This is a genomic window from Ewingella americana, from assembly GCF_006438725.1.
Taxonomy (GTDB): Bacteria; Pseudomonadota; Gammaproteobacteria; order Enterobacterales; family Enterobacteriaceae; genus Ewingella; species Ewingella americana_A.
Map to the genome: position 1 here is coordinate 57,672 of NZ_RCZD01000011.1, position 57,671 is coordinate 115,342.

At 54.1% G+C, this 57,671-nt stretch carries 47 protein-coding genes and 2 pseudogenes (2 of these 49 cut by a window edge); 30 read left to right on the top strand and 19 right to left on the bottom strand.

From position 1 onward, the window contains the following. On the bottom strand, positions 1-1,047 hold the 5' portion of the coding sequence (locus EAH77_RS18695) for a cation:proton antiporter (protein ID WP_140474450.1). It extends 309 nt beyond the left edge of the window; 1,047 of the gene's 1,356 nt are visible here — the first part of the coding sequence; the start codon lies at positions 1,045-1,047; the stop codon falls past the left edge of the window. A 146-nt stretch (positions 1,048-1,193) separates the two neighbouring features. Further along, positions 1,194-1,820 (bottom strand): TetR/AcrR family transcriptional regulator, encoded by a 627-nt coding sequence (locus tag EAH77_RS18700; RefSeq protein ID WP_140474335.1) that lies wholly within the window; start codon positions 1,818-1,820, stop codon positions 1,194-1,196. An 80-nt stretch (positions 1,821-1,900) separates the two neighbouring features. Here EAH77_RS18700 and EAH77_RS18705 point away from each other — a divergent pair, with 80 nt between their 5' ends. From EAH77_RS18705 to EAH77_RS18720, 4 genes are all read left to right on the top strand, one after another. After that, the gene (locus EAH77_RS18705) at positions 1,901-2,515 is read left to right on the top strand and encodes an NAD(P)H-dependent oxidoreductase (RefSeq protein ID WP_140474336.1); all 615 of its coding nucleotides are present in this window, start codon (positions 1,901-1,903) and stop codon (positions 2,513-2,515) included. 153 nt (positions 2,516-2,668) lie between these two features. Further along, positions 2,669-3,988 (top strand): SrfA family protein, encoded by a 1,320-nt coding sequence (locus EAH77_RS18710; protein ID WP_140474337.1) that lies wholly within the window; start codon positions 2,669-2,671, stop codon positions 3,986-3,988. A gap of 3 nt (positions 3,989-3,991) precedes the next feature. Then, entirely contained in the window at positions 3,992-6,976 is a 2,985-nt protein-coding gene (locus EAH77_RS18715) for a virulence factor SrfB (protein ID WP_140474338.1), read from the top strand. Beyond that, a complete protein-coding gene (locus EAH77_RS18720) occupies positions 6,973-9,354 on the top strand; it encodes a virulence factor SrfC family protein (protein WP_140474339.1) in 2,382 nt (793 codons plus the stop codon). The genes EAH77_RS18715 and EAH77_RS18720 overlap by 4 nt, the downstream gene beginning before the upstream one ends. 64 nt (positions 9,355-9,418) lie before the next feature. On the opposite strand, the gene EAH77_RS18725 is transcribed toward EAH77_RS18720, so the two are convergent. Beyond that, a complete protein-coding gene (locus EAH77_RS18725) occupies positions 9,419-9,778 on the bottom strand; it encodes a helix-turn-helix domain-containing protein (protein WP_140474340.1) in 360 nt (119 codons plus the stop codon). A gap of 394 nt (positions 9,779-10,172) precedes the next feature. Here EAH77_RS18725 and EAH77_RS18730 point away from each other — a divergent pair, with 394 nt between their 5' ends. Both EAH77_RS18730 and EAH77_RS18735 read left to right on the top strand, forming a co-directional pair. Next, positions 10,173-11,384 carry an efflux RND transporter periplasmic adaptor subunit gene (locus EAH77_RS18730; RefSeq protein ID WP_140474341.1) on the top strand — a complete coding sequence of 404 codons (1,212 nt, stop codon included), beginning with the start codon at positions 10,173-10,175 and terminating at the stop codon, positions 11,382-11,384. 21 nt (positions 11,385-11,405) lie between these two features. After that, positions 11,406-14,555 carry an efflux RND transporter permease subunit gene (locus EAH77_RS18735; protein ID WP_140474342.1) on the top strand — a complete coding sequence of 1,050 codons (3,150 nt, stop codon included), beginning with the start codon at positions 11,406-11,408 and terminating at the stop codon, positions 14,553-14,555. Positions 14,556-14,647: 92 nt separating this feature from the next. On the opposite strand, the gene EAH77_RS18740 is transcribed toward EAH77_RS18735, so the two are convergent. The 4 genes from EAH77_RS18740 to EAH77_RS18755 form a co-directional block, all read right to left on the bottom strand. Beyond that, the gene (locus EAH77_RS18740; RefSeq protein WP_140474343.1) at positions 14,648-15,118 is read right to left on the bottom strand and encodes an RrF2 family transcriptional regulator; all 471 of its coding nucleotides are present in this window, start codon (positions 15,116-15,118) and stop codon (positions 14,648-14,650) included. Positions 15,119-15,328: 210 nt separating this feature from the next. Beyond that, the gene (gene cybB, locus EAH77_RS18745; RefSeq protein ID WP_140474344.1) at positions 15,329-15,892 is read right to left on the bottom strand and encodes a cytochrome b561; all 564 of its coding nucleotides are present in this window, start codon (positions 15,890-15,892) and stop codon (positions 15,329-15,331) included. A 161-nt stretch (positions 15,893-16,053) separates the two neighbouring features. Continuing rightward, a complete protein-coding gene (locus EAH77_RS18750; protein WP_241673492.1) occupies positions 16,054-17,376 on the bottom strand; it encodes an ABC transporter substrate-binding protein in 1,323 nt (440 codons plus the stop codon). Further along, positions 17,369-18,991 carry a methyl-accepting chemotaxis protein gene (locus EAH77_RS18755; RefSeq protein WP_140474345.1) on the bottom strand — a complete coding sequence of 541 codons (1,623 nt, stop codon included), beginning with the start codon at positions 18,989-18,991 and terminating at the stop codon, positions 17,369-17,371. The genes EAH77_RS18750 and EAH77_RS18755 overlap by 8 nt, the downstream gene beginning before the upstream one ends. Before the next feature lie 1,250 nt (positions 18,992-20,241). Between EAH77_RS18755 and parA the strand changes: the two genes are divergently transcribed. From parA to EAH77_RS18770, 3 genes are all read left to right on the top strand, one after another. Further along, positions 20,242-20,868, top strand: a complete 627-nt coding sequence (gene parA / locus EAH77_RS18760; RefSeq protein ID WP_140474346.1) for a ParA family partition ATPase — start codon at positions 20,242-20,244, stop codon at positions 20,866-20,868. After that, positions 20,865-21,080, top strand: coding sequence for a plasmid partition protein ParG (locus tag EAH77_RS18765; RefSeq protein ID WP_140474347.1), 216 nt, complete (start codon positions 20,865-20,867; stop codon positions 21,078-21,080). The genes parA and EAH77_RS18765 overlap by 4 nt, the downstream gene beginning before the upstream one ends. Before the next feature lie 1,341 nt (positions 21,081-22,421). Further along, positions 22,422-23,411 (top strand): replication initiation protein, encoded by a 990-nt coding sequence (locus tag EAH77_RS18770; protein WP_140474348.1) that lies wholly within the window; start codon positions 22,422-22,424, stop codon positions 23,409-23,411. A gap of 151 nt (positions 23,412-23,562) precedes the next feature. On the opposite strand, the gene EAH77_RS18775 is transcribed toward EAH77_RS18770, so the two are convergent. Beyond that, the gene (locus EAH77_RS18775; RefSeq protein WP_140474349.1) at positions 23,563-23,781 is read right to left on the bottom strand and encodes a DUF7661 family protein; all 219 of its coding nucleotides are present in this window, start codon (positions 23,779-23,781) and stop codon (positions 23,563-23,565) included. 311 nt (positions 23,782-24,092) lie between these two features. On the opposite strand from EAH77_RS18775, the pseudogene EAH77_RS18780 reads away from it, so the two are divergent. The 5 genes and pseudogenes from EAH77_RS18780 to EAH77_RS18800 all read left to right on the top strand — a co-directional run bounded on the left by EAH77_RS18780 (position 24,093) and on the right by EAH77_RS18800 (position 29,641). Further along, positions 24,093-25,696 (top strand): annotated as a pseudogene (locus tag EAH77_RS18780) (ABC transporter substrate-binding protein). Positions 25,697-25,775: 79 nt separating this feature from the next. Further along, complete coding sequence (locus EAH77_RS18785; protein WP_140474350.1) at positions 25,776-26,735, top strand: ABC transporter permease; 960 nt, start codon at positions 25,776-25,778, stop codon at positions 26,733-26,735. Continuing rightward, complete coding sequence (gene opp4C / locus EAH77_RS18790; RefSeq protein ID WP_161985828.1) at positions 26,735-27,676, top strand: oligopeptide ABC transporter permease; 942 nt, start codon at positions 26,735-26,737, stop codon at positions 27,674-27,676. Before EAH77_RS18785 ends, opp4C begins: the two co-directional genes overlap by 1 nt. Before the next feature lie 4 nt (positions 27,677-27,680). Further along, positions 27,681-28,676 (top strand): ABC transporter ATP-binding protein, encoded by a 996-nt coding sequence (locus EAH77_RS18795; RefSeq protein WP_140474352.1) that lies wholly within the window; start codon positions 27,681-27,683, stop codon positions 28,674-28,676. Next, the gene (locus tag EAH77_RS18800) at positions 28,673-29,641 is read left to right on the top strand and encodes an ABC transporter ATP-binding protein (RefSeq protein ID WP_140474353.1); all 969 of its coding nucleotides are present in this window, start codon (positions 28,673-28,675) and stop codon (positions 29,639-29,641) included. Before EAH77_RS18795 ends, EAH77_RS18800 begins: the two co-directional genes overlap by 4 nt. Here the strand turns inward: EAH77_RS18800 and EAH77_RS18805 are convergent. Next, entirely contained in the window at positions 29,633-31,048 is a 1,416-nt protein-coding gene (locus tag EAH77_RS18805; RefSeq protein WP_140474354.1) for a PTS transporter subunit EIIC, read from the bottom strand. The genes EAH77_RS18800 and EAH77_RS18805 overlap by 9 nt on opposite strands. 328 nt (positions 31,049-31,376) lie before the next feature. On the opposite strand from EAH77_RS18805, the gene EAH77_RS18810 reads away from it, so the two are divergent. Further along, positions 31,377-32,576 (top strand): enolase C-terminal domain-like protein, encoded by a 1,200-nt coding sequence (locus tag EAH77_RS18810; protein WP_140474355.1) that lies wholly within the window; start codon positions 31,377-31,379, stop codon positions 32,574-32,576. 5 nt (positions 32,577-32,581) lie between these two features. Here the strand turns inward: EAH77_RS18810 and EAH77_RS18815 are convergent, their stop codons facing one another. Then, positions 32,582-33,304, bottom strand: coding sequence for a GntR family transcriptional regulator (locus EAH77_RS18815; RefSeq protein ID WP_140474356.1), 723 nt, complete (start codon positions 33,302-33,304; stop codon positions 32,582-32,584). A 226-nt stretch (positions 33,305-33,530) separates the two neighbouring features. Continuing rightward, positions 33,531-33,731, bottom strand: a pseudogene (locus tag EAH77_RS18820) (autotransporter outer membrane beta-barrel domain-containing protein); the annotation flags it as partial. A gap of 315 nt (positions 33,732-34,046) precedes the next feature. On the opposite strand from EAH77_RS18820, the gene EAH77_RS18825 reads away from it, so the two are divergent. Together EAH77_RS18825 and EAH77_RS18830 are read left to right on the top strand one after the other, a co-directional pair. Continuing rightward, positions 34,047-35,258: an MFS transporter gene (locus tag EAH77_RS18825; protein WP_140474358.1), complete on the top strand. Its 1,212-nt coding sequence runs from the start codon at positions 34,047-34,049 to the stop codon at positions 35,256-35,258. 48 nt (positions 35,259-35,306) lie between these two features. Beyond that, positions 35,307-35,927, top strand: a complete 621-nt coding sequence (locus tag EAH77_RS18830) for a TetR/AcrR family transcriptional regulator (RefSeq protein ID WP_140474359.1) — start codon at positions 35,307-35,309, stop codon at positions 35,925-35,927. A 56-nt stretch (positions 35,928-35,983) separates the two neighbouring features. Here EAH77_RS18830 and EAH77_RS18835 read toward each other — a convergent pair whose 3' ends face one another. Continuing rightward, positions 35,984-37,306, bottom strand: a complete 1,323-nt coding sequence (locus tag EAH77_RS18835) for a 6-phospho-alpha-glucosidase (RefSeq protein WP_140474452.1) — start codon at positions 37,304-37,306, stop codon at positions 35,984-35,986. After that, positions 37,306-38,940, bottom strand: a complete 1,635-nt coding sequence (locus tag EAH77_RS18840; RefSeq protein WP_140474360.1) for an alpha-glucoside-specific PTS transporter subunit IIBC — start codon at positions 38,938-38,940, stop codon at positions 37,306-37,308. The genes EAH77_RS18835 and EAH77_RS18840 overlap by 1 nt, the downstream gene beginning before the upstream one ends. A 310-nt stretch (positions 38,941-39,250) precedes the next feature. Between EAH77_RS18840 and EAH77_RS18845 the strand changes: the two genes are divergently transcribed. Together EAH77_RS18845 and EAH77_RS18850 are read left to right on the top strand one after the other, a co-directional pair. After that, complete coding sequence (locus EAH77_RS18845; protein WP_140474361.1) at positions 39,251-39,955, top strand: GntR family transcriptional regulator; 705 nt, start codon at positions 39,251-39,253, stop codon at positions 39,953-39,955. A gap of 92 nt (positions 39,956-40,047) precedes the next feature. Next, positions 40,048-40,764, top strand: coding sequence for an alanine--tRNA ligase-related protein (locus tag EAH77_RS18850; RefSeq protein WP_161985829.1), 717 nt, complete (start codon positions 40,048-40,050; stop codon positions 40,762-40,764). Between the two features lie 11 nt (positions 40,765-40,775). Here EAH77_RS18850 and EAH77_RS18855 read toward each other — a convergent pair whose 3' ends face one another. Next, positions 40,776-42,215: an MFS transporter gene (locus EAH77_RS18855; protein WP_140474363.1), complete on the bottom strand. Its 1,440-nt coding sequence runs from the start codon at positions 42,213-42,215 to the stop codon at positions 40,776-40,778. A 123-nt stretch (positions 42,216-42,338) separates the two neighbouring features. Here EAH77_RS18855 and EAH77_RS18860 point away from each other — a divergent pair, with 123 nt between their 5' ends. Continuing rightward, positions 42,339-43,274, top strand: a complete 936-nt coding sequence (locus tag EAH77_RS18860; protein ID WP_140474364.1) for a LysR family transcriptional regulator — start codon at positions 42,339-42,341, stop codon at positions 43,272-43,274. Between the two features lie 224 nt (positions 43,275-43,498). Next, the gene (gene metQ, locus EAH77_RS18865) at positions 43,499-44,323 is read left to right on the top strand and encodes a methionine ABC transporter substrate-binding lipoprotein MetQ (protein WP_140474365.1); all 825 of its coding nucleotides are present in this window, start codon (positions 43,499-43,501) and stop codon (positions 44,321-44,323) included. A gap of 56 nt (positions 44,324-44,379) precedes the next feature. Here the strand turns inward: metQ and EAH77_RS18870 are convergent, their stop codons facing one another. From EAH77_RS18870 to EAH77_RS18880, 3 genes are read right to left on the bottom strand one after another with little or no spacing between them, the layout of a single operon-like run. Beyond that, positions 44,380-45,207, bottom strand: coding sequence for a helix-turn-helix transcriptional regulator (locus EAH77_RS18870; protein ID WP_206664895.1), 828 nt, complete (start codon positions 45,205-45,207; stop codon positions 44,380-44,382). Positions 45,208-45,212: 5 nt separating this feature from the next. Beyond that, the gene (gene tehB, locus EAH77_RS18875; RefSeq protein WP_140474366.1) at positions 45,213-45,827 is read right to left on the bottom strand and encodes a tellurite resistance methyltransferase TehB; all 615 of its coding nucleotides are present in this window, start codon (positions 45,825-45,827) and stop codon (positions 45,213-45,215) included. 24 nt (positions 45,828-45,851) lie between these two features. Beyond that, positions 45,852-46,136: a hypothetical protein gene (locus EAH77_RS18880; RefSeq protein ID WP_140474367.1), complete on the bottom strand. Its 285-nt coding sequence runs from the start codon at positions 46,134-46,136 to the stop codon at positions 45,852-45,854. A gap of 229 nt (positions 46,137-46,365) precedes the next feature. Here EAH77_RS18880 and EAH77_RS25575 point away from each other — a divergent pair, with 229 nt between their 5' ends. Beyond that, entirely contained in the window at positions 46,366-46,530 is a 165-nt protein-coding gene (locus EAH77_RS25575; protein WP_241673493.1) for a hypothetical protein, read from the top strand. A 433-nt stretch (positions 46,531-46,963) separates the two neighbouring features. Here the strand turns inward: EAH77_RS25575 and EAH77_RS18890 are convergent, their stop codons facing one another. Next, positions 46,964-48,334 (bottom strand): MFS transporter, encoded by a 1,371-nt coding sequence (locus EAH77_RS18890; RefSeq protein ID WP_140474368.1) that lies wholly within the window; start codon positions 48,332-48,334, stop codon positions 46,964-46,966. A gap of 122 nt (positions 48,335-48,456) precedes the next feature. On the opposite strand from EAH77_RS18890, the gene EAH77_RS18895 reads away from it, so the two are divergent. Together EAH77_RS18895 and EAH77_RS18900 are read left to right on the top strand one after the other, a co-directional pair. Continuing rightward, positions 48,457-49,251 carry an ArsR/SmtB family transcription factor gene (locus tag EAH77_RS18895; protein ID WP_140474369.1) on the top strand — a complete coding sequence of 265 codons (795 nt, stop codon included), beginning with the start codon at positions 48,457-48,459 and terminating at the stop codon, positions 49,249-49,251. 62 nt (positions 49,252-49,313) lie between these two features. After that, on the top strand, positions 49,314-49,658 hold the full coding sequence (locus EAH77_RS18900; RefSeq protein WP_140474370.1) for a YebG family protein: 345 nt from the start codon (positions 49,314-49,316) through the stop codon (positions 49,656-49,658). A 160-nt stretch (positions 49,659-49,818) separates the two neighbouring features. Here the strand turns inward: EAH77_RS18900 and EAH77_RS18905 are convergent, their stop codons facing one another. Continuing rightward, positions 49,819-50,712 (bottom strand): LysR family transcriptional regulator, encoded by an 894-nt coding sequence (locus EAH77_RS18905; RefSeq protein ID WP_140474371.1) that lies wholly within the window; start codon positions 50,710-50,712, stop codon positions 49,819-49,821. Between the two features lie 124 nt (positions 50,713-50,836). On the opposite strand from EAH77_RS18905, the gene EAH77_RS18910 reads away from it, so the two are divergent. The 6 genes from EAH77_RS18910 to EAH77_RS18935 all read left to right on the top strand — a co-directional run. Further along, positions 50,837-52,219, top strand: a complete 1,383-nt coding sequence (locus EAH77_RS18910) for an MFS transporter (protein WP_140474372.1) — start codon at positions 50,837-50,839, stop codon at positions 52,217-52,219. Further along, on the top strand, positions 52,216-52,605 hold the full coding sequence (locus EAH77_RS18915; protein WP_140474373.1) for a DUF4440 domain-containing protein: 390 nt from the start codon (positions 52,216-52,218) through the stop codon (positions 52,603-52,605). The genes EAH77_RS18910 and EAH77_RS18915 overlap by 4 nt, the downstream gene beginning before the upstream one ends. 689 nt (positions 52,606-53,294) lie before the next feature. Beyond that, positions 53,295-53,927 (top strand): RraA family protein, encoded by a 633-nt coding sequence (locus EAH77_RS18920; RefSeq protein ID WP_140474374.1) that lies wholly within the window; start codon positions 53,295-53,297, stop codon positions 53,925-53,927. A gap of 68 nt (positions 53,928-53,995) precedes the next feature. Continuing rightward, complete coding sequence (locus EAH77_RS18925; RefSeq protein ID WP_140474375.1) at positions 53,996-55,366, top strand: MFS transporter; 1,371 nt, start codon at positions 53,996-53,998, stop codon at positions 55,364-55,366. A 66-nt stretch (positions 55,367-55,432) separates the two neighbouring features. Further along, entirely contained in the window at positions 55,433-57,520 is a 2,088-nt protein-coding gene (locus EAH77_RS18930) for a hydantoinase/oxoprolinase family protein (protein ID WP_140474376.1), read from the top strand. Further along, positions 57,520-57,671 carry the 5' end (the start) of a hydantoinase B/oxoprolinase family protein gene (locus EAH77_RS18935; protein ID WP_140474377.1) on the top strand. 1,510 nt of this gene lie beyond the right edge of the window, so the window shows 152 of its 1,662 coding nt (coding positions 1-152); it begins with the start codon at positions 57,520-57,522; its stop codon lies off the right edge, out of view. Before EAH77_RS18930 ends, EAH77_RS18935 begins: the two co-directional genes overlap by 1 nt.

Below are 57,671 nucleotides of genomic sequence, written 5' to 3' on the forward strand. Positions count from 1 at the left end.
TAACCCCATGGGATCCCAGTGCTGTGACAGAGTGATGCCCAGCACCACAATAATGGCCGCGGCAAACAGGCGCTCAATGGTATCGCCGAATGACAAGGCGTCCCCCACCACCAGGCCCATGGATTTTGCCGGCCCGCGATCGGCAAATGAGTGGCGGATGTGTGGATTCACCAACTCTTCAGCAGGCCGGTAGCGCAAGTCATCGGCCATGTTCTCCGGCGGATGCAGATTCACAATGCGTAACTCTGCGCTACGAAGCCCAACCCCCGCGGCAAAGGCGGCTAAAAATCCTGACGCGTCGAGGCTCTGCGCCGCCGCGTAGCTCAGGGCAATCAGCGCCAGTGCGATAAAATCACTCGGGGCGATATCCCCCTGTGCGTGGCGAAAGTGGGTGGCAAGCAGCCCAATGAGCCGCCCCAAACCGTAACCGATCCCCAGTCCGCCCAGTAATGCCCACAGCACATCCACCAGCGCCCAATGGCCGATTTGCAAGTACGTTAGTGGCTCAGTCGTGTTCATCAGTAACAGCGCCAGCATCAGAATCGGCAAAGCCGAGCCGTCATTCATGCCCGCCTCGCTCGACAGCGACACCCGCAGATTGTCGCTATCACTGGCATCGTTGACGGAGATAAGGCTCGCAAGTACCGGATCAGTGGGGGCGACAATCGCCCCAAAGGCCAGCGCCATGGGCCAGGAGAGGCTGGTGAGATAGTGCGCCACTACCGTGATACCCGCCACGGTGAGTAACATGCCGGGGAACGCCAGCCGCGCACCGATACGCCAGCCGTGGTCGCGAAAAGGAATACGCAGTTTCAGGCCGGTAATAAACAGCGATGCCGCCATGGCGATTTCGGTCAGCCGGCCGGTCAGAGCCGAATGCGCCACGATATCGATATGCAGCAGGTCCAGCGCCCACGGGCCGCAGGCGACACCCGCCGCCAAATACAAGCCAAACGATGTCACCGGGCTGCGATGTATCCAACCGGACGCCAGTGACATCAGCAGTAACAGTCCACCCACAGCCGCCGTCCATCCCAAAAAACTCATCATTAACTCCTGCTATTTGCGGATTGAGGGCAATCTTGTTAATAAAAATACAATAGAGAAAGGTTAGACCAAATCGGAGGGCCGAGGCATGCGACTCAAAAATCAGGGATAACTTTCAAGACTCAGCAATGCAGCCTGTATAGGTTTTAGGTGCGGCGTTTATCCCGTTTCACCATCGAGACAATGGTGTCGAACAGTTCATTTTTTGCCTCTTCAGCGCTAATTTCTCCTCGTCCTGCCGCAGACGATAATGCCTCGGCGGCCCCCAGCATGGCCCAAAGACCCGCCGACGGGATGGACTCCCCTGTCGAGAAAGGCGTCAGAATGCCGCGGCACTTCTCAACGAAAGTCGCCTCATAGTCACGTTTGATTTTTTCCAGCTCAGGCGCACCGGTCAGGGCGGCGATCACGCCTGGGATCTCACGTCCCTGAGACAACACGCAATCGATATAGGATGAAGCGATCACCGTGGCTTTCCCCGCCAGCGTCTCTTCACTTTGCTCCAGGGCCGCGTCCATCAGCGCCGTTTGTCGCTGATCATAATCCTGATAGAGCACCGCAAGCAGGCCGGCACGCGTACCAAAGTGATCATAAACCACCGGTTTTGTCACGCCGGAGCGCTCAGCAAGATAGCCCAGCGTCAGCGCTTCAGTGCCCTCTTCACGGATCACCGCCCACGCCATGCGCAAAAGTTGCTGGTAACGATCTTCTCTGGATAACCGCACGCGGGGTCTTGAAGAGGCAACCGGTTTTCTGTTTTCACTACTTGACATTGCTATATACCAAAAGTAACTTACCAATAGTATATTATTTTACAGCCCACCCCGCCCTGCTACAAGAAGGAATTTGCACTATGCACGCCCTTATCGTTGTTTCGCACCCAGTGAGTGACTCGCTGACCCACACCATTGCCCGCAAAATTGCCGGGGGTATTGCTCAGTCGGCATCAGGCCATTCCGCTGAAATAGCCGACCTCGCCGCCGAGGGTTTTGACCCGCGCTTTACTGCGGCGGATATGTCGGCATTTAATAAACAAGCACCGCTGCCGCAGGACGTTATCACCGAACAAACACGCCTCGACCGCGCTGACGCATTAGTGTTGGTTTACCCGATTTACTGGTGGTCCATGCCGGGCCAGCTAAAAGGGTGGATTGATCGCGTATTCGCCAATGGCTGGGCCTATGATGACAAGGGGGAAGGGAAGGTCGTGAAGAAGTTGCAACATCTTAAGGTTCATTTGGTGGCGATAGGCGGTGCAGACATGCGAACCTTTGCCCGACATGGCTATTTTGGGGCCATGAAAACCCAGATAGATCACGGTATTTTCAACTATTGCGGCGCGACGGTGGCCACATCCGAGCTGTTTTTTTCCGCGCAACCCATGGATATCCCTATTCACCTGGCTAAAGCACAGGCGTTGGGCGGCAACATTTTTGCCTCCGCTAACAGAGAACAGGCCTGCGCATAATGGCTTGATTGCCCTAAACAAGCCCCGCTTTACCCCCTTATTCCTGCGTTTGATTGCCAGCGGGTGACGTTAAAATCACCACAATCGCCGATAGTGCATTATTTTCTGCCGCTGGCATCTTCTCTAGCCTCTCCAACTCAGGGTCATTTTTGCGTGGCAAAATCATTTTTACGCAGTGGAAGTTTGGACGAAATTCTGGCCCTGGGCGAAAACGGCCAACCGGTGTATGCCTCAGCGCTTCAGTTACGCGAAACCTTGCGCCTGCGCCGGCAACAGTCCGTCGCCAACATTCTGGCAATCCCTCAACCCAATGAAGCGGGCGACCGCATTGACTGGTATGCACCAATCCCCGGCAAAGTTACGTCGTGGCTGGCCGCCACTGACGCCGAACGTGCATCAGCGGTAACGCAGCTGGAGCAGTGCCGTGCTATCGTGCATACACTCTGTCAGAAAGCGCTGAAATCTGACAAACCAGGGCAGCAGCTGTTTGGCGCTCTGCTCGCCAAAGCCATTCAATTTCCCGATCAGAACCATGTTTATCTGGTGGACGGTAAACCCGTACTGACCTTCTGGGGCTTCGTGCATCTGGACAAAAAATCCCGGACCGATGCGCTGGACTGCCTGCGCCCACCGGCCGCTCCTCCGGAATATTCACTGGTCGATTTACCGATGGCAGAGGCCAGCAAAGCTGCGCCGGTCGCCACACCGACAACGCCGCCGAAACCTCAAACGGACACTGCGCCGGAAGCCATTGCCGCTGCCGTGACAAAACCTGCTACCGGTAAAAGCTGGCTGCGTTTCTGGTGGTTAATTCCGGGTGCCGCCCTGCTGGCAACGCTGGTGATGCAGTTCAGCGGCGTGTTTGCGCCAGCGCCACCGACCACGCCAGCGAAATCTGTCGCGCCGGTGGTGGCGGAAAAACGCGCCCTGCCTGCAACACCGGTCGTTGAAGAGAAACCTGCGCCCGTTGCCGCACCGCAACCCGTTGTACCGCCAGTGGTGGTTGCTCCGGTGGTTGCCCCGGCTACGGTAGCCGCCCCAGTACCGCCGGTCGCTGAGGCGCAAAATGTGCCTGCTGTTCCGGTAGATAAGAATGTGCTGACCATGCCGCCGGACGCGGTAAAAGTCGGCTCGACCCAATTCCTTAACGGTAACTGGCGGGTAATGCTGGATATTAAAACGCCAATCACCGGCAAACCGCCGAGCCTGAAATACCAGATTAAAAACGGTAAAGGCACTGCGCGGATCTTGTATGGCGACGGCATGAGCTGTAAGGCTGATATCAATGCAGGGCTAATGAGCTCTGGAAATCTGGTGATCAATAGCCGGTTTAAAGCCAAATGCAGCGACGGCTCCCGCTATCAGATGCCGGAGATCGTCTGTACTCAGTCCCTGACCGGACCCGCAGATTGTAAGGGCCGCTATGACGGCAACACGGTCTTCCCAATGACCATGAAGCGTGAGAGTAAATAACCGATGCTGGCGACGATCACCGATTACAAACAACGTATTACGCTGATTCAAAACAGCGGTATTCAGTTCCTCGACTTTGCGCTAACGCCGCACATCGATGCCGATCTGCCCTATAAATTTGTGCGTAAAAGCGCCAATGGCCCGCTGCTGCGGCTGGACCATGATCCGCTGACCGGCAAGTATTCCCTGCCGGTACCGGGTATGCAGGTAGAAGTCGTACGCCCTGAGTCCAGCTTCTCGCTGGAACAATCACTCAAGCTACTGGAAAAAGTGTGGCTGCCGGTGCCGTTCCTGCGCTTTACGCCGCCACGTAATTTCTCCGGCGGCCCGGATAACTGGGCGCGGATGCAGATTTTGGCGCTCGACGCACCGGACCAGGAAGGCCATACGCACCGCATCAGTCTGGCGTTCGATACCAAAGTCTATGGCGAAGGTCAGAACAACGAACTGCTGGCTCCTAATGAAAATGACATCAAAACCGGCGTCAGTTTTGCGCTGGCTTTTTATAACGATGAGCTGAGCGATTTCCTCGATCTGACCTGGGTGGACGGCTGGCTGCGCGAAGTGTTTAACCAACAGGCCAGCCTGCGTGAAAAACGCAATCCACGGGACATCAAAACCGCCCTGCGCGAGTTTGAGTATCAGGCGCATTACCTCAACCTGCTGGACATGCTGGGCACGCAATTAGCCGTGCCGGAAATCAAAATCAGCGCCAGCACGTTACAGGAACCCGCCATCAAGGTGGATTTAATCCTCGACGTCGGTAACTCCCATACCTGCGGTATTCTGGTGGAAGAGAGCCCGGATGAGAGCAACGGCCTAAAGCAGACCTACGAGCTGCAAATCCGTGACCTGAGCGAGCCGCATAAACTGTACAACGAGCTGTTTGAAAGCCGCATCGAGTTTGCTGAAGCCGCCTTTGGTAAGCAGAATTTTTCGGTGGAGAGCGGCCGCGACGATGCCTTTATCTGGCCGTCGATCACCCGCGTTGGGCGAGAAGCCAGCCGTATGGCGCTGGTGCGTCAGGGCACAGAAGGCTCGACCGGCCTTTCCAGCCCGCGCCGTTATTTGTGGGATGAAGAGAGCTACGCGCCGGGCTGGCGCTTCAGCCAATGTCAGGGCAGTTCAACGCAGGAACCCCCCGCTACCGCCCTGCCGCAAACCTTCCTGTTCAACGATGAAGGCCAGCCACTGTTTACGCTGCCTGCCGATGAGCGTCTGCCGGTATTTTCGCCACACTACAGCCGCAGTTCGGTCATGACGTTTATGCTGTCTGAGCTGCTGGCGCAGGCGCTGATGCAAATCAACAGCGCGGCACAACGGATGAAGATGATCCACTCCACCGCCCCGCGCCAACTGCGTAATATTATTCTCACCCTGCCTTCGGCGATGCCAAAACCAGAACGCGAGATTTTCCGCCGCAGAATGATTGAGGCCATTGGTGTGGTGTGGAAAGCCATGGGCTGGCACCCGGCGGATGAAGCCTTCAGCACGCCAGAACAGCAGGCCAACAGCCTGGTGCCGGTACCTGAAGTACAAATGGAGTGGGACGAAGCGACCTGCGGCCAGATGGTCTACTTGTATAACGAATCGCAGGTGAATTTTGCCGGCCGTACCGAGGCTTTCTTCGCCAGCATGGCAAGGCCGGACAAAGAGTTGGCCGACGGTGAAAGCGCCGGTAAAACGTTGCGCATCGCCTCGATTGATATCGGCGGCGGCACGACAGATTTAGCCATCACCCAGTACTGGTTGGATGACGGCGTGGGTCATAACGTTAAGATTTTGCCACGTTTGCTGTTCCGCGAAGGGTTTAAAGTCGCGGGTGATGACATTCTGCTCGACGTGATCCAACTGTACGTCCTGCCTGCGTTACAGGGTGCGTTGAAAAAAGCCGGGATCGCCAACCCGGAACCCCTGATGGACAAGCTGTTCGGCCACGAAGGCCGCATGGATGGTTTGTCGATTCTGCGCCAGCAAGTCACACTGCAAATCTTTATGCCGGTCGGACGGGCAATCCTTGAAACTTACGAAACGTTTGACCCGCTGGATGCAGGAGCTGAAATTGAAACCCGCTTCAGCGCGCTGATCGGCCAGTCACCGACGCAAAAAGTGCTGGATCACATCAACAGTGAAGTCCAGCGCGAGTTGCGCAGCGACGCCGCACCGTTTGACATTCTACAGGTGCCGTTGATCCTCAACCTGAGCAAGCTGCACGCCGAGTTTTTATCGCCACGCATGAACATCACCCAGCAATTGCGTTCGCTGTGCGAAGTGGTGGCGCTTTACTCCTGTGACGTGCTACTGCTGACCGGCCGCCCGTCTCGCTTCCCCGGTATTCAGGCGCTATTTCGTCTGTTGCAACCGCTGCCCGCGAATCGCATTTTGTCACTGGATGGCTACCACACCAGCGACTGGTATCCGTTTAATAAACTTGGCCGCATTGAGAACCCGAAATCCACCGCCGCCGTGGGTGCCATGCTGTGCCTGCTGTCCCTTGACCTGCGTCTGAACAGTTTCTACTTTAAGGCGGGTGATTTTCAGCCTTACTCGACCATCCGCTACCTCGGCATGCTCGATAGCAATAACGCCCTGACTGCCGAGAATGTCTATTACAGCGACATTGACCTCGATCAGCCTGATTTCCAGCTGAGCCAGCAGGTCAGTTTCCAGATGCGTGGCCCGTTATGTTTAGGCTTCCGCCAGCTGGATAACGATCGCTGGCCCGCATCACCGCTGTATACCCTGTCAATCAGCGACCACAAACTGGCGCGCCGAATTGCCGGAGACAACGTGCTGACGCTGAAACTGAAAGTCAGCAAAGAGGGGAATTCCGACAGCCCGGAAAAAGTGGAAATTGCCGACGCCGAGTTGCAGGACGGTACCCCGATCCCGCCGGCACATTTGCGGTTAAAGCTCAACACCTTAGCGGCCAGCGGTTCAGGTGCCACCCATTACTGGATCGACAGTGGGAGCGTATTTAAAAAATGAATTCGAAAAAACCTGAACATCTAGCCGGTCAGTTCCACGCGATTGTTCACGGCGTTGATCAGGCCATGGCCTGGATGGAAGAAAACCGCGTGACGTCACCGCGTTTACATATGGAAGCGGACCGGCTGAAGTTGAAACTTCGCCGTCAGCGCTATAAATCCCATCATCTTGGAATTACAGCATCCCAGAATCCTGCTATCGGTTTGTATGGTCAGGCGCAGTCGGGCAAAGCCCATCTGCTGAACGCAATGGTGGCGGCAGAAAATGGGCGTCTGGAGACACTGCTCGGTAATCATGTGCTTGATTATCTGAGCCATATCAACCCTGGCGATCAAGCCTGCGGTGTGATCACCCGCTTCAGCCGCCAGTCGGATGTCCTGGACCCGTTGTGGCCCGTGCAGTTGGCGTTGCTCAGCGAAGCCGATTTGATAAAAATCGCCGCGCTGAATGCAGAGAATACGCCGGTACAGTGGGACCCGCCGCAGATCCTCGCCCATCTTCAGAGCCTGGCTATGCATCGCCAGCCGGAACCGGTTGACGGGCTGACGGGTGACGACGTGGTGGCACTCTGGGACGCCATGACGCGGGCTGATGCAAAAAAAGACAAACCGTTCGCCCTGCATTTCTGGCCTGCGGCAGTCGATCTTGCACCTTATTTGAGTGTTGATGATCGGGCGCGTTTATTCTCGGTGCTATGGAATGAGGCTGTGCATCCGACCGCCTTCTATCGCCATTTTGCGCATACGTTGCAACAACTTAGCAGCGCTGCACAGGTTCTCGCGCCGCTCGGCGTGCTGGTTGACGATCACCTGCTGCCCGCTGACGGCATCATGAGTCCGTTGACCTTAAGTGGTGAATTTGAAGCTGAAAGCCATGGGAAAACGGTGACAGTACGTCCGCTGCAACACGGCGTGGCAAATACGCCGGTTGAGATCACGCTGGTGGATCTGACGTTGCTCAGCGTAGAACTGCTGGTGCCGCTGATGTCCGCACCACAGGAGGCGCTGTTTGAACAGGTCGACCTGCTGACCTTCCCGGCCGATGTCGATACGCTTGCCCCCGGCCGGCCGCACAGCCTGCTGTCACCCGGCTTGTTACATGCCAAAAATGCCAGTCTGCTCGAGCGTTATACCGACAGCCAGCAGGTGAATTTGCTGATGGTCTGCACAGCAGCGGGTAGCCGCGACGCAGTAAAACGCATCGGCAAGGCACTGGATTACTGGGTAAAACAGACTCAGGGTGAAAACGCACAGGTGCGCAGCCGTCGTAAACCGGGGCTTATCTGGGCGCTGACGCCGTTTGATCAGCGCATCACCCATAGCGAACATTTTGATGAAGCCGTGCAGCGCTATGTCGGTACGCCGGGCGATGCCTGGGGCACCATGCTGGCAATGGACAAACGCGGCATCGAGCGGATGGCTGCGTGGTTATCAACCGAAGTGACGCCGCAAAGCAAACAAAAGCGGGTCATGGAACAGTTAGAAGAAGTCCGCCGCGAACTGGCAGATAACCTGCTGGGAAGTTGGCATCAGCCAGCCGGTGCAGAAGAGCTGCAACAAAAACAGCGCATCGCGGAAAGTCTGTTGAAAGCACTGCAAACCCGCGCGGGTGTTCACGGTGAGCTGCTCGAACGCCTGCTGCCCGCCCGCGAAGAGTTGCGCCGCCTCTATCTGCAACAATTCAATACTCCGCAAGTGGCCGTGCAGAAAACCGGCCTAAACGCGCCGCAGGTGACAGAAACCTTCGGTATCGGCATCAGTATTGATTTATTCAGCGAAGAGCCGGTGCAAGCAGTGGTGACCGAAGAGCCCAACGCGCCTGCCGTCGCCGAAACTGATTTTGCCCGCAAGGCTCAGCATCACTGGATTAACCACCTGCGCAGTTTACCGGACAACGCCCCGCTGGTCGATCTGCTGGGTATCGGCAAACCGGGCGTCGAGATGCTGGTTGAAGAGGTGATCACCGCCGGGATTCGCATGGACGTGGTGGGAAAACTGGTCAATATTCTGGAAGAGACGCCGCTTAGCGGTTCCAGCGCCGAAAGCCAGGCCGACCGTCAGGTATCGCGCGCGTTAACCGTGATGGGCGATTTCGTCGCCTGGCTGGGTTTTCTCAACATTGAAGAGTCACAGCGCCCTGACAGCCGCATTAATCGCGGGCATAAAATCTTCGCCAAACCGCCAAAAACCTGGAGCACCTCTCAACGCCTGACCAAACTGACGCTGGCACCGGTCAACAATACCGCGTTTTATATCTATGACTGGCTGGTGGCCCTGAATGAGATCATCATCCAAAACACCGGTTATTCCGCGGGACGCGAGATCAGTGCGCAGCAGAAGGAGAAGTTAAGAGAGATTTTGCAGGGGATAAAAGGCTAAAGACACGCCCGGTCGGAGATGGCCGGGCGTTGCTACACGAGGGTCTGTGATATCAGTTACAGCATCAGCTACACATACAACCCGCACGTTCCGGCTGGCTGTGCAGGGTTTTGCGCCAGTCACCCGGAGTCTGTCCAAACTGACGTTTGAAGCTGCGGTTAAAGGACTGCTGGGAATCGAACCCTAAGGAGATCGCCACATTGACGATAGGTTCGCCACTGTTGGCCAGTCTTTCTGCCGAAATATTTAATTTTTTTGCACGGATATATTCACCCAGCGCAGAGCCGGTGTGCTCTTTAAACATCCGTTGCAGATACCATTTCGAGTACCCGGCGCGCTCGGCGACGGTGTTGATATCCAGCCGCTCTTCGAGGTTTTTGTCGATCCAGTCAGTTAAATCGTGAATAAAATCAGCCGTTTTCATGTTCTCTCTCCCGCCTTGCAGCAACGTGAATGATGTGGGTCTAAGTCTTGTTCTGTTTTTAGCCTGAAGGGATTTGCCGATAAATGCAAGTTTTATTGTTGCATTAAACACGTCTCAGTGTAGAGTCATTTTCCTCACCTCGCCACCCCCCTGAAAAAGAGCACATAAAGTGCAACAGTAATTCTTGCACTTTGATAAGCACCTCCCTACAATCCCTCCGAATTAATGTATCTTTCATTGATACTTTAAATTTAGCACGGCTCTCTATTCTTGCTGCAAACTTGCGTCAGTGAACGACGCAAATCGGACAAAAGCGATTCAGGCAAAGGACGTTACCCGGATGACAGGACCGGGTGTATTGCTTCGGATAGCTTACTCACTGGAAATAAAAATAATGCTAAACCTGCAAAATTCCCTGGTTCAACGGAACCGTCGCGGTTCCCTTATTGCGCTGCAACTTTCAGCCGTGTCGCTGTTGGCGGTACTGCTCAGCGGTTGTGACCGCAGCGTGGCACAGAATGCGCCACCTCCGGCACCGGCGGTCAGCGTCGCGGACGTGGTCGTTAAACCCATCAGCCAGTGGGACGATTTTAATGGCCGGATCGAAGCGGTACAGAGCGTGCAGCTGCGCCCGCGGGTTTCCGGTTATATCGATAGAGTCAATTACACCGAAGGTCAGGAAGTGAAAAAGGGTCAGGTGCTGTTCACCATCGATGACCGTACATACCGCGCCGCCCGCGAGCAGGCACAAGCCGAACTGGTCCGCGCCCGCAATCAGGCCAGTCTGACCCGCAGCGAATCAGGACGTACTGAGAAGCTCATTGGGACTCAGGCGATATCAACCGAAATCTGGGAACAACGCAAATCTGCGGCGTCACAGGCACAGTCCGATGTGCTGGCGGCGCAGGCTCAACTGGACATGGCTCAGTTGAATCTGGACTTCACTCAGGTCACCGCGCCGATTGATGGCCGCGCCAGCCGCGCGATGATCACTGCCGGAAATCTGGTGACCGCCGGGGACAGCGCCAGTGTGCTGACCACCCTGGTATCGCTCGATAAGGTCTATGTCTATTTTGATGTGGATGAAGAAACCTTCCTGCGCTACCAGACGCTGGCACGCAACGGCCAGCATATTGCCGACCCTGGCACTAAATTGCCGGTGAAAGTCGCACTGGCCGGTGAAGAAGGGTATCCGCATAGCGGTTATGTCGATTTTACCGATAACCAGCTTAACGCCGGGACCGGCACCATCCGTATGCGTGCGGTGCTCGACAACGGTGATCGCCGCTTCACGCCGGGGCTGTTTGCCCGCGTCCAGATGCCGGGCAGCCCGCAGTTCAACGCCACGCTGATTAATGACCGCGCCATACTCACCGATCAGGACCGTAAATACGTCTACGTGGTGGATACACAGGGCAAGGCACAGCGTCGTGATGTCGAAGTTGGCCGCCAGTACGCCGGGTTGCGCATTGTGCAAAAAGGTTTAGCCAGTGGCGACAAAGTGATCGTCGATGGCGTGCAGAAAGTGTTTATGCCGGGAATGTCGGTTGACGCCAAACCTGTCGCGATGATCGCCGCCAACGCTGCTCCAGCGGTTTCCCACTAAGCTTCCACAGGATCCTGACACATGGACTTTTCCCGCTTTTTCATCGACAGGCCAATTTTTGCGGCGGTGCTGTCGATACTGATTTTCGTTGGTGGCGTGATCTCTATTCCGCTGCTGCCGGTTAGTGAATATCCGAACGTGGTTCCGCCGAGCGTGCAGGTGCGCGCCGTTTATCCGGGTGCCAACCCGAAAGTGATCGCTGAAACCGTGGCAACGCCGCTGGAAGAGTCGATCAACGGCGTCGAAAACATGATGTACATGAAATCCGTCGCCGGTTCCGACGGCGTGCTGGTCACCACCGTGACCTTCCGCCCAGGTACTGACCCGGATCAGGCGCAGGTTCAGGTGCAAAACCGCGTGTCACAGGCGCAGGCAAGACTGCCGGAGGATGTGATCAGGCAAGGGATCACCACCCAGAAGCAGTCCCCTACCCTGACGCTGGTGGTGCATCTGGTTTCCCCTTCCGGCAAGTACGACTCCCTCTATCTGAGTAACTACGCCACGCTGAAAGTCAAAGATGAACTGGCGCGTCTGCCGGGCGTCGGCCAGGTGCAGATTTTCGGTGCCGGTGAGTACGCCATGCGCGTCTGGCTGGATCCGAATAAAGTCGCTTCCCGCGGCCTGACCGCCTCGGATGTGGTCGCAGCCATGCGTGAGCAGAACGTGCAGGTCTCTGCCGGTCAGCTCGGCGCGGAACCGATGCCGACCAAAAGTGACTATCTGTTGTCGATCAACGCCCAGGGCCGCCTGCAAAATGAGGAGGAGTTCGGCAATATCATCCTGAAAACCAGCGATGACGGCACCATTGTGCGGCTGCGTGACGTGGCGCGCATCGAAATGGGTTCTGGCAGTTACGCCCTGCGTTCACAGCTCAATAATAAAGACGCGGTGGGGATTGGTATCTTCCAGGCGCCCGGTTCCAACGCCATCGATCTGTCTGATGCCGTCCGCGCCAAGATGGGCGAACTGGCCACCCGCTTCCCGGACGGTATGACCTGGAAAGCGCCTTACGACCCAACGGTGTTTGTGCGCGACTCTATCAGCGCAGTGGTTCACACCCTGCTGGAAGCGGTACTGCTGGTGGTGCTGGTGGTTATTCTGTTCCTGCAAACCTGGCGTGCCTCGATTATTCCCCTGCTGGCCGTACCGATTTCTATCGTCGGGACATTCAGCGTTCTTTATCTGCTCGGTTTCTCGCTCAATACGCTGAGCCTGTTTGGACTGGTGCTGGCGATAGGGATCGTGGTGGATGATGCCATCGTGGTGGTGGAGAACGTTGAGCGAAATATTGAGGAAGGGCTCAGTCCGCTGGCGGCGGCGCATCAGGCGATGCGGGAAGTGTCAGGGCCAATTATTGCCATTGCGCTGGTTCTCTGTGCCGTGTTCGTGCCGATGGCGTTTCTCTCTGGCGTGACCGGGCAGTTCTATAAGCAGTTTGCGGTGACAATTGCCATTTCTACCGTGATCTCGGCCATCAACTCACTGACGCTCTCCCCTGCCCTGGCGGCGCTGTTGTTAAAACCACACGGCGCAAAGAAAGATATCCCGACCCGGATTATCGATCGTCTGTTTGGCTGGCTGTTCCGCCCGTTCAACCGCTTCTTCAATAAAAGTTCTGAGCGTTATCAGCATGCGGTTTCACGTGCACTGAGCCGCCGTGGCGCTGTGTTTATGGTCTACGTGGTGCTGCTGTGCGCTGCTGCCTTTATGTTTAAAGCGGTGCCGGGCGGTTTCATTCCGACGCAGGATAAACTCTATCTGATCGGTGGCGTGAAAATGCCGGAAGGCGCATCGCTGGAGCGAACGGATGCCATGATCCGCAAAATGAGCGCCATCGGGCTTGGCGTTGACGGTGTCAGCGATGCCATCGCCTTCCCCGGCCTGAATGCCTTGCAGTTCACCAATACGCCGAATACCGGCACAGTGTTCTTCGCGCTGAAACCTCTGAATGAACGTACCCGCACTGCGGCGTCGATCAATGCGGAAATCAACGCCAAGATTTCGCAGCTACAGGAAGGGTTTGCGTTCTCAATTATGCCGCCGCCGATCCTCGGTTTAGGTCAGGGTTCTGGGTATTCGCTCTATATTCAGGACCGCGCAGGGCTCGGTTACGGCGCATTGCAAACGGCAATCAACACCATGTCGGGCGCAATCATGCAAACACCGGGAATGGGTTTCCCTATTTCCTCTTATCAGGCCAACGTGCCGCAGCTGGATGCGAAAATTGACCGCGATAAAGCCAAAGCGCAGGGCGTGTCGCTGGACGAACTGTTCAGTACGCTGCAGACCTATCTCGGTTCATCATACATCAATGACTTCAACCGCTATGGCCGCACCTGGAAAGTGATGGCGCAGGCTGACGGGCCTTACCGGCAGAGTGTCGAGGACATCGCCAACCTGCGTACCCGTAATGACAAAGGTGAAATGGTACCGATCGGCAGTATGGTCAATATCACCACCACTTACGGTCCAGACCCGGTGATCCGCTACAACGGTTATCCGGCGGCGGACATCATCGGCGATGCCGATCCACGCGTGCTCTCGTCAACCGAAGCGATGACTGAAGTGGCCGGGCTGGCGCAGAACCTGCTGCCTAACGGCATGAATATTCAGTGGACTGACCTGAGTTATCAGCAATCCACCCAGGGACATGCGGCGCTGATTGTCTTCCCGGTGGCGATACTGCTGGCCTTTCTGGTGCTGGCCGCACTGTATGAAAGCTGGACACTGCCGCTGGCGGTGATCCTGATTGTGCCCATGACCATGCTCTCCGCCCTGTTCGGCGTATGGCTGACCAGCGGGGATAACAACGTCTTCGTGCAAGTCGGGTTAGTGGTGCTGATGGGGCTGGCCTGTAAGAACGCCATCCTGATTGTCGAGTTCGCCCGCGAACTGGAGATGCAGGGTAAAGGCATTGTTGAGGCCGCACTGGAAGCCTGTCGCCTGCGTCTGCGGCCCATCGTCATGACGTCGATTGCCTTTATCGCCGGGACGATCCCGCTGATCTTAGGGCATGGTGCGGGTGCCGAAGTGCGCGGTGTTACCGGTATTACGGTGTTCTCCGGCATGTTAGGGGTGACGTTGTTTGGTCTGTTCCTGACGCCCGTGTTTTACGTAGCGCTGCGCCGTCTGGTGACGCGCAAAGCACGTGCAGAAGCAGTGACTGTCTGACATTCCGCCAGATAGCAAAAAGGTCGGGTAGTGATACCCGACCTTTTTTTATGCCTGAATGGCGTGGCTATGCAAGAAAATGAGACGCAGCGTTATTTATCGACCGTCGCATCCTGCGGTTCACTGGTACAAACGCGCTTATCGTTACACTCGAACTGCGCCAGCGCATCCGCCACGGTATGACGGGCCAGAACTTCCAACGATGCCTCTTCCGCTTCATTCACTACCGATTTGAAATACCAGCAGGCATTGGCACTGACCAAACAACGCGCCGGAACTTCGGGGCGAGCGGCCCAAATACGTTTGTCGTCAATAACGGCGGTATAGATGTCACGCAAAGTAATTTCGTTGGCCGGACGACCGAGATGGATGGAACCAGTACGGCCCAGTGTCGAAACGATAATGCCACTGCGGGTCAGCGGGACCATCAGTTTGCGGATAAAACTCGGGTTAGCTTCCAGACTGGCGGCCAGAACCGCACTGGTGGAGCGTATGCCTACCTTCTCGGCTACGGCGACGCTGAGTACCATTTGCATTGCTGTCGGAAAGCGAAAATCTAACATGTCATTGTCCTGAGAGACGAAGTTCTTAGGGTTAGCTGGCGGTGGAAAATGCCAGAACGATGAACGTCAATAGGCAATAATATAACAAACACTGTTGCATTTTTGAAGTTTAGCTCTGCCGTTGCGCACAGATTGACCATAGTTCCCATGATTTTTGTGAGGTTGGGCAATAGAAGGCACTTTATTGCCCGCGTACTCTCCGCAATACCTTTATCGATTGGGAAAACGCTCAGAATCCTTTTTCGCTTTCCCTGGCATCATGCGCAGTAGCGCATTATCCCGCAGGATATAGTGGTGAAACAGTGCCGCCGCCGCGTGCAGGCCAATCAGATAGTAGCCGGTATTGGCGATCAGCTCATGCAGCCCTTTAAGCTGTTTTTGCATCGCAATATCGGGCACGACACTTTCCGGCATCTTCATGCCAAACAGCAGCCACTCTTCACCGCTGTAGTACATCGATAAAATTCCGAGTACGGGCAAACTGATGAACATCAGATAAATCAGACCGTGTGCGCCGTTCGCGGCCAGGCGCTGCCAGTTCGGTTCTGGTGGCATAATAGCCGGCGTTACATACATGGCTTTTACCAGCAGGCGAACCACCATCAGTACCAGAACACTAAAACCCAGGCTGTAATGAACTATGTTGAAGTATTCGCGCCCCGGCGTGCCTTTAGGCACAAAACCTTTCAGCTCCATCGAAGCATAGGTGCAAACCACAAGGATGAAAACCAGCCAGTGAAGAACAATCTGAGGGAGGGCATATTTCGTGCGCATGGTAAACTCGATCGGTGTAGAAGTTAATGGCACCTTAACCGTAAAGACTTAAGGCGACATTAAGAGTGCAGCTTTGCCGGTCTTTTTATCACAGCACAAGATTCTTGGATTTTGAGATTACAGGATTCTATAATCCTGTAATCTTTTGATTGCGATGAGTATTACTTCGCGGTGGCTTGGTATATTGCCGTTACTGCCTGTTGGTTAGCCGTCAACGTCTCATCGACCGTCATTTTACCCTCCAGCAACGCCGAAACGTTTTTCCCCACGGCATCCCCCATCTGGTCAAAGCCTGGAATACTGACGTATTGCACCCCCTGATAGGGCACCGGGAAGAGCGTCGGTTCTTCCGGTGTCGCACTCTCCACCGCCTCTTTCACCCGTGCAGAATAGGGGGCCAACTTTTGATAATGCGGTTCGGCATAGGACGAATAACGGCTTCCGGGTGGAATCGCGCCCCAACCTACCGTATGCGCCACTTCCTTTATATACGCCTGCGACGTCGCCCAACTGATAAACACTTCCGCATCAGCTTTATGCCCGGCACTTTGCGGCACAGCCAATGCCCACGCCCAAAGCCAGTGAGAACCGTTTGACGTGATCCCCGTTGGCGCTGGAGCGTAGGCGACATTATCCGCCACCATTGAGATCTGCGGGTTAATAACCATACCTGCGGCCACAGTGCTGTCGATCCACATGGCACACTTGCCTTGCGAAAACAGCTTCAGGTTCTGACCAAAGCTGTTGGATTTCGCATCAGGAGGGCCGAAGTTTTGCATCATAAACACGTAATCTTTCAGCACACTACGCCACTCATCGCTGTCCAGATGCGGTTTCCAGTCAGCGTCAAACCATTCAGCGCCATAGGCATTTGCCATCGTGGTCAGGAAGGCCACGTTATCGCCCCACCCTGCCAGCCCGCGTAGGCATAATCCGTAGACCCCGTTGGGTTTGTCCGTTAACGCCGCCGCCAGCGTTTTTACTTCATCCCAGCTGGGTTGCGCAGGCATAGTCAGTTGTTTGGCGGCAAACAGGTCTTTGCGATAATAAGTCATGCTGCTTTCACCATAAAACGGCAAAGCGTAAAGTTTATCCTGCCAGGAAAGTGCACTGCGAATGGGTTTGAGCAGGTCGTCAACGTTGTAATCCGCCGGTAAATTATCCAGCGGCATCAGCCAGCCTTTCTTGCCCCACAGCGGAGCTTCATACGTACCAACCGTGATCACATCGAAATTAGCCTTCCCACTGTTCATATCACTGAGCACCTGTTTACGCAGCTCACCATCATCCATCACGTGCCATTCGAGTTTTATATCGGGATGGGCTTTCTCAAAACTGGCGGAAAGCTGCTGCATAATGGTCATATCACCGTTGGCAATGGTGGCGATTTTCAGTGTCGTGGTGGCCTGAGTGGTAAAGCTCAGCCCCAATAACATGACAGGCAAGGCGCGCAGCCACGGCCTGATTAGCGAAAATTCAGACATTAACAGACTCCAGAATGACCGCATGTGGCTGGCGATTGTGTGATGCCTGGCGTTGCTTTGAAGGCTGGGGCGGTGTGGGACGCAAGTGGAAAAAGGCCATTTTCTCAACCAATCGCGCAGCGTGGTCGTTCACCGTCTGGCTGGCGGCGGTAGCTTCCTCAACCAGCGCGGCATTTTGTTGCGTTGCGCCGTCCATCTGTACTACCGCCAAATTCACCTGCTCAATACCGCTGGACTGCTGTCTGCTGGCAACGGCGATATCCGCGACGTATTCCACCATTTTCGCCATGCCACCGTTGATTTCATTGAGTGTTTCACCAGAACGAAGCACCAGCTTGCTACCGGCATCCACTTTACTGACGCTGGCCTGAATTAAGATCTTAATTTCCTGTGCCGCTTTAGCCGAACGCTGTGCTAATTGCCGCACTTCTGATGCAACTACCGCAAACCCCCTCCCCTGTTCCCCGGCGCGTGCCGCTTCAACCGCCGCATTCAGTGCCAGTAAGTTGGTCTGGAAGGCAATTTCATCAATCACCCGGTTGATATCACCAATTTTTTTGCTCGACTCTTCGATGTCGCGCATTGCCGTTACCGCATTGGTGAGTTCGGCACTGCCGCGCTGAGCCTGTTCACGCACATTTTGCGCAAGCTCACTGGCCTGTAAGGCATTTTCAGCATTAAATTTCACCGTCGCCGTCATCTGTTCCATGCTGGCCGCCGTTTGCTCGAGCGAACTGGCCTGAGAATGTGTACGCGCAGAGAGATCATGATTGCCATCAGCCATCTGACCTGCGGCTGAACTCAGCGCCACGGCACTTTCCCCCACGTCACGCACGATGGATGAGAGCCGGGCATCCATTTTTGCCAGCGCCTGCATGAGTTCGCCCATTTCGTCGTGCGGGATGGCACCCATATGATGGTTCAGGCCACCGGCGGAAATAGACTCTGCCAGACGGCGTGCTCGTTGAATGGATGCCGTCAGTGAACGGATTAACAGCCCGCCGGTAATAAATGCCATCAATAGCCCGCCAGCCAGAATAGCGGCCATGCTGTTACGCATGGTGGCATAGGCTGCCGAACTGTCAGCATAGTTACGCTCAGCATGCTGACGCATCAAGTTATCCAACCCATCAATATTCTGTTGAAGTGCCAGGCTTCCGGTGCGCAGACGGGTTTCAATGATCACAAGCGCCCCGGAAGGATTACCCGAGGTCAGTAACGCACCGGCATCAGTCAGCGCCGTCTGGTATTGCGTCAGATTATTAATAAAATCATTGCGCAGTTTTTCACTGCCTGGGATAGCGAACGTAGCCTGATAAGATTTTTGTTCGGCCACAATCTGTTTGCGGTAATGGTCAATTTGCTGCATTCGCAGGCTGACTTCATCGCTGTCAGTCCAGTAGCGCAACGTTTCAAACAGCGTTGCTGATTGTAATTGCGCTAAACGGTAGAGTTTTGAGGAATGCTGCAACGGAAGCAGTTCTGTACGGTAAGTGGATATTGCACGTTGATCCGCTGCACGCAATCCAACAATTCCCCATACCGTTGCCACCGCTAACAAAATGCACAACAGGCCAACAATTCCCGTTAGTCGCGCGCGAATGGTTAATCGCATAACACCCCCAGAAAAACGATAGGACTACAGGCAGGCGGTAGCGTGGGAAAGCAACATGCGATCGCCCTGAAGATAGTTCTATCGGCAAGTGGTGGATAAACTTTATGCAACGAAAATAATTAAAATAAGGATGGTAATCATGGAATTACAGAATCCTGAAATCACATGATATCAAGATACAAGGACGCTCATATCCTCGCATCTCAAAATCTCAAGATTCACAGATTCACAGATTCACAGATTCACAGATTCACAGATTCACAGATTCACAGATTCACAGATTAGTACAATTCAAGAATCCCAGAATCACTGAATCACTGAATCACTGAATAGTTAAATATTTCTCTGGTACGCTTATTCAGAGCTAAGCCCGGGGTAAAGGAAATAACCATCCCGGGATTCTATAATCCTGGAATATAAAGTCTTCCACCTTCCACCACACCGATAACTCGCGAGGTATGATTTTTTGATTTTGAAAAACAATCTCAGGATTACATGATTATGGGATGTAATCCTGAGGTCCTGAGGTCCTGAGGTCCTGAGGTCCTGAGGTCCTGAGGTCCTGAGGTCCTGAGGTCGTAGGATTGTAGGATTGTAGGATTGTAGGATTGTAGGATTGTAGGAGTAATGCTATCAGGATTCGCTGACCCTTGTAATCCTAAGAAGGTAAGAATCCTGCCACCATAAAATCTCAGGATTACAGAATCCCTGTATTCTGAGATTCGCTACGGTAAGCATCAAGGAATCCCAGAATCTTAGTACGCCAGTATCCGGGTATCTTGCCAGGCACAAGTGAATATAATCATTCAATCCTGATACTTTATAATCCCTGGATTTCTGAATCCTTGAATCCCTGAATCATTTTGTATTGTGATTCAGACTTCGTACGAGCATCCCGCCTGGTCAGACTCAATCCTGACGGCTGACAGAATCGTGGAGCCATGTGATCTTTATACGACTCAATCTAACCTTAATAAAATTCATACTCAAAAATCCGGCAAGGGCTACTTATGGAAGAGCACGTTGTGAAATCTCAGGATTATGGAATCCCATGATTTTGAAATCCTTAAATCCAATGATGTTGAAATCCTGAGAGGCAGGCACTATAGTAGCTAGAATCACGAGATTCATGGATATAAGAATCACAGAATCCTAAGATGACAAGATTGTAAGCGTTATTTATCTTGTCATCTTAGGATTTAAAGATTACAGGATTATACAATCCAATAATTCATCACCAAGAGGTTGTTATGGCAGCGAAAATAATTTCCTTCCTGAACGGGAAGGGCGGGGTAGGGAAAACCACAACGTCCATTAACATTGCAACCTGTCTCGCCAGACAAGGACATAAAGTGGTGATGGTAGATACAGACCCTCAGGGAAGCATCAGTAACTGGTACGACGAAAGTAAATGTCAGTTCGACCTGGCCGAAGCCGCATCGGAAAAAGAAGTGTATACCGTAAGAAAGCAGCTGAAAGAGTATGACTATGTGGTCATAGACGGGGCTGCCGCTATTTCAGCCATTTCATCTGCTGCTGTCATGGTCAGCGACCTGGTGCTTATCCCTGTGACACCTTCACCCCTGGATTTTGCCGCATGTGGCGCAATTCTGGCCGTTGTTGAAGCTCGCGAAAATCTTCAGCCTATCATTGCCCGTTTTCTGATCACCAAGAAGGTGGCTTCCGCGAAGATGCTGGAAGTACTAAAAGCTTCCATCGCAGATACCGGTGTTCCTGCATTGCGCACAGGTACGACTCAGCGTCAGGTTTATGTGCGGACCATGATGGATGGCGGGACAGTCTTTGATACCTCAGATGGCAATGCGAAAGGCGAGATTGAAATCATGACCAAAGAGATCACGGAGTTGCTGAAATGAAAATGAAACTGGGCCAACACCGACAGCTAAATAGCGCACTTGAAGCAGTATCAAAGCCTCCGGCAGCCGTGAAAAAGCTGCAAACCAATATCGATGAAGATCTGCACAAGCGATTTAAGACCAGTTGCTTCCTGCAAGATAGAGAAATGAAAGATGTGCTGACTGAGCTTATAGAAGGCTGGTTAGTGCACAATGAACGTGGTCAAGCATAAGTTCAGAATCACATTGCCGGTTACAGTAGTGACCGGCATGCCAGTCCAACTGAAATCCATAGCGCTTTGCTAATTTCCCCGATCTCCCGTTTTTTCCCTTCGGATCTTAAGATCTAATAACGTATTTGTTTCTTTTTAAGTTTAAACTTTTCTCTTTAGCACTGCTTTTAACCCTTATATTTCATACTGTTGCGCGTCCTATCGTGGAGTCATTTCCTGTCCTGTGTGGAGATCATTCCTGTTGAATGTGGATCCTTTTCCTGATCAATGTAGAGTTTTTTCCTGTGGATAAAATCCTGGCCGATCATAAACTTATCTATGTGGAAGAATTTTCTGTTGATAACTTTAGCGGCAATTGCCAGTGCCTTCCAGAATCTAGCAGATAGTCTGTTACTTAACACGGTAATGCGAATATGTGACGCAGGAAGGGCCTTCTGGCAATCAAAGGTGGAAAGATTTCCTGTGGTGCTTTTCTTATGTCGACCTAATGTGGAGACATTTCCTGTGACAGCGTCACACGACTCAGATTACTAAAAAGATTAGTTTGCGGTACTTAAGTGGAAAGATTTCCTGTCCGCGTAAATGAAAATACCATGTGGAGGTTTTTCATGTTCTGGAAGAGATCTCTGCCGAGTACAGGATTGGCTTACGTTTACCTCTAAATCATCCACTTACTGGTGTTGTGACGCTGTCACATTTTTATATGTGGAAAGATTATCTGATCCCATTACCGGTATTCAATGTGGAGTTATTTCCTGTTCGAACTCAACCTGTTCACCGGCATCCCTCTGTTTTAGCGGCTCCGGCTGCGCATATGTGGAAAGATTTCCTGTATTTTACTCTTATGTGGACAGATTACCTGTATGCCGTGCGTAGCGTCTTATGTGGAAACTTTTCCTGCATCCTGGACGGTTATGTGGAGAGATTTCCTGCTAATGGCCCCTTTAAGTGAAGGCTTACCCTAAGGAGATAGCGTAAAAACGGTTTGAGAGGTCGATCACAAAACAGGATCCTTCGGTTTAAAGGCTATATGTGGAAAGATTTCCTGAAAAAAGCAAAAAAGGAGAGGGAATAGGTTAGTTGATCTCCTGCAGCCAAAGCGGGAACATATAAATACATTATGTGGAGTTTTTTCCTGTTGAATGACGGGCTTGATGAGAAGAGGATCCTGGCCAGATAACGTGGATGAAAAATCTTATGTGGAGTTTTTTCCTGATCGTGTTCTTGAGTAACCATCATAACTATATGATTTAAAGGCAGTAAATAGTGATTATTTTTACTTTACGCCACTAATTTATATGTGGAATAATTTATCTACATTCCACCTATGGATCCTGCGACATGGAACTCAACAAACTGACCGTTGTTCAGGGAAACGACCTCCTTGAAGGCGCGTATAGCGTCACGCTGGATGAGATGCGGTTACTCAATTTGGCATTAGCGCAAATTGACAGCCGGAAACCCCAGCCTGACACCCTCTATCGACTTTTCCCTCAGGATTATCAGCGGATCTACGGTGTGAACCCCACCAGCAGCCACAGGCAGCTGCGAGAGGCCGCTGAAAGCCTGATGAAAAAGCCGGTAACCATCTACAAGCCTGACACCAAAACCGGCAAGATTCGCACAGTACAGCTCTCTTGGTTTTCCCGCCTTGAGTACGTAAGCAGCGACGACCACAGCGCTGTGGTATTACGGTTTGGTCAGGATGTGGCTCCTTATCTCTATGAATTAAAAGAATCTTTCACCAAATTGAATTTCGCGAACATCGCCAAGCTTGATACGCCATTCTCCGTGCGTCTGTATGGCTGGCTGATTAAAGCCAAGAATCTCTATGGCCGGCGCAGCGGGAAGGCCATTGAAGTGACGCTGGATCTCAACTGGATGCGCGAAAAGGCCGGGCTGGCGGGGAAGTATGAAGATTACCGAGACTTCCGTCAGAAGCTGTTGGAGCCCACCATAAACCGCATTAACGCCAATACGGACATCTCCGTCGTGTGGGAGCCGGTAAAGCAGGGCAGAACCGTGGTATCCGTCAAATTTGCCTACGTTGATGAGTCAGCGCCTGAGGCCAGCAAGCCTTTGCGTCCACGTTTACCGCGTCGCCCGCGTGCAGTGGCTGGTTCTCAACTTGAAGGGGACTGGGCACGCCGCTGTATCGTTATCTTTGAAGATTACCGAATCAAATTAGCCGCTTATGACGTGGATGATAAGGCCGCGCTGCTTGACCTGCGTAAGTTGGCGGGCTGGTATAAGGTGATCGGGGATAAGAACAAACAGAAAGAGGTTTTGGCGGAAGTCAGCGCCCGCAGTAAAAAAGGCAGCGCCAAGTAGTCTGCTATGGCGGGGCACTTATCGGCCACTCCTCGTCATTCCATTTCGTAACCCCCTAAAAACAAGCATGTTCTCCCTGGCAGGGGAGACTAGATCACTGTTTTTACGGGCCACAAAAGTTAGTGAGCACTTACTGGGTGAGAGCAGGAAATCATTCCACCTTTAGTACATCAGGGTGTTTCTCCGTGGCGGCCTCATGAAATATATCGCCCAGATAGGTCGCGATCTCATGTTCTTCGATAAAGTCTGGGATCACCACCTGATGGTTTAGTGAAAACTTTCTTTCCGGTAGCGTAACGTTGAGTACCTGCCACTGCCCGCCAACTTTCTTCACGCCAAGCAGGCGTCCGAATACGTTGTAGATCATCATGACCCGCTCCTTGATGACGAGAAAATGGATGCTGCAACTTCCTTCACACTAAAGCATAACCTGCCACGGTCGTCATCTTATCCAGCGAGTTGCCAGTACAAATTAGCTATAAGCCATAATTTTTCGTTGTTAGACAAGCCGAAAACGCAACCTTACTCTTTGTCACGTTTTGTAAAATATCCTGCAAATCCCTTGATGAGGAACGTCTTTTGGCAAAGTCACTGCAAAATCCTAATACCTGCGGGTTATCACCCTTTACGCCGCTGAAGATCGCGCTTTTGTGCGGATCGATTTTATTCTCTTCCGGCAGCATGGCTGACGAGCTGCTCAAAGAGGGAGTCACCCCCGCGACGGATGCCAGCCAGATCCCGGCATCGGCTCTCTTGCGTAAAGACACTGTGGTCGCTGGTATCTCCGAACCGCAGGGAATTTTCAACCCGTATTTCTTCGTCAATGGTTGGGATGAAAACGTCACCAATGTGATCTTTGCCCGACTGATAGACTGGGACAGTCACGGCGAATCCGTTCCCGGCCTGGCCGAAAGTTGGACCATCAGCCCGGATGGAAAAACCTACACCATCAAACTGCGGGCGGGCCTGAAATTCAGTGACGGATCTCCACTCACTGCCGAGGACGTTGCTTTCACGCTGACTGTGCTTTATGACCCGAAATATGACGGTGATACCGATATTTCGCTGGCGCACATTGTGGGCGGTGACGACTATAAGGCCGGAAAAGCCGACAGTGTCAGTGGCCTGAAAGTGTTGGATCCGCAAACCCTGCAGGTGACCACCCGCGAAGAGGGCGCCACCACATTGCAAAAAATCGGCGGGCCGGTGTTGTCGAAAGCTTACTACGGCAAAGGCTACAGCCGCGGCAACCTCGACACCTTACGCACGCTGCATGGAAAACCGCTGGGTAACGGGCCCTATATCTATGACAAATACATTCCCGGCCAGGAGATCCGCTTCCACGCCAACCCGAACTACTACAAAGGTGTGCCACCAACGCCGCGCTTTATCTATCGCGTGACCAACCCGTCCACCAACTTCCAGCTATTCCAGACCGGCGAAACAGATTACGACGCCTTTACCTCGCGCCCGGATGATATTGAACAGCTGAAACTGCTCGGCTTCGCCAACATCAATCTGTACGGATCGAGCGATTACAGCGAAATTGAATTCAACTTCAGACGTCCGGCCCTGCAGGATGTGAAAGTCCGTCAGGCGCTGATCTACGGTCTGGATCGCCAGAAGCTGATTGACGTGGTCTATCAGGGCTACGGCTCCGTAGCCAATGAACCTATCGCGCCAATTTCCTGGGCTTACAATGCTGAGGGCGTTAACCCATATAAATACGATGCGGCACAGGCGAAGAAACTGCTCGACGAAGCGGGCTGGAAAGTGGGTGCTGACGGCATTCGTGAGAAAGACGGTAAACGTCTGGAACTGACACTGCTGGTCAGCAAAAAAGTGCTGAACGACGCGTTAATCCCCATTGCCAAAGAGAACTACCGCCAGATTGGCGTGCTGCTGAAACCGCAGGTGTGGACTTCAACGCGCTGATGTCACAACGTAAATCTGGTAATTATGACCTGGCTTCCTTCAGCACCAGTACCCTTAACGACCCGCACGATGGCGTATGGGATTTCTACAGCACCGAAGCGGCAACCCGTGGCGGCTACAGCAATCTGCAGGTTGATAAGCTGATCAATCAGGGCAACGCCGAGCTGGATATCGAAAAACGTAAGCCGATCTACCACCAGCTGTATCAGGTGCTGGCCAATGATCCGCCAGTGATCCTGCTGGCTAACCGTAAAATTCTCTCTGCCAGCAGCGCTCGTGTGACCGGTTTCAAACCGGATATCTATAACGGCCTGACCGGCAGCCTGCCGGATGTCAAAATCGTTAAATAACAGTGTCCCGAAGTCTTATTAAGTCATCAGTAACCAAGCCGCTGCCGGGAAGTTTTCCGCCAGCGGTGATGAGAAAGTCATGAGAAATTTTATCCTGCGGCGACTGCTGCAAACAATCCCGATGCTATTTCTGGCCTCGCTGTTGATCTTCATGCTGTTTGCCCTGACACCCGGCGATTTTATTGACGGCAACGTTACCCTGACGGCTCAACGCGCCGCTGAGCTTAAAGCGCTGTATGGTCTGGATCAGCCGCTGCTTAGCCGCTATCTGCATTGGCTTGGCCAGTTATTACGCGGCGATCTGGGGTTTTCGCTGCAATACCAAATCCCGGTCAGCCAGTTGCTCAATCAGTACATCTGGAACTCATTCCTGCTGGCGGTGATTGCCATGATCCTTTACTGGGGCATCGCGCTGGCGGTCGGTATTGTTTCGGCCATGAAACCCTATTCACTGTTTGACCACGGCGTCAGCGTGGTGATCTTTGCCGCCATGTCCTTCCCAACCTTCTTCCTGTGTCTGCTACTGATCAAGTGGTTTGCGGTGGATCTGCACTGGTTGCCGGTAGGCGGCATGACCAATACCGGCAGTGACGCCACGGGCTGGGCCTGGGTGATGCAGGTTGGCGCGCATCTGATCCTGCCGGTGCTGGCGCTGGTGATGTTACAGGCAGGCAGCCTGACGCGTTACTTCCGCGCCAGTATGCTGGACGTCGTGCGTATGGACTTCATCCGCACCGCGCGCGCCAAGGGCCTGCGTGAACGCACGGTTATCCTCAAACATGCGCTGCGTAATGCGCTGTTGCCGATCATCACCCTGTTAGGGTTCGAGCTGCCAGGGCTGTTTTCCGGGGCGCTGATCACTGAAAAAGTCTTTAACTGGCCGGGTGCCGGTCATATCCATATCGATTCACTGGCCGCGCGCGACTACCCGGTGCTGATGGGTTTTACGCTGTTTCTGGCGGTGCTGACCATTCTGGGCAATTTGATTGCCGACGTGCTCTATGCCTGGGCGGATCCACGGATCCGGGTGAGGTCCTGATGCTGAGTTCTCTGTTTTCCACCCAACGCCGCCTGCGCAAAGCGCAAATACCGGTGCTGGCACAGGTGACACCATCGCCGTTACATCAGGCCTGGAAGTCGCTGCGCCGCAACCGTCTGGCGATGTTCTGCCTGATCCTGTTAGGGGCCATGGCGCTATGGTGCATTTTCGGCCCGATGTTTTCGCCATGGCGCGATGAAGCGACTGACGCACTGATGATCAACAAAGCCCCCAGCGCGCAGCACTGGCTGGGCACTGACTTTATTGGCCGCGATATCTACACCCGCTTACTGCTGGCGGGGCGCATCTCGCTCATCATCGGCCTGCTGACCATGCTGTTGTCCGTGACGCTCGGCTATCTGCTTGGCGCACTCTCAGGCTATGCCGGCGGATTAACCGACCGGCTAATCATGCGTTTTGCTGATCTGATGATGACTATTCCCAGTTTGCCGCTGCTGATCGTGATGGGCGCGATGCTGGCCGAGCTGGATTTCTCGCCGGACTCGCGGGTTTACATGGTGATTGTGATGCTGAGCCTGCTGGAGTGGCCGAAGCTGGCGCGTCTGGTGCGCGGGCAGATTCTCTCCCTGCGCGAACGCGACTTTATGCTGGCGACGCAGGTGCTGGGGTTATCCGCCCGCCGCAGGATTTTCGGTCATCTGCTGCCCAATACGGTGCCGATTTTGGTGGTCATGGCCACTATGGCCGTGGCCAATGCCATTCTCAGCGAATCCGCCCTCAGCTATCTGGGTCTGGGCGTGGTGCCGCCAATGGCATCCTGGGGCAACATGATGGACGCCGCCAACAGCCTGATCGACTTTCAGCGCCGCCCGTGGTTGTGGATGCCACCGGGTATCGCCATCTTCCTCACCGTGGTGGCGATTAACGTGCTGGGCGACGGTCTGCGCGATGCCCTCGACCCAAAAATGAAGCGAGGCTGACGCTATGACTCAACCTTTAGTGAGATTTAACCGCCTGTCGCTGTCGTTTGCCAGCGATCAGGGCCGGGTGCGCGCGGTGCAGGACGTCACTTTTGACGTGATGCCCGGCCAGACGGTGGGCATTGTCGGTGAATCCGGCTGCGGAAAAAGCGTTACCGCTATGTCCTTGATGGGCTTGCTCCCGCCACAGTCAGCGCATATCGACGGCGGGGAGATCCTGTTCGACGGACAGAACCTGCTGACCCTGCGCCCGTCGCAAATGGCGGATTTACGCGGCAACCAGCTGGCGATGATCTTTCAGGAACCGATGAGTGCGCTCAACCCGGTGCTGACCATTGGCGAACAACTGGTTGAGCCGCTGATCCGCCACCTTGGCGATGCACCGAAAACGGCGTGGCAGAAGGGCATGGCATTACTGACGGAAGTCGGGCTGGCGCGCGCTGACAGCCTGATGAACAGCTACCCGCATCAGCTTTCCGGCGGCATGTTGCAGCGGGTGATGATCGCCATGGCGCTGAGTTGTAAACCAAAATTACTGATTGCCGATGAGCCGACCACTGCACTGGACGTCACGGTGCAGGCGCAGATCCTCACGCTGTTACGTGAACAGGCAGAGCGCCAGCAGATGGCGCTGATGCTCATCACCCACGATTTGGGCGTGATAGCCCAGATGGCGGATCACGTGGTGGTGATGTACGCCGGGAAAGTGGTGGAGCAGGGGCCGGTGGCCGATGTGCTGCGTCACCCGCTGCACCCTTACACGCAGGGGCTGATTGCGTCGCGCCCGGTGCCGGGAGAGCGTCGTCGGCGTCTCTACTCCATTCCGGGGCAGGTGCCGGATCTCGCCGCCTTGCCGCCGTATTGTGCATTTACTGACCGCTGCGTCAAAGCCACTGACCGTTGCCGTCAGGGCATTCCGCCGCTTACCGGCCAGCGTCGACAGGCCGCCTGTTTTTACAGCGGGCTGACGGCGGTTCCTGAGGCAGGGTTACAACGATGAATACAGAATACTTAGTCGAGGTCGAAGGCCTCAAAAAGCATTTTCCGTTCCGCGATGGCCTGTTCGGGCAGGAAACCGGTCAGCTGCGCGCGGTGGACGGCGTCAGTTTCAATATCCGCAAAGGATCGATTTTCGGTCTGGTGGGGGAGTCGGGCAGTGGGAAAACCACGGTGGGCAGAACCCTGCTGGGTCTGTATGAAAAAACCGCAGGCAGCGTGAAATTCCGCGGTGTGGATTTACAGTCGCTCAGACCTAAACAGATGACCGCGCTGCGCCCGAAAATGCAGCTGGTGTTTCAGGACCCTTACAGTTCGCTCAACCCGCGTATGCGCATTGGGGGCTCTATCGGCGAAGCGATGCTGGCTCACAAGCTCTGTTCTGCGACAGAACTGCGCGGCAAAGTTGAAGAGGTGATGAAAATCTGCGGGTTGTCGCCGCAGCACTACAACCGCTTCCCGCACGAGTTTTCCGGGGGGCAGCGCCAGCGGATTGGTATCGCGCGGGCGCTGATTCTACAGCCGGATTTTATCATTGCAGATGAACCTATTTCAGCGCTTGATGTGTCGATTCAGGCGCAAATCATCAACCTGTTCTCTGACCTGCGTGATGACCACGGCGTGACGTTTCTGTTTATCTCCCACGACCTTGGCGTGGTAGAACACCTTTGCGATGACGTGGTGGTGATGTACCTCGGGCAGATTGTGGAAACCGCTGACCGCGATACCCTGTTCCGCCAGCCGTTGCATCCTTACACCCAGGCTCTGCTGGCGGCAGTGCCAACGCTCGACCCGGACAGCGGACCTGTCGCGATGGCGCGGGGTGAAATCCCTGACCCGTCAAAACCGCCAACCGGTTGCCGTTTTCACACCCGCTGCCCGCAGGCAACGGAGCGCTGCCGGGGCGAAATTCCCCTGCTACGCGATGTCGGCGAAACTGGTCATCGCGTGGCCTGCCACTTAGTGTGAATCCTGAGATGCAATAATCTTAGGATTTGGTGATTCTGTGATTCTATCACCCCGAACTACCAGCATCCAGGTGAGCGTAAAGGAGAGGACCAGCGCAAGGGTGACGCCCATCAGGATGTAGATAAAGTAGGGGCCGATATAAGCGGGCAGACTGAAGATGCTCGACAAAATATAGCCGTACAGCCGCACGCCGAAGAAGGCGATAAAAGCCGACGCAATGGAGCTGCTGATGGTGGTGGCGATGAAGGCTTTCTTGTAGCGGGTCAGCACGCCGAACAGCGCCGGTTCGGTGATACCGAGCAGGCCGGAGACCGCCGCCGACAGCACCAGCGTTTTCTCTTCACGGGTTTTGACGTGGAAGTAGATAGCAAAGGTGGAACCGGCAATCGCCATGTTAGCCATGAACATCATGGGCATCAGCATGTCCCAGCCTTGATCGGTAAAGTTCTGCAAGGCGATCGGCGTCATGGCGTGGTGCATGCCGGTGAGAATCGCTACAGGGCGGATGGCCCCGACCACAAAACCTGCGAACACCGACGAAATATCAAACATCCCCTGAATAAAGAACGCCAGCAGCTTGCCGAGGTAAATCCCGGCGGGGCCAATCACCGACAGCGACACCAGTGCGGCGATGAAAAGCGTCAGCGTCGGCGTAAATACGGTTTTCAGCACGTCCGGCATGATCTTATCCACCCAGCGGTGAATATAACTGAGCGCCAGCACCGAGAAAATCACCGGGATCACGCTGGCCGAATAGTTAAAGACCGAAACGGGGATCACATCCATAAAGTAGATGGCGCTGGCAGCACCCGGCGTATGGGTAGCCAGGGCTTTGGCCGCGTCAATCAGCGTCGGGTACATCAGACAGGCGGCCACGGCGGCAGCCAGATATTCGTTAGTTTTGAAGATCTTCGCGGCTGAGACCGCCAGGAAAAACGGCAGGAAATAGAACACGCCGCTGGCAATCAGATCAATCACCATCACCGTGTCACTTTTCGCGGAGATAATCTTTAGCGCGATAAGCCCGGCCAGCAGGCCTTTGATCATCCCGGCGCCAGCGATGGCGGGGACGATGGGGCCAAAAACGCCGGAAACAGTGTCCATAAACAGCGAAATTAGCCCTTTGCGGGGGCGGGACGTGTCCGTGGCAGTAACGGTGACCGGTGACAGATTATCGATAATTACCTGATACCATTCATTCACTTTCGGCCCGATGATGATTTGTACCTGGCCGCTTTGACTCTGCGCACCCAATACACCTGGCAGGTTTTTTATTTCCTGCCACGCGACTTTATTTTCATCAATTAAATCGAAACGCAAACGCGTCATACAGTGCCAGACTTTATTAATATTTTCGGGTCCGCCGACAAGCTGAATAATCGCCTGCATGGATTCTGTTTTTGCCATAAAAACCTCTGAGCCAAACGCATATTATTATCAGATGAATAGCGTTGAATACTAAAGGTCAAAACCTTAAAAAACAAACCAATAAAACATGATACTCATCACATAACCGCAGCTATAAAGCCCTGTTTATGCCATCTCAACTCAATTGGTCTGGTTTTTGTTGCCTTTATGTTTGTGAAAGTGAACCACTGAAAATCATTAAATTTTAAGGTTTACAACGCGCATGGAAATAGGGTGAAATCGATGCCATCGAATTATTTTTCATTATTTTATACCTGCGAATATTCAATATTTATTGCGGTTAATGCAGGCGCTTAAGGAAAATTTTATGCAACCGACGATCATTAAAAATATCGACTGCCAGATAACCCGTCCCGATCGCCATAATCTGGTGGTGGTCACCATTGAAACTGACAAAGGCGTTACCGGCTACGGTTGTGCGACGTTCCAGCAACGGCCACTGGCGGTAAAAGTGATGGTGGATGAGTACCTGAAGCCACTGCTGATCGGCCGCGACGCCAACCATATTGAAGATTTATGGCAGATGATGACGGTCAACGCCTACTGGCGTAACGGACCGGTGATGAATAACGCGGTGGCCGGCATTGATATGGCGCTGTGGGACATCAAAGGCCAACTGGCGGATATGCCGCTCTACCAGCTGTTTGGCGGGAAATCCAAAGACGCGATCACTGCCTACAGCCACGCGGCCAGCGACACGCTGGAAGGTTTATATGCCGAGGTAGACACATTGCTGGCGCAGGGTTACCGCCATATCCGCTGCCAGCTGGGCTTTTACGGCGGCAATGCCGAAGATTTCCACTGCACCCGCTCGCCGACCGAAGGGGCCTATTACGATCAGGATCAGTACATGGACAACACGCTGGCGATGTTCAAAGCGCTGCGTGAAAAGTACGGCAACCGTTTCCACATTCTGCACGACGTTCATGAGCGGCTGTTCCCGCAACAGGCGTTGCAGTTCGCCAAGCAGGTTGAAGTGTACCGGCCCTATTTTATCGAAGATATTCTGCCGCCGCAGCAGAACGAATGGCTGGAGCAGATCCGCAACCAGACCGCCGTACCGCTGGCGACCGGTGAGCTATTTAACAATCCGGCCGAGTGGAAGGATCTGATCATCAACCGCCGCATTGATTTCATCCGCTGCCACGTGTCGCAGATTGGCGGCATTACGCCGGCGCTGAAACTGGGGACTTTCTGTCAGAGTTTTGGTGTGCGTCTGGCCTGGCACTGCCCGCCGGACATGACGCCCATCGGCGCGGCGGTGAATACGCATCTGAATATTCATCTGCACAATGCGGCTATCCAGGAGTTCGTGGCCTATCCGCAAAACACGCAGCGCGTTTTCCCGGATTCCGTCGCGCCAGAAGGTGGCTATTTCTATCCGATTGAGAAAGCCGGTATTGGCGTTGGCTTTGATGCCGGGGCGGCAGCAGAGTTTCCGGTGGTCTACCGGCCGCATGAGTGGACGCAAAGCCGATTGCCGAATGGGGCGATTCATACCCCTTAACGAAATCAGGTCTGGCGAAAGGCCAGATTGTCCTGATTGAACGGGATGACGTAGGTGCAGGAGTAGTCGATGTCGATGATATCGCTGAAGGCGTAAACCCGGCCGTCGTGCAACATTCCACGGTTGAGAATGTGCATGGCGGCCACGCCTTTTTTACAGCCGAGCAGTTCCGCCTGCGCCTTAGTCACATTCACCGCATCATAGTGGGTGAGGGAGTGTGAAATACGGTAGCCCTTGCCGAGCACGTACTGCTGGATCGAGCTTTCAATCACTTTCTGATTCAGGTCGGTAAAATCGCGAAACGGCATTCTGGCCTGCTCAATTTGCACCAGCCGCTGATTCACCGCCCGCAGGCGGCAAAACGCCCAGATAAAATCCTCCCCGGTCAGACCGAAGATCTGTTGTTCCTCCTGATCCGGGCGGCGCTTGTGCAGATTCAACATACGAAAACTGATCTGCGCGAATTTCTTCTCGGTGATCGAGTTATAGACCAGCGGATTACGGCTGATTCCAGGGTTAATAAAGATCCCCGAACCCTGCACGATGCGCACCGCGCCGATATCCACCAGCTTCTCCAGCGCCTTGCGCACGGTAAAGCGTGACGCGCCATACTCCAGTGCCAGCTGGCGTTCCGGCGGTAACTTCTGCGGACGCTGATCTTCGGGCAGGGCGCTGCGCTGATAGATTTTGCTCAGTAAATCCTGGGCAATAAATTCCTTCTTTTTCATAGCATCAACTCCTTACAGATAGCCATTGATCAGCGCTTTCGTGGCGACTGTGATCTCTACATCAAAAACAGTGAGATATCGGAAATTCATTCGATCAGCGGCGGCAGAATATGTGCGACGTATAAAAAAGTCCAGTGAACGCGCTCACGGCACTGGCCAATGAAAAAAGGCGCACCCTGAGGATGCGCCTTGTTGTTTCTAAACCGATGTCACAATGGGTTCTCTTTCACCAGGTGTAAGTGACCCCGGTGCTCACGCTCCACGGGCTGTCGGTGCCTGTGTCGCTGCTTTTACTGGTGTTGCTTCCCGCCACGTAGGCACCGAAGTTCTTGCGCAGTTTGTATTCCATGCCCGCGCTGACTTTGATGCCATCGCCTTCAACATTGTTGTCAAAAGAGACGTCGTTGATATTGATGCTGTTGTTGTCCGCAAACTCTTCCGAATTTAATTAAATTATTTACCGTCCATTATTGTTTTTTAGTTACAACATACTTATACGTGGAATGATTTCCTGTTCGTGCATCTTGCCAGTATTGGCATTTTGTCTTAGCCGCAAATGCTCTCTGTACCTGCCTGACAGGCAAAAACAGTCGCAGGTCAGGCTACTTCTGGTTTAGCTAAAATGCGTCTAAATAATATCGTAACGATCACTACGAAATTGGTTGACGGCGTGAGCGCAATCACGTTTTATAGCCACATTACACCTGCTCCATTCACTTATAAAAATATCAGGACAACCATCATGACTGAGTGCCCATCGCTTGACGCCCAGCCGCACACTTCCTCTTTCCAGCGCTGGCTGGGAGTGTTTTCATTGGCCTGCGGCACCTTTGTGCTGATCAATACCGAATTCCTGCCCATCGGTTTGCTGACGCCCATCGCCCGTTCGTTAAATGTCACCGAAGGGCAGGCTGGTCTGGCCGTTATGCTGCCCGGTGTGGTGGCCGCTCTCTCGGCCATCCTGCTTATCCTGTTTTCCCGCCAACTGAACCGCCGTACGTTGCTGCTGACGCTCTCGGGGCTGCTGATTTTCTCCAATGCGGCCGCCATGCTGGCACCTTCGTTCAGTGTTTTGCTGATCGGACGCATTATTCTCGGCGTGGCAGTGGGTGGGTTTTGGTCGTTTGCCATTCCGGCCGGGCGACGCCTGGTCTCCGATGCGCAGGGCGCACGGGCTATCTCGCTTATCAGCGCCGGTGTGGCGATTGGTACCGTGGCCGGGGTGCCCGCTGGCGCCTTTATTGGTGAGCTCTATGGCTGGCGGATGGCTTTCACCCTCAATACCGGACTGGCGGTGGCCGTATTTGTGCTGCAATGGGCGACGTTACCTTCGTTGCCAGCCAACCAGTCTATGAACGCACGGACTCTGTTCAGCGTGGCGAAAATCCCCGGAGTACGTTATGGCTTAATCATTGCGCTGTTTATGGCTTCGGCTCACTTCTCGGCTTATACCTACCTTGAGCCATGGTTACGTTTTCAGGTGCGCCTTGCCCCTTCTGACTTATCATTATTGCTGATGGCCTATGGCGCTGCCGGGCTGATTGGTACGTTCCTTACCGAAGTTACTGTGCGTGAGTTTGGCGTGAAACGAACGTTTTTAGTCAATATGTTATTACTCGGCGTGGCGGTGTTTGCGGCATCACAACTCAGCGCCAGTACGGTTACGGCATCGTCGCTGGTGGTTCTGTGGGGGCTGGCCTTCGGTGCACTGCCGGTCTGTCTGAATATCTGGTTATATCAGGCGGCCCCGTCTATGTTTGAAGCGGCTTCTGCGCTGACGGTCTTTATTTTCCAGATTGCCCTGGCCAGCGGCGCTTTCTTCGGCGGCATCCTGGCAGATACTCAGGGCACCAGCAGTTCCTTCGTGCTTGGCGGAAGTCTGGCATTGCTGGCGGTGGTGACGATTTTCCTCACCCGCCCGCAGTCCGTCACGCGGGTTGTTCCGCTGGAGTAACAGTGAGCGGCTTGCTGCAATAAGCCGCATCTCTTAGAATCGGTTGTCATGAAAACAGATAAACCTTCCACCTCCAAAGCGCGCGGCCGGCCGCGCTCTTTTGACCGCGATACTGTACTGGAACGGGCCATGCGCCTGTTCTGGTCGCAGGGCTATGAAACCACCTCCATGGCCGAGCTGCTGGCCGAGATGCAGGTCACGCCGCCCAGTATTTACAGCGCATTTGGTGATAAAGAGGGACTGTTTTTACAGGCGATTGAGCGCTATAACCACGGCCCCGGCAGTTATCAGCAAGCAGCCTGCAAAGAAGAGACCGCCAAAGCCGCTGTCAGTCGCATTCTGCATGAAGCGGCCCGCTCGTTTGTCGATCCGCAAACCCCTCTGGGTTGTATGCTGGTGGTTTCGACGGTGAATTCATGCCCGGTCTCTTCGCCGGTGCAAAAGGCGGTGAATGCGGCGCGTCATCAGTCTGAATGTGTGCTGAAAGCACGTATTGAGCAGGGGATAAAAGACGGTGATGTCCCCGCCACGGCTGATGCCTCGGGTCTCGCCAGCTTTTTCGGCACGCTATTAAACGGCATGTCGATCAAAGCCAAAGAGGGGGCGACGGAGCAGGAGATGCTGGCGATTGTCGAAAACGGCCTGCGGGTATGGCCTGACGGCAAGTAGCAAAATGAATTAAAAAAAACGGCGCACTTTTTAAGGTGCGCCGTTTTTTGTGGGCGTTATTTCAGTTCCGGCCAGTAGTCCTTATTGGCTTCAACCAGGTCATCAAGAATGGCTTTGGCGACCGACGCGCTCGGCACGGTTTTCGACAGCGTGATGGCCTGCCACAGTTTCAGGTAAGACTTCTCAACCCACGCCTCCACCACCAGTTTCTCCACCGCCACCTGCTGGCTCATCAGCCCATGCTGGAACAGCGGGATCTTGCCGACGGTCAGCGGCTCCGGCCCCTTGCTGCCGACCAGACACGGAATTTCTACCATCGCTTCCGGGTCGAAATTATTGATAGCCCCCTGATTCGGCACAATCAGCAGCATTCTTTCCTGCGTGTTGAAGGCAATCGCCGTGGCGAGATCGACGATATATGACGCATGTTCATCAATTTCCAGTTCACCCGCCGAAGATTTACCGGCCTGCGTAATGGCGGCGCAGGAGCTGAAAACGTGCTTCTCGCGGTGCTCCATCACTTCGTTGGCGCGGGTGTGCTCGGGGTTAGCGTGCGCCACCACGTAGTCCGGGTAGAGGTAATATTTCAGGTAAGTGTTCGGGAACGTCGACGGGTCCAGCGCCCAGACGTCCTTAGCTTTGGCAAAAGTGTCGTTCCAACTGGCCTCGACGCCCGGTTCGTCCGTTGGCGGCACATAACCGTGTTTAGCCACGTGTTCGCGGATTTTTGGCATCAAATCGTTGCCCTGTAAATCCTCAATCGACGTCCACCAGCCAAAGTGATTGAGCCCGTAGTAGCGCACGCGCATCTCTTTGCGGGATTTAAGCCCTGCTATCTGCGCCATGCGGCCTTCAATGCCAATCGGCATATCGCAGATGTTGAGGATTTTTGAGTGCGGGCGTAAACGGCGGGTGGCTTCAGCCACAATCGCCGCCGGATTCGAGTAGTTGAGCATCCAGGCATTCGGCGAATATTTTTCCATGTAATCGACAATTTCCAGCACGCCGCCAATCGAACGCATTCCGTATGCAATCCCTCCAGGGCCGCAGGTTTCCTGGCCAACCACACCGTGGCGCAGTGGGATTTTTTCATCTTTTTCGCGCATCGGATATTTGCCGACGCGGATATGTGCCATGACGAAATCGACATCGGTAAAGGCCACTTTTGGGTCGGTGGTGTAGCTGAATTCAATCTCCGGCGCCTGCTCTTTGAGGATCACTTTGCACGCCTCGGCCACGATCTCCTGCCGCGCGCCGTCGTTGTCATAAAACTTGATGGCCCGCAGGGGGAATCTCTGCTGATTAGCCAGCAACATCAATACAATACCCGGTGTAAACGTACTGCCACCGCCTGCCACGACTACTGAAAATTTCTTCATCATACTGCCTCCGTAAGGGATGATTCTGTCGGGGTAGGTCCCCCGGTTTTGGATGGTGTAACCTGCGTTTCTTTCATCAGGGCTTCAATCTTGTCCCGTACCTGGGGTACGTGCAGGCCGACAATGATCTGGATGCCGTTGCCGCGCCGCACGACGCCGTGTGCGCCGAGGGCTTTGAAGATTTCGTCACTTTGCGTCAGTGCCATATCGCCAAGGGTGATACGCAGGCGGGTGGCGCAGTTGCTGAGATTCTGGATATTGGCCGCGCCGCCCAGCGCGCTGAGGATCCCGGCTGCCGGGCTTTGTGCTGTATCGGTGACGGTACTGTTTTTACGCGCCAGATAATCCGCTTTGTTGTAGAGCTTGATTTCGCTCTCTTCACGCCCTGGCGTTTTCAGGTTAAGACGCAAGATCAGGGTGCGGAATACCAGGAACCACACGCCGGTAAACACCAGACCGATGCCAATCTGCTTGAACATCATCGAGGCATGGTTGTGGTACATCGGGATCCAGTTCTGCGGCAGGAACTGGTCGAGCAAGCCGCCACCCATATTGCCGACCACGCCCGCCATATACATCAGGGTTGCCATGGTGGCGGAGAGCAGGGCGTGGACCGCGAACAGCAGCGGTGAAATAAACAGGAAAGTGAACTCCAGCGGTTCGGTGATGCCCACCAACATGGCGGTGAGGGTCGCCGGGATCAGCAGTCCTGCCACCTTGACCCGGTTTTCCGGTGCCGCCGTGGCGTAAATCGCCAGTGCGATACCGACTGAACCGAAGACTTTTGAATTGCCGTGCAGCGCGAATCCGCCCTGCGGGAATAAGGATTTCAGCGGTTCGGTACTCTGGCTGAAGGCTTGCAGATGTTCAGCCCAGTAGACCTGAATGCCGCCTTCTACCGCGGCGGGGCCGAAAATAAACGGGCCGTAGACGAAGTGGTGCAGGCCGGTTGGGATCAGGATGCGTTCAAGGAAGGTGTAAACCCACACGCCAAGCGCGCCGGAAACCAGCATGAAGTGTTGCATCGACAGGATGCCCATCTGCACTTTGGGCCAGACCAGCAGCGTTACCCAGGCGAGGGGGATCATCAGCAGGAAAGCCACAATCACCACAAATGAGCTGCCCTGGAAAATACCCAAAAATACCGGCAGCTGTTTATCAAATAAATGATTGTGAATTGAGGTAACGACACCGGAAATAATAATCGCGCCGATAATACTGGTATCAAGGGTTTTAATTCCGGCAATCATTGCCAGACCACTTTGCCCTCCGGGTTCCGCATTAAAATTAACGCCGAAATAATCGCCCCAGGTCATTCCCATGGCATTAATTAAATAATTCCAGGTCATAAAACTGACCAGCGCGGCCAGACAGGCACGCCCCTGAGCATGTTTCGCCAGGCCAATGGGCAGGCCGACGGCGAAAATCAGCGGCATATTACGAAAGACCGTCCATCCACCTTCTTCAATAATATGAACAATTTGAGCAAATAAGCTGTCAGGATGGGTGAGTGACTCACCGACAAACATCGGGTTTTGCAGCATGATGGCGATCCCCACCACCATGCCTGCAAACGGAAACAGCAGCACGGGCGTAAACATCGCACCGCCAAAACGTTGAATTTGACTGAGCATAAATTATCCTCATATTACTTCCGGGTCAGAGTTCTTTTAATGGTCTATTTGTTGGCATCTGTTGTTTTATTTCTGATCAGAGAGTAGGAACAATAGAAAATAAGTTCGCAGAGGGATTTATCAATTCGTGATCGCATTCATGCTTTTTATGCAGGGCAAGTGATCTACATTTGGCGTGATTTGTATACACTGAAAGAAGTCAGAGCATTTTGGCCGTAAAAATTCAGCATAAAACTGAAGTTTTTCAGCCCCCTGATTACGTTCAAACGGGTTGTCCCGGTACTTTCTCCCCCTAAAAAGAGGTCTGCCAGTGATCTACAAAATCCTTGCCGAACGCTTACGAATTCGCATTAATTCTGCCGATTACGGCGTGGGAGACGCATTGCCAAGTGAGAAAACACTGGCCGCGGAATTTGGCGTATCGCGTATGACCCTGCGCAAGGCGGTGGATCTGCTGGTGGAATGGGGGCTGGTGCGCCGCCGTCACGGCAGCGGAACCTATGTGGCTCAAAAAGATGTACAGCATGAAACACGCGGGCTGATGGGGTTTTCTGAATTAATGAAACAGCTGGGGCGGCCGACGGTCAGTGAAGTACTGGAGTTCCAGCTGATGGGCGCACCCCCGGCGATTGCCAGCCAGCTGCGTATCAAGACCGACGAACGTATCTACTACTCCCGCCGGGTGCGCTCAGTGGAAGGAAAACCGCTGGTGCTGGAGGACAGCTATATGCCTTGCCGGTTGTTTGGCAACCTGTCGGTGGCCCATCTTGAAGGCTCTAAATTCACGTATATAGAAGATGAGTGCCATATTTGCATTGCCGGGAATTACGAAAGTTTCAGTCCGATCCTGGCCGACAGCACGGTGGCCGCCTTGCTGCATGTGCCGGAAGGCACGCCGCTGCTGCGCCTCACTTCACTTTCTTACAGTGATACCGGTGATTACCTGAATTACTCGGTGATGATCCGCAACGCCAACGAGTACCACGTGGACTACCATTTGCAGCGCGCCAAATAATTCCTCCCGCCGCGCAATTTTTTACAATCCAGCCCCCGGCGGACATGCGCATACTTGCCCATCATCATGACAAAACACCTGAGGAATATCGCATGACGTTGTTATTAAGCCGCAGCCAGCCTGAGCTGACGACCTGTACCGCCACGATTTTGCATACTGGCACCGATGAGAAAGGGCACTATTTTGTCACCGGAGAAACGGTGTTTTATCCGCAGGGCGGCGGGCAGATGTCGGATGTGGGCAGCGTGACATACAACGACCAGCCGTTTGCCATTAAACAGGTATTGATGAATGCGGGTGAGGCTCGACATTATCTGGCGGATGCCCTGATCGCGCTGGAAGAGGGTGCAGAAGTACAACTGGACATTGACGCGGCATTTCGCCAGCGGGCGTCCATCGCCCATACGGCAGGCCACCTGATCTCGCACGTGGTTGAAACCCTGATGCCTTCACTGATACCCGCCAAAGGTCACCATTTTCTGCCGGGCTCGTATGTGGAATTCAGCGGTAACAGCACGTTATCCGCCGAACAGTTGCTGGAGCAGGTGAAGGAAAAAGTGCAGCAGGCCATCGATGCCGATTTACCGGTCACGACCGGCACTCTCAGTTTTGACGAGATTGCCGGTCTGCGCCCTGAGCTGGCCGGGGCTATTCCGCAAAATGAGGCGATCCGCACGGTGACGATTGGCGGTTATCTGCCCTTCGCCTGCGGTGGCACCCATGCGGGTAGCACAGGTGCACTGCAGGGCCTGGAACTACGCAAAATCAAAGTCAAAGATCGGGTGAAAATCAGTTATGAAATCGCGTAATGTGCACTGATTTATAGCGCTTTTTGTTCCTGGCTGCCCGCCTTGCGCAGGCGGCTAACGCTGATGACGACAGCCAGCAGCGTGGCGGCGACGGCGACCCACAAACTCAACTGAACCGCCTGTGCTTCCTGTAGTGCATTTTTCAGGGGATCGCTGGCGGGCTGTACATACATCGACAGAATAACCCCGACAAAGGCCGCGCCCAGACACTGGCCGAAAGTGCGCATTATCGCCAGAACACCTGATGCATAACCGCTGTTCTCACGGGAGGCATTCGACAGCATTTCGCGGTTGTTAGGGCTTTGAAAACAACCAAACCCGATACCGCATACCCAACTTCTGAGGCCGATGTCCCATGCCTGTGCGTGATCGGGAAGTTGCGCCAGCAGCACTAATCCAATCGCAAACAGACAGAGTCCTGCAGTAGAAATAATGGCTGCAGGATAGCGGTCGGCGAGCCGTCCGGCATAAGGTGCCGCCAGCATAATGCCTATTGGCCAGGGGGTAAAAAGCAGCGCCGACACAAATGCGCTGTAACCATAAACACTCTGGAACAGAAACGGTAATGCAATGAAGGTCATGCCCTGACTGACAAAAGAGGCCAGTGAGGTGAGCGCCGCCAGCGAAAACCGCGAGGAAGCAAACATGCTCAGTGGCAGAAGTGGCTTTGGTGCGCGTCGCTGACGCCAGACAAACGCTGCGCCAGCAAGGATCGCGGTTAACCCGTAAGCTATTGCGGCCGTGAGATCGCCATTACCCGGATGTGAAAAGGTGTCCGCCGCCATGACCAGCGACCCTAGCGCCCCTGCTGACAAGATAGCTCCCGCGAAATCAAAAGATTCACGCGTTGAGGCCGGTTTACCGGGAATCACCCGCAGGGTGAGGATCACCGCAACAATGCCGAGCGGGATATTGATGGCGAACAACCACTGCCAGCTCATGGCCGACAATATAGTGCCGCCAAGTACGGGCGCGATGGCCGTGCTGATGGCAATCATTAAGGCATTCAGACCGAGTATTCGCCCCAGCAAACGGTTGGGAAAAATCGATCTCAGGATCGCCGGCCCAATACTCAGCGTGGCCGCACCGCCAATACCCTGTAGTACCCGCATGACAATCAACATATCCAGCGTCGATGCTAACGCGCACCCCACTGATGCCAGCGTGAACACGCTAAGACCGAGGGTAAACAGCGCCCGAAAGCCGATGCGGTTGGCCAGCGCGGCAAAGATCGCCAGCGTCATGGCGGCAGACAACAAATAGCCGTTCGATACCCAGACGGCCGATCCTGCGGAGACGTCCAGTGCATGCGCTATTTGCGGCAATGCGATGTTGACCATTGAACCGTCAAAGACCGCCATGGTGGTCATCGTCATGACGGCTGCCATGGCGAAACCACGTTCGCGGCCTGGCAGGCCTTCGTCGCCAGGTTTGTTAGAGAATAATTCCATATACCGATAATCCCTTTTGGGTTGGTGAGTGCAGGAACTATATCCACGCGTGACATAAGGCGGAAGGCGCAGCCTTTGCACTTATAACCTGCATGAAACGCCTTATCTGAGTTACTATGCGCTATGAATGAACCTGACTTGAACTTACTCATCGCGCTCGATGTACTTCTTGCTGAAGGAAGTGTAGCGGGTGCTGCGCGTCGTTTGGGATTAAGTGCATCGGCAATGAGCCGCACACTTAGCCGCCTTCGTGCCACCACCGGCGACCCATTGCTGGTGCGGGCGGGACGACACATGGTGTTGACGCCACATGCTGAGGACATTCGTACACGTACGCAAAGTGCGGCCTTTGAGGCGCGAGCTGTGCTGAGTCCCTCGGCGTCAGTGCTTAATCTCTCCACGCTAGAACGCACCTTTACCCTTCGATCCAATGATGGTTTTGTGGTGGCTTTTGGTGCTTCGCTGATTGCGGCGGCGGCGGCCGTAGCACCTTTGGTATGCTTACGTTTTGCGCCTAAGCCAGAAAAAAGTGCCAGACAATTACGCGAAGGCCAGGTGGATCTCGAGATTGGTGTGCTGGGGGAGAACGCCATGGGGCCGGAAATACGTCTGCAGGCGCTGTTCCGGGACCGCTTCGTTGCGGTGGTCAGAAAGGGTCATCCGCTTGAGCAGGTTACGATGATGACCGCCGCTCAGTATGCCTCTTTCGGGCATGTGGTTGTTTCACGCCGTGAACGTTTCAGCGGGCCGGTAGATCAGGCGCTGGCTGAATTGGGTCTGGAACGCAACATTGCAGCCGTTGTGCCGGGCTTTTCGGCTGCGCTGGCGGTGGCTCAGGCCTCTGATCTGGTTGCCCTGGTTCCCGCTTCTTTCCTTATTTTTCAGTCGGTGACTTACGATAAACAGGCCATGGCGGCGCTCTATGCTTTTGAACTTCCTGTCAAAACCCGCGAAATCACGATATCGCAGATGTGGCACCCACGTTCCGAGGCAGACCCTGCTCATCGCTGGCTCCGACAATTGCTGTTGAGCGTCTGCCGCCAACGGTTGCCCGAGTAAAACCCCCCTTATTGAAATAACGTATCCGCAGCCCTGACAGTGCACGCTGATATCGCGGCAAAAGTCCCGCACTTTTAATGCATAGGTTATGTCATTTTCTTATTTGCCAGCGGGGGTGCTGTTTGAAAAACTCACGTCATAGGCTTACGACACCAATAAGCTCCGTGTTTGGGGCAGGCTTCATTTTTGATTCATTTCATACAGCTAAAGGAAAGACATTCTCAATGCGCACCTCTGTGAAACTCGCGGTAAAACTCTCCCTGCTTTCAGCTTCTCTGGCTACCGCACTGATCCTCAGCGGTTGTGGGCCGAAGAAAGAAGATAATCACATCAAAGTCGGCATCAGTGCAGGCATCGACCAGCCGTTATGGGACGCGGTGAAAAAAGTGGCTAAAGATAAATACAATCTGGATGTTGAAGTGGTGACTTTTACCGATTATGTCCTGCCGAACTCGGCGCTGAGCAGCGGTGATATTGATGCCAACTCCTTCCAGCACGTGCCTTATCTGGAAAAACAGATCAAAGAGCGCGGTTATAAATTGGCCGCAGTAGGCAATACCTTTGTGTATCCGATTGCCGGATACTCGCGCAAAATTAAATCCGTTTCCGAACTGAAAGATAACGCGCAGGTGGCAGTGCCAAATGACCCGACTAACCTTGGGCGGTCATTGCTGCTGTTGCAGAAACAGGGGCTGATCACACTAAAAGCCAACGTGGGCTTGCTGCCGACGTCGCTGGATATTGTGGAAAATCCGAAGCACCTGAAAATTGTTGAAATTGAAGCACCGCAGCTGACCCGCGCCATCGATGACGACAAAATCGATCTGGCAATCATCAATACCAACTATTCAAGTCAGGTTGGCCTGACGCCGGGCAAAAATGGGCTGTTTGTCGAAGACAAGAATTCACCGTACGTGAATGTCATCGTGGCGCGTGAAGATAATAAAGATAGCCAGAAAGTGAAGGACCTGGTTAAGGCCTATCAGACAGATGAAGTCGCCGCTGCGGCCGATAAAATCTATCACGGTGATGCGGTGAAAGGCTGGTAAGGATTCTGTAATCCTGAGATTTTAAGATTACGTGATTCACTTTATAACCTGTTGAATTAGTAGGCCGAAGGCGCAACACCAAAGGCCTGCCGGAAGGCGCGGTTGAAATGGCTTTGATCATAAAAGCCGACGGACGTCGCCACCTCTGCGATACTGCGGCCGGGCTTATTCAGCCAGCCGCAGGCCACTTCCAGCCGTAAACGTTTCAGCCACGCATAGGGCGTCATGCCGGTGCGCTGGCTGAAATGGCGCAGGAACTGAAAACGGTTTAACCCGCATAACCCCGCCATCTCGCTGAGGGAGATTTTCTCAGCGAGATGTGCGTAACAATACTCTTCAATCCGGCCCCAATGAGCGGTGGATAGCCCGCTAATCTCTTCTGCCTGCTTTGCCACGTTTAACGCCACAAACAGCGGCTCCAGCGTGGCCAGATATTGCTCATCGAATGAGTGACCCGCAGCGCCAGTATTTAACGTCATCTGTTGATGCAGCGCAGTCAGGTGCTGGCTCAGGTGAGGCGACTCAATAATTTCCGGCCGCAGTGCCAGCGTCTGCCTATGTCCTGAAAACTCTTCAGCCAGACTGTCGAGCAGCGCCGGTGCGACGCGAAAGGTGCGCAGGGAATAGGCGTTACTGTTTTCGGGCGTCCCGGTATGGACTTCGCCAGGCGGCATAATCGAAATACGCCCCGCGGCTAGCACGCCGTTCTGACCGGCAAACCGCTGGCGTTGTGCGCCTTCGGCGATCAGGCCGATGTGGTAATCCAGATGGAAATGCGGCTCGAAGCTGAAATCAGTGAAATGCGCTTCACCCAGCACCATACCCGGAATGTCATCCGGGCGGTAATAGCGGACCTGGTCCTTCTTACGGCTGGGGGTGGCCATCGCGGTCAGGCTATTTTCTGTGCCAGCAAGGTCGCGAAGCGCATTTTGTAGCGGTTGCCGTTTTCGTCACGTTTATGCAGTTCACCGACGTCTTCGTTGTATTTCACTATTTTCCAGTCAGCATAATCGTTGCGCAGTTCACCGGGCTGGAAGCTGAACGGGAAGGGGATAGGGCAAGGGTAATCCGGGCTGTCCATCGCAGCGACAATCAGGTTGTAGCCCCCGACGCGGGTGCTGGAATGCATATCAGCAATGATGTTGGGGATGCTGTCGCGCTGCAAAAACATCATCACCACGGTGGAGAGAATAAAGTCATAATTTCCGCTAAAGCGATGGGTATTGAGATCGACTTCGCTGGCGGTGATATTTTGCAAGGATTCGGCCCGGATTATGTCGTTGAGTTTACCGATACTCTGCGGGTTGTGATCCCAGGCGGTGACTGTCGAACCCTTGAGGTTCAGGTACAGCGAGTTTCGTCCGCTGCCACAGCCTAAATCCAGTACTTGCCCGACAGGAACTAACGTGGCTGCGTGGATCACTTCTGAATGGGTGCGTGTCAGGCCGTATTTATCAGCGTAAAAGTCTTCGGCGCTAACAGGTGCGGCGGATTGGTTGTCCATAAGTGGGCCTCGTGATGTCCATCGTCAAAAAGATGCCGCTATTATCCTCTTAAACAGGTATTTTTCCTTCCAATTTTTTCCGTTTGCAGACAGGAAATCTTTCCACATAAGAAGGGTATGAAGGTCAGCGTAGTGGCTGAGCCTCAACGTGCTGCTTTGTGTTGCAAAAAAGCGATAAATCCCCGAATTTATGCAGAGCATAGCGGCTAATGGCGTCGAGCGTGCAATGTCTCCAGCAAACAAACATTGGCATAGAAAATCGCTGTATTTTAGGGTGACAAGGTCATTTCTTTCGATGGTATGACTCATGCCCTTATTTCAATAAGTGTCTTAATGAAATTTAGATATCTGCGGATATTGCGGGCAACTCAGCTTTCTTAAAATATGAGGCAGCTGGACATGTCTATTATATATAAGCCATAGTATAATAGATCCCGACATATGAAACATATTCCTGTATGTTATTACCGTGTCTTTTCATCGGTTAGAATTTCAATCCTCTATATTAATTAATAAAGACCAGGAAGGATTTTCCATCATGTTAGAGTATATTACACCATCACTCATTGATTTATTAACCCCCCGCAGCCCTTGTGGAGGAACAGAAAATGTTAATAAGGGGAATATTCATTTCTTTGGAGAGGTTATAGTAAATACACTGAATGTTGAAATAAAAAGACTGGGATACACGGGGGTAAGCTAATTTGGCATAACGATGAAACGGGTAATCCATTTAGTCCTGGTTTTGACGAAAAAGATAAGCCCATATTTTTTCTTCCTACAGGCGAGGTTTTTTTAGCCACGTCAAAGCATCAATTAATTACTTTCTATCACATGTTAAAATCAAAAGGCTATGCTCCTGAATACAGCCCACGGTTTGGGTTTTAAGCATAAGTCTCTCCAGATTATCTTATCGATTTATGACAAAGTATCCTCATAAGATCCTTTGTCATAAAGGGTAATTAGACATCCTTTAAAAATAATAATCTCTCTTAACGTACGCTTCCGTTCCATTAGCTCTCAAACTTTTCTGAGGGAACTTCAGGTATATGGCATTAAGTCTGTTGAGCGTAAGAAAAGAAAACTGAGCCAAAGTAAGACGGCTGAGACGTCAGGCAGCAAGACTCCCCTGACTGTCAGGGTCTGCTGCTCGTCCTCGAGCCGATAAGTATTGCGGCCCAAAACACGCCCGCAAGCAATGACAACGTGATACCGACCAGAACGGCGAGGTAAATCCCTTCGGCAGGTGGTTGAAATGCGCTCAGCAGACCGCCAAAAATCGCCACCCCAAGGGCCGAGCCTGTTTGTCTGCTCGCGTTGAGCACACCAGCTCCGACGCCTGCTTGTTCCTGTGTCACCTTACTCATGAGTGCAGCGGTTGCTACCGGGGTAATAATGCCCGCTGCCAGGCCGAGCGCCGGAAAAAATAGCGCAATATGCCAGTAGGGCACATCGTCTCTCAGGCCAAACAGGCCGACAAACCCTACGGCGTATAAAACACAGCACCCGGATATCAGCCTAATCGGGCCGAAGACTTTATTCAGTTTCCCGGAGATAAAACTGCCCGTTGTCACCATCACGGTTAAAGGCAGGAAAGCCATACCTGAATCAAAGGGCGACCACCCGCGGATCTGCTGAAAATACATGCTTAACAGGAAAAATAGCCCATAAAAAACCAGCGCAGACATCAGTGACACAACGACAGACGCTGAAAATAGAGGAAGGCGGAACAAGGCCAAAGGCAGCATAGGATATTGATGTGTTCGCTCAGTCAGAATAAAACCAGCCCATGAGCTTAAGGCGATGAACACGCCAAAGCGTATCTCGTTATCTTGCCATCCCAGTTGGGGAACCTGAATCAGCACGGCCATCGAGCTGCTCAGTGCAATAATTACCCACAGCTGGCCCGCTAAGTCCAACGCCCTATTCAGTTGCACCCTGGGTGGCGTGTTGATCCGCATTGCCAATACCATTGCTGACAACGCTACCGGCACATTCAGCAGGAAAATGCTTCGCCAACCCAGCAGCTGAATAATGATCCCACCCAACAACGGACCTGCGGCCATAGCGAGTCCCCCGCATCCAGCCCAGACGGCAATGGCTTTAGCCCGTTGATGTGCTTTGGGAAAAGCTTCATTAATTAACGACAGCGAGGAGGGGACAAGGAGTGAGGCACCGATCCCCTGCAAGACTCTGGCCACGATAAGCACCGTCAGCGTTGAAGACTGCCCACAAATGAGCGAGGCAACGGCAAATAAGAGCAGGCCCGCAACATAAATATTTTTGGCCCCGAGTTTGTCTCCCAACGCCCCCCCACTGAGCAGCAGGGCCGCGAAGGTCAAGGTATAGGCATTCACTATCCATTGCAGCCCGGCTATCGTCGAATGCAAACTGAGCGCAATGTCCGAAAGTGCCACATTCACGATACTGGTATCGAGTATCACGATGATGTAACTCAGGCTGGTGGCGAGCAGAACCTGCCGTTGATGGGGGGAAAGGTTTTTCATGTCAAAGCATCGCGTGGTAATGAGGATAATGGACTATACCTTTATGCTCATTCGCCATGATTCGACCAAAATCGAAGTGTGCACTTTTCTCTTAACGCCCCTCACCATGAGGCTGGATAATAATGAATCAATTTCAAATTTCAGTAGTGGCTCATCTCATTGCCGAGCCGGTCCGATCGGTGATGTTGATCATGTTATCTGGCGGCGAAGCTTTCTCCGCCGGGGCATTGGCAGAGGCGGCAGGAGTGACGGCACAAACCGCGAGTTTTCACCTGGCAAAGTTACGGGAAGGCGGGCTGGTGAGCGTAGAATCGGCTGGCCGCTACCGTTATTTCCGCTTAGCCGGGCCCCATATTGCGCACCTGCTTGAGAGCCTGGCGTCGGTGGGGCCGGTGACGTCTACCTGGCTGACCACCCCGAGCCCGGCGGCGAAAAATTTGCGTTTTGCCCGCTGCTGTTACGATCATCTGGCCGGGCAAGCCGGCGTTGCCATTACGCAGGGGATGCTTAATCGCCATCTGATTATGAAATGTGATAACTCGCAGTACTCCCTGACAGAAGCCGGTTTCAGGTGGTTTGAGGAGCAAGGCATTGAACTGGCAGAAAGGGGCTTAGGAAAGACAGAGACTATTCGCGGGTGTCTCGACTGGACAGAGCGGCAATACCATCTTGCCGGCCCCCTCGGCGCGCAAATGCTGCATGTGTTTATTGAGAAAAAGTGGGTCGTCCGTCAGGCGGACTCGCGGGCCTTAAAGGTCACCGCCACGGGCTGGGAAGCATTTGAAAAGCATTTCGGCATGGGCTACCAGAAGGGAAACATCACTCTGGAGCAGGACGATGTCGTTTTTTTAGAACGCAATCGTCCTGCCACCATCATTCCCCTAAACAACTTGCCAATAAAGTCTTCTAAACGATGAGAGGGTGTATCTTGCCCTCATTACTGTCATACTGTATGTAATCACAGTGTAAGGAGCGAATCATGGCTGTTGTAACAAAATTTGTTGTGGTCAGAAAAGGTGAAGAGAAGATGACATTTGCCAACAAAAAAGAAGCGGATGCTTACGATAAAATGCTCGATATGGCTGACGCCTTCAGTGAGTGGCTGCTCAAGAGCGATCTTCAACTGGACGACGCCGTGGCTGAAAATATCGCGCTTTATCTGGCTGAACAAAAAGATGCCGTTCAGCATATTCTGCGTACCAGCAAATTGCCGGAAGCGGAAAGTATTGAACAGCCCGTCGCTGAGACAGAAGAACCCGCAGAACCGATAGATGCTGAAGAAGCAACAAGCAGTAAAAAGGCCCGTTCAGTGAAAGCCGCCTGAATGGCTGACTAAAGCGCGCCCTGAATGTAAAATGCGCTCAGGCTTTCTTGCTCAGTGAGGAAGCCTGCGGTTCATTATCAGTTTCCTTCGTATGTGTGTTACCCCCCCTTTTTTTTTCCAAAATTGATAGGCCACTTAACCATCGCGTAGTGGCCTGGCTTCACCCGCTCACCCGGCTTTGCAAAAAATCAATAAAGGCCCGCACTTTTTCCGGGACGTGGCGGGTATTGGGGTAGAGCGCGTAAATCCCTTGCTGAGGAAAACGGTGATCGGGTAGCAGAAGGGTCAGACGACCGGCGGCGATATCCTCCTGCACCAGCCACGCCGGAAGCAGGGCGACGCCCGCACCGCTCAGAGCAAAGGCCAGTAAGGACGCCGCGCTGTCAGCCGTCAGCATCGGGGAGTTAGCGTTAAACAGCACGGTTTCACCGGCGGGCGTCACTACCTGCCAGGTTAAAGGCGTGGCGAGGCGGCTGTGGGCAATCCAGCGTGCTTGTTCAAGCTGCTTAAGATCTGCCATCTGCCCGCCGTAAGGCTGTAAATACGCGGCGGACGCCACGGGAAAAATAGCGAAGTGGTCGATCAGCGCCGCGTGATGGCTGGAATCTGCCAGCTGGCCCAAACGGATCGCCACGTCAAACCGCCCTGAGATCAGGTCATCATGACTTGACGAAGAAACGTGCTGAATGCGCAGTTGCGGATGCAGCGCGGTAAAAGCCGCCAGTGCCGAAACTACCACCCGTGCGCCATACTCCGGCGTAGTCGTGATGCGCAGCAGTCCGCTGAACCCGGCATGGTCGCGGCGCACGTCGTCGAGCACGCTTTCTGCATCCTGCAACAGTTGCAGGCAACGCTGATAAAAACGCTCGCCGGCATCGGTCATGGCGATGCGCCGGGTCGTGCGGGTCAGCAGCGAGACACCAAGTTCCGCCTCCAACTGCTTGATATTAAAACTCACCACCGCTTTGGTCAGCCCCAGTGTCTGAGCGGCGGCCGTAAAACTGCCGGCAGCCACCACCGCCACAAACATCTCCAGCCGCTGCAAATTCAGCATCTCACTTCCTTTCATAAGGCAGATTGTCAAAATACATTTGACAGTGTAACTGCCGCAGGCGGATTTATCCCGCCTTAATCCCCCTCTACACTGCGTGCCTGATAGTATTTCTTATGAGAAAACGATGACCTACCGGACGCGTGTCGCCTGCGTTTACCTGCTGGGCTTTTTTATCGATCTGATCAACATGTTTATTGCCAACGTGGCCTACCCGGATATTGCGCGATACTTTGATACGCCGGTCAGTCTGCTGGCCTGGGTGAGTAATGGCTATATTCTCGGGCTGACGTTGATCATCCCGCTCAGCGGCTGGCTGGCGAAACGTGTCGGCTCAAAGCGTCTTTTTATGCTGTCGTTGCTGATTTTTATGCTCGGCAGCGGCGGTGCGGGCAGTGCGTCATCCATGACGCAGCTGATCGGTTGGCGGTTAGTGCAGGGGCTGGGCGGTGGTCTGCTGATCCCGCTTGGGCAGACGCTGACCTATGCGTTGTACCGCAGCCATGAACGCGCCAGATTGTCCGCTGCCATCATGCTGGTGGGTTTACTGGCCCCGGCGCTGTCGCCTGCGCTCGGTGGAATCATTGTCGACAACGTCAGCTGGCGCTGGGTATTTTTTGCCAGCCTGCCGCTGGCGATAGTGGCGCTGATCCTGGCCGGATACTGGCTGAAATCGGACAGGCCAACCCGACCTGCGGAGCCGCTGGATCTCAGCGGTCTGCTGACCTCTTGCGGCGCGCTGACGCTTATCCTGCTGGGGCTGACCCGTATGGGTGAAGCGCACCAGGAGGTATCCGGCGGATTGATGCTGTTGGGAGGCATCGCGCTGATGGCGTGGTATGTGCGCGGCGCACTGCGCAAACCGCAGCCGCTGCTGAACCTGCGGCTGGTGCAGGATCCGCTGCTGCGCATTGCGATGCTTATCTATCAGTTTATCCCTGGCCTGTTTACCGGCGTCAGCCTGGTTGCCATGCTGTACCTGCAAAATCAACTGGGCATGCGGGCCGGTGAGGTGGGGGCATTGATGCTGCCGTGGGCGCTGGCTGCGTTTGTGGCCATCAGCCTGACCGGCAAACAGTTTAACCGCTGGGGGCCGCGTCCGCTGTTTATTACGGGTTGCGTGATGCAGGGGATGGGTATTGCTTTATTGACCCAAATCAGCACGTCAGGTGACGTTGTCACTTCTGTTGCTGCGTTTACCCTGATGGGATTTGGCAGCAGCCTGTGCAGCAGCACGGCGCAGAGTTGTGCTTTTATCCAGATTAAGGATACCCAGCTGGCGGACGCCAGCGCGCTGTGGAACATCAACCGTCAGCTGAGTTTCTGTTTTGGCGTCACGCTGCTCAGCTTATTGCTCAATCTGTTGCTCGGCCAGGCGGGCATTGCTTCGCAACAGGCTTACCGCCTCTGTTTTGCGCTGGCTGCCGGTAGTGTCGTCATTCCGATTTTACTGTGCCTGCGGATAGCCAACCGCAACGTGATCTTTACCCTGAACCAGGAGAAACCATGAACCGTTATTTGCAGGAAGTGCTCGATGCGCATCAGTTAATCAGTCGCTGGCTGGGCGAGGCCAGTGCGCCGCAAGACGTATGCGAAACACTGCTGGCCCGCTTCAGCCCGGCCTTTTCCATGGTCGGGCTCAGTGGGAACCGGCTGGACAACGCCGGGCTCAGCGCATTTTTCCGTGCACAAGGCGGGGCAAAAGCCGGGCTTGAGATCGGCATTGAAAACATGCAACTGGTGGCCGAAAGCGCAACGGGCGCGGTAGTGACCTATCAGGAACGCCAGCAACTTCCCGGCCAGAATGCGACGCTGCGTTATTCCACCGTAGTGTTTGAACTGGGAGAAACGGGTCAGGTGGTGTGGCGGCATCTGCATGAAACAGCAGCGGCATGATGAAACGCCGGTTGCGCAAATGATAGAGATCACGTAACAAGTAACACAATTATGTAACATAACTAACAGTGATAACTGTCACTGTTTCTGTGCGAAAAAAAGCCTCTTATGGTGGTCCGAATGCTTCCGGCAGATGACCAGCAGGAGGCTTTTTTTTTCGCAACGGCAGATACGGAGGTGAAGCGGGGCGCGTTAACAGTGCAAAAGAGTATGGGCAGATGGCTGATAAACGGAAGTATTCTTCTTTGATATTAGTCATGCGCCATAATAGTTCAGTGCACTCCCCATAATAGGGCGCTGAGCTTTTTATTTAATTATTTTTCATTATCCTTCCTTACGCTATTAATTTTAATAATTAATCCGGCGAAATATTCAATTCCCTGCTTTTATGTTTCTTTTCTTCCCCTCTGAACAATAAGTAAAACTTATTCATTTTTGAATTAATGCAAAAGATAAAATTAATATCTTGTTGAATTTTATGGTTTTTATGGACTTATTTACAGGGGGTGCTACTGGTGAAATTTCAAACGCCCTGTTTTCTTTGAAGAAAATCCCATCGCGGAAAAAATAATCATCTTTTTGTTGACGGCGTTATTTTTAAAATGATAAACATTTCTCATTCGATATTTAATTATACTTTATCCCTCAGATTTCAACGTCCGAAAAATAACATAAAAGAGGAATTCACCATGTCGCTTGAAGATGCAGATATTCGTTTCGCCCCGCGTTGGGAACGCCCGTCAGTTGAATGGATTGAAGCGTTTAAACCCTTTCCGGTTGCCAACATCGGCGATGCCATGGAACGCCTTGGCATGTGTGACGCCGGGCTGGTGCCGCTGTTTCCGGGTATCCACTTTGTCGGTTTTGCATTGCCGGTATTGGTTCCCGCGGGTGATAACGCCGCAGTGATCCGGGCGCTGGAGGTGATTGAGCCGGGCGACGTGATGATGATTAACGGGCTGGGCCACATCGACCGCGCTCTGGTTGGCGAGCAACTGACCCAGCGCTTTCAGCATGCCGGGGCCAACGGCGCGGTGATCGACGGTGCCGTGCGTGACCGCCGCATTATCGAGTCAGTCAATTTCCCGACCTTCGCCCGTGGCACGAGTCCTGCAGGGCCTTATAAAAACGGTCCGGGGGTGATCGGCGAGCCGGTCGCCATCGGCGGCGTGGTGTGTTGTGCGGGCGATATCGTGGTCGCCGACGACGATGGCATCGCCATTATTCCCTTCTGGCGGGCAGAGGCGATTCTCGCCAGCGTAAAAGAGGTGGCAAGACGGGAAGCTGAAATGACCGCCGAAGTGACCCAAAAGTATCGCTGATCTGACGTAATTGCGGTCGGTCTCCCAGAGAAACCGGCCCGACATTCACATGATTGCAGGGCAGAACAATGACTAAATCATCTATGGCATTAATGGACCAAGCAATGCCTGCAAAGGAGAGTGCATCACGTTCGGTTAACCGCCATTCGGCTGTCAAAAATAGCGCCGTTAAACGTGCGTCCTTTGCCGGGGGCGTCGGCTCATTTGTCGAATGGTATGACTACGGTATTTACGGTTTGCTGGTCGGTACGCTGGCGCTGGTTTTCTCGGCCAATGATATCGGTGGCACCAACGCAGGTCTGATGCTGACCTACGTGGGCTTTACGGTCAGCTTTGTGGTGCGGCCTTTCGGCGGCATTATCTGCGGCTATCTGGGTGACAAGATGGGGCGGCAGAAATTACTGGCGGTGCTGTTGCTGATGATCTCGCTGGCGACGGCGGCCATTGGCCTGCTGCCCGGCTATAGCAGCATCGGCTGGGCGGCCCCGGCGTTATTGATTTTGCTGCGCCTGGTGCAGGGGTTCTCCGCCGGTGGCGAAGTCTCCGGTGCCGGTTCTTTTGTGGCGGAGTATGCCGAAGATCATCGCCGTGCCACGGTGATGTCGCCGCTGGTGATGGGGTCGTTTATCGCATTGCTGTTCGGCAGTCTGCTGATCAGCGGTCTGATTAACTATTACGGTATGGATGCCATGCGTAGCTGGGCCTGGCGTATTCCGTTCCTGCTGGCGATCCCGATGGCGATGATCGGTTTTTATATCCGTACCCGCATTGAAGACACGCCGCATTTTAAGCTGGTGAAAGAGAGCCAGCGCATTGTGCCCAATCCGCTGAAAGAGGTGCTCTCCTCTCCACGCCATCTGAAGGCCATCGGTCTGGCGATCACGCTGCCTGCGGTCAATGGCCCTGGCTACTACATCCTGTTCGTCTATATGCCGACTTATCTCAACAAAGTGATGCACTTCAGCCAGATGCAAAGCCTGTTGGTGACCGCCTGTGGTCTGCTGACCATCATCGGTGCTATTCCGATGATGGCCTGGCTGTCTGACCGTCTGGGTCGAAAACCGCTGCTGATCGCCTCCGCCATTGCGATGGGTGTGCTGGCCTGGCCCTGTTTCTGGCTGCTGACGCTGGGCATGATGCCACTGGCCTGTATGTCCGCGATGCTGCTGGCCTTTGCATTTGCCGGTCACGCCGGCGTGATTCAAAGCACGCTGGCGGAAATGTTCCCGACCACCGTGCGCTACAGCGCCTACAGCATCGGTTTTAACCTCTCTACCGTGGTATTTGGCGGCTCCGCGCCGCTGCTGATGACCTGGCTGATTGGCCTGACGGGTATCGCCAGCATCCCGAGCTATATGGTGATCCTCACCGCCTCGCTGACCTTAATCAGCGCCCTGTACCTGAAAGAAACGGCCGGACAGCCGCTGCGCGACAGCTGAGGCGTCATGCACTCTGACATTCATCACATCTGTACTCCGTACCCTGACACGACTTCCGAGGTCACTATGAAACACGCTTCAACATGGCGGATGGGCTTTGATATCGGCGGCACCTTTACCGATCTGGTGCTGCTCGATGACGCCACAGGCCACGCCCTGCGCCACAAAACCCTGACCACGCCGGACGATCCTTCCGAAGGTGCTTATACCGGCCTGACGCAACTGCTGGAGATCGCCGGTGTGGCGGCCAGTCAGGTGCATACCATCACCCATGGCACCACGCTGGCTATCAACGCGCTGCTTGAGCGTCGCGGTGCTAAGACGGCGTTTGTGACCACCCAAGGTTTTCGCGACGTGCTGATCATGGGGCGCGAATACCGTTATGACATCTATGACCTCAACGGCTCTCCTGCCACACCGCTGCTGCCGCGCTCACAGGCTTTCGAACTGAATGAACGCGTGACGGCGCGCGGTGAGGTGGTCACTTCACTGGAAGAGGCGGAAGTTGTCGCGCTGGCCGCCGAACTGAAGGCCCAGGCTTATGAGGCGGTCGCCGTGCTGTTTATGCACGCCTATGCCTGGCCGGAGCATGAAAATCAGGTGGCGGCGATCTTTAAACGTGAACTGCCGGGCGTCTCTATTTCGGTTTCTCATCAGGTGTCGCGGGAAATTCGTGAATACGACCGCGGCGTGCTGACGGCGATGAATGCGTTTGTGCAGCCCAAAGCCCGGCGCTATATGTCGCGTCTGGAAAGCAAACTGCGCGAAGGCGGATTCACCTGCGACTGGCTGGTGATGGGCTCCAACGGTGGGCTGATGGCACCGCAGATTGCGGCTGATTTCCCGACAAGAATCATTGAGTCCGGCCCGGCGGGCGGCATTGTGGCGACGGCGGCTTTTGCCCGTAAGAACGGACATAAACAGGTACTGGCGTTCGATATGGGCGGCACGACGGCGAAAGCTTGCGTGGTGCGTGACGGTCAGCCTTCGATTACCACCAATTATGAAGTGGGCCGCGCCGACCGTCTGCTCAAAGGCAGCGGTCTGCCGGTCAAACTGCCGGTGGTGGACATGATTGAGATCGGCGCCGGTGGCGGCAGTATCGCGCGGGTTGACTCACTCGGCCTGCTGGAAATTGGCCCGGAAAGCGCCAGTGCGTTTCCCGGCCCGGCCTGCTACGGGCGCGGTGGCGAACTGCCGACCGTGACCGATGCCAATGTGGTGCTGGGGCTGTTGGATCCGCACGCGTTTCTGGGCGGGCGAATGACGCTGGATGTGGCCGCCGCCCGCCGCGCCATCGAACGCGTGGCGACGCCGTTAGGGCTGAGTATTGAAGATGCCGCCTGGGGTATTCATGAGGTTGCCAACAACAAAATGGCCGAAGCGCTGCGCACCCACGCGGTGGAGAAGGGCGTCAGCCCGCAGCACATGACCATGCTGGCCTTCGGCGGCGCGGGGCCAAGCCACGCCTGGTCGCTGGCGAAGCTGCTCGGCGTGAAGCGGGTGTACTTCCCGGACGGGGCTGGAGTCTATTCCGCGTTTGGCCTGCTGACCGCACCGCCGAGCGCAGATTTCGTGCGCAGCGACCGCTGCCGTTTACAGGAGGGCATGGACCTGCCCGCCATTCATGCGTTGCTGGCCGAAGGTTTTGATGAAGCCTTCACCACGCTGGCTGCCGCCAACGTTGACCCAAAAACTGCCTTTACCCAACAGCTGGCCGACGTGCGCTATGTCGGTCAGGGCTCGGAACTTACCGTCACGCTGCCGGATGCTTTCCTTAACAATGGCGATGCAGCCGCGCTGATCGTCGCATTTGAAACCGCGCATTTCGCCCGCTTTGGCCGCACTTTACCGGGCGTCGGCGTGGAAGTGGTGAACTGGCGCGGGCGCGTACAGACCACGCCGCCGACCTTGGCGACGCAGGACCAGAACGACCGCCCGGATGAAGGCGAAAGCGAGAAAACGCTGTCGGTATATCTCGGCCGCGATGCGGGCAGCCAGCCGTGCCGTGTGGTACCGCGCAGCCTGCTCAACGTCGGCGTAGCGGTGAGTGGCCCGGCGCTGTTGCAGGAAAAAGAGTGCGCGATTTACGTCGGCCCCGGTGCCAGCGCGCAACTCGACGCCCAGGGTAATATTCTGATGGAGATCCACTGATGACTGATACTCAAGCAAACCTCGACTTCCTCAACGATCCGGTCAGCCTGCGCATCACCTGGGACCGGCTGGTGAGCATCTCCGAAGAGGCCGCCGCCACGCTGGTGAACATGGCGTTTTCCAGCATCATCCGCGAAGTGGGCGACTACTC

What these genes read in the sequence shown, in the direction of transcription:
- EAH77_RS18840 (WP_140474360.1), bottom strand. Translation starts at nt 38,940, where the DNA reads ATGCTCAGTCAAATTCAACGTTTTGGCGGTGCGATGTTTACGCCCGTG.
- EAH77_RS18705 (WP_140474336.1), top strand. Translation starts at nt 1,901, where the DNA reads ATGCACGCCCTTATCGTTGTTTCGCACCCAGTGAGTGACTCGCTGACC.
- EAH77_RS18795 (WP_140474352.1), top strand. Translation starts at nt 27,681, where the DNA reads ATGACTCAACCTTTAGTGAGATTTAACCGCCTGTCGCTGTCGTTTGCC.
- opp4C (WP_161985828.1), top strand. Translation starts at nt 26,735, where the DNA reads ATGCTGAGTTCTCTGTTTTCCACCCAACGCCGCCTGCGCAAAGCGCAA.
- EAH77_RS18800 (WP_140474353.1), top strand. Translation starts at nt 28,673, where the DNA reads ATGAATACAGAATACTTAGTCGAGGTCGAAGGCCTCAAAAAGCATTTT.
- EAH77_RS18930 (WP_140474376.1), top strand. Translation starts at nt 55,433, where the DNA reads ATGAAACACGCTTCAACATGGCGGATGGGCTTTGATATCGGCGGCACC.
- EAH77_RS18770 (WP_140474348.1), top strand. Translation starts at nt 22,422, where the DNA reads ATGGAACTCAACAAACTGACCGTTGTTCAGGGAAACGACCTCCTTGAA.
- EAH77_RS18810 (WP_140474355.1), top strand. Translation starts at nt 31,377, where the DNA reads ATGCAACCGACGATCATTAAAAATATCGACTGCCAGATAACCCGTCCC.
- EAH77_RS18835 (WP_140474452.1), bottom strand. Translation starts at nt 37,306, where the DNA reads ATGAAGAAATTTTCAGTAGTCGTGGCAGGCGGTGGCAGTACGTTTACA.
- EAH77_RS18715 (WP_140474338.1), top strand. Translation starts at nt 3,992, where the DNA reads ATGCTGGCGACGATCACCGATTACAAACAACGTATTACGCTGATTCAA.
- EAH77_RS18920 (WP_140474374.1), top strand. Translation starts at nt 53,295, where the DNA reads ATGTCGCTTGAAGATGCAGATATTCGTTTCGCCCCGCGTTGGGAACGC.
- EAH77_RS18785 (WP_140474350.1), top strand. Translation starts at nt 25,776, where the DNA reads ATGAGAAATTTTATCCTGCGGCGACTGCTGCAAACAATCCCGATGCTA.
- EAH77_RS18775 (WP_140474349.1), bottom strand. Translation starts at nt 23,781, where the DNA reads ATGATGATCTACAACGTATTCGGACGCCTGCTTGGCGTGAAGAAAGTT.
- EAH77_RS18725 (WP_140474340.1), bottom strand. Translation starts at nt 9,778, where the DNA reads ATGAAAACGGCTGATTTTATTCACGATTTAACTGACTGGATCGACAAA.
- EAH77_RS18730 (WP_140474341.1), top strand. Translation starts at nt 10,173, where the DNA reads ATGCTAAACCTGCAAAATTCCCTGGTTCAACGGAACCGTCGCGGTTCC.
- EAH77_RS18765 (WP_140474347.1), top strand. Translation starts at nt 20,865, where the DNA reads ATGAAAATGAAACTGGGCCAACACCGACAGCTAAATAGCGCACTTGAA.
- EAH77_RS18735 (WP_140474342.1), top strand. Translation starts at nt 11,406, where the DNA reads ATGGACTTTTCCCGCTTTTTCATCGACAGGCCAATTTTTGCGGCGGTG.
- EAH77_RS18805 (WP_140474354.1), bottom strand. Translation starts at nt 31,048, where the DNA reads ATGGCAAAAACAGAATCCATGCAGGCGATTATTCAGCTTGTCGGCGGA.
- EAH77_RS18740 (WP_140474343.1), bottom strand. Translation starts at nt 15,118, where the DNA reads ATGTTAGATTTTCGCTTTCCGACAGCAATGCAAATGGTACTCAGCGTC.
- parA (WP_140474346.1), top strand. Translation starts at nt 20,242, where the DNA reads ATGGCAGCGAAAATAATTTCCTTCCTGAACGGGAAGGGCGGGGTAGGG.
- EAH77_RS18755 (WP_140474345.1), bottom strand. Translation starts at nt 18,991, where the DNA reads ATGCGATTAACCATTCGCGCGCGACTAACGGGAATTGTTGGCCTGTTG.
- cybB (WP_140474344.1), bottom strand. Translation starts at nt 15,892, where the DNA reads ATGCGCACGAAATATGCCCTCCCTCAGATTGTTCTTCACTGGCTGGTT.
- EAH77_RS18910 (WP_140474372.1), top strand. Translation starts at nt 50,837, where the DNA reads ATGACCTACCGGACGCGTGTCGCCTGCGTTTACCTGCTGGGCTTTTTT.
- EAH77_RS18880 (WP_140474367.1), bottom strand. Translation starts at nt 46,136, where the DNA reads ATGAGTCATACCATCGAAAGAAATGACCTTGTCACCCTAAAATACAGC.
- EAH77_RS18870 (WP_206664895.1), bottom strand. Translation starts at nt 45,207, where the DNA reads ATGGCCACCCCCAGCCGTAAGAAGGACCAGGTCCGCTATTACCGCCCG.
- EAH77_RS18850 (WP_161985829.1), top strand. Translation starts at nt 40,048, where the DNA reads ATGACGTTGTTATTAAGCCGCAGCCAGCCTGAGCTGACGACCTGTACC.
- EAH77_RS18750 (WP_241673492.1), bottom strand. Translation starts at nt 17,376, where the DNA reads ATGTCTGAATTTTCGCTAATCAGGCCGTGGCTGCGCGCCTTGCCTGTC.
- EAH77_RS18890 (WP_140474368.1), bottom strand. Translation starts at nt 48,334, where the DNA reads ATGAAAAACCTTTCCCCCCATCAACGGCAGGTTCTGCTCGCCACCAGC.
- EAH77_RS18700 (WP_140474335.1), bottom strand. Translation starts at nt 1,820, where the DNA reads ATGTCAAGTAGTGAAAACAGAAAACCGGTTGCCTCTTCAAGACCCCGC.
- EAH77_RS18855 (WP_140474363.1), bottom strand. Translation starts at nt 42,215, where the DNA reads ATGGAATTATTCTCTAACAAACCTGGCGACGAAGGCCTGCCAGGCCGC.
- tehB (WP_140474366.1), bottom strand. Translation starts at nt 45,827, where the DNA reads ATGGACAACCAATCCGCCGCACCTGTTAGCGCCGAAGACTTTTACGCT.
- EAH77_RS18925 (WP_140474375.1), top strand. Translation starts at nt 53,996, where the DNA reads ATGACTAAATCATCTATGGCATTAATGGACCAAGCAATGCCTGCAAAG.
- EAH77_RS18915 (WP_140474373.1), top strand. Translation starts at nt 52,216, where the DNA reads ATGAACCGTTATTTGCAGGAAGTGCTCGATGCGCATCAGTTAATCAGT.
- EAH77_RS18825 (WP_140474358.1), top strand. Translation starts at nt 34,047, where the DNA reads ATGACTGAGTGCCCATCGCTTGACGCCCAGCCGCACACTTCCTCTTTC.
- EAH77_RS18895 (WP_140474369.1), top strand. Translation starts at nt 48,457, where the DNA reads ATGAATCAATTTCAAATTTCAGTAGTGGCTCATCTCATTGCCGAGCCG.
- EAH77_RS18900 (WP_140474370.1), top strand. Translation starts at nt 49,314, where the DNA reads ATGGCTGTTGTAACAAAATTTGTTGTGGTCAGAAAAGGTGAAGAGAAG.
- EAH77_RS25575 (WP_241673493.1), top strand. Translation starts at nt 46,366, where the DNA reads ATGTTAGAGTATATTACACCATCACTCATTGATTTATTAACCCCCCGC.
- EAH77_RS18830 (WP_140474359.1), top strand. Translation starts at nt 35,307, where the DNA reads ATGAAAACAGATAAACCTTCCACCTCCAAAGCGCGCGGCCGGCCGCGC.
- EAH77_RS18905 (WP_140474371.1), bottom strand. Translation starts at nt 50,712, where the DNA reads ATGCTGAATTTGCAGCGGCTGGAGATGTTTGTGGCGGTGGTGGCTGCC.
- EAH77_RS18720 (WP_140474339.1), top strand. Translation starts at nt 6,973, where the DNA reads ATGAATTCGAAAAAACCTGAACATCTAGCCGGTCAGTTCCACGCGATT.
- EAH77_RS18815 (WP_140474356.1), bottom strand. Translation starts at nt 33,304, where the DNA reads ATGAAAAAGAAGGAATTTATTGCCCAGGATTTACTGAGCAAAATCTAT.
- metQ (WP_140474365.1), top strand. Translation starts at nt 43,499, where the DNA reads ATGCGCACCTCTGTGAAACTCGCGGTAAAACTCTCCCTGCTTTCAGCT.
- EAH77_RS18860 (WP_140474364.1), top strand. Translation starts at nt 42,339, where the DNA reads ATGAATGAACCTGACTTGAACTTACTCATCGCGCTCGATGTACTTCTT.